This is a genomic window from Methylobacterium guangdongense, assembly GCF_038442355.1.
Lineage (GTDB): Bacteria > Pseudomonadota > Alphaproteobacteria > Rhizobiales > Beijerinckiaceae > Methylobacterium > Methylobacterium guangdongense.
Window position 1 is genome coordinate 1 of record NZ_JBBXMX010000014.1, and the last position, 54879, is coordinate 54879.

At 71.2% G+C, this 54879-nt stretch carries 53 protein-coding genes, 1 pseudogene and 2 riboswitches; of the genes and pseudogenes, 23 read left to right on the forward strand and 31 right to left on the reverse strand.

All coding sequences use genetic code 11. From position 1 onward, the window contains the following. From AAHG09_RS22315 to AAHG09_RS22325, 3 genes and pseudogenes are all read left to right on the forward strand, one after another. A pseudogene (locus AAHG09_RS22315) lies at window positions 1–127 on the forward strand (IS481 family transposase); the annotation flags it as partial. Between the two features lie 330 nt (window positions 128–457). Continuing rightward, entirely contained in the window at window positions 458–658 is a 201-nt protein-coding gene (locus tag AAHG09_RS22320; protein WP_342109697.1) for a hypothetical protein, read from the forward strand. A 367-nt stretch (window positions 659–1025) separates the two neighbouring features. After that, entirely contained in the window at window positions 1026–1286 is a 261-nt protein-coding gene (locus AAHG09_RS22325) for a hypothetical protein (protein WP_342109698.1), read from the forward strand. 13 nt (window positions 1287–1299) lie between these two features. Here AAHG09_RS22325 and AAHG09_RS22330 read toward each other — a convergent pair whose 3' ends face one another. From AAHG09_RS22330 to AAHG09_RS22345, 4 genes are all read right to left on the reverse strand, one after another. Then, on the reverse strand, window positions 1300–1503 hold the full coding sequence (locus AAHG09_RS22330; RefSeq protein WP_342109699.1) for a hypothetical protein: 204 nt from the start codon (window positions 1501–1503) through the stop codon (window positions 1300–1302). A gap of 116 nt (window positions 1504–1619) precedes the next feature. Continuing rightward, the gene (locus tag AAHG09_RS22335; RefSeq protein ID WP_342109700.1) at window positions 1620–2126 is read right to left on the reverse strand and encodes a DUF2721 domain-containing protein; all 507 of its coding nucleotides are present in this window, start codon (window positions 2124–2126) and stop codon (window positions 1620–1622) included. A gap of 138 nt (window positions 2127–2264) precedes the next feature. Next, entirely contained in the window at window positions 2265–2417 is a 153-nt protein-coding gene (locus AAHG09_RS22340) for a hypothetical protein (protein ID WP_342109701.1), read from the reverse strand. Window positions 2418–2454: 37 nt separating this feature from the next. After that, entirely contained in the window at window positions 2455–4116 is a 1662-nt protein-coding gene (locus tag AAHG09_RS22345; protein WP_342109702.1) for an adenylate/guanylate cyclase domain-containing protein, read from the reverse strand. A gap of 793 nt (window positions 4117–4909) precedes the next feature. Here AAHG09_RS22345 and AAHG09_RS22350 point away from each other — a divergent pair. Next, window positions 4910–5740: an outer membrane protein gene (locus AAHG09_RS22350; protein ID WP_342109703.1), complete on the forward strand. Its 831-nt coding sequence runs from the start codon at window positions 4910–4912 to the stop codon at window positions 5738–5740. A gap of 193 nt (window positions 5741–5933) precedes the next feature. Here AAHG09_RS22350 and AAHG09_RS22355 read toward each other — a convergent pair whose 3' ends face one another. Next, entirely contained in the window at window positions 5934–6557 is a 624-nt protein-coding gene (locus AAHG09_RS22355; RefSeq protein WP_342109704.1) for a hypothetical protein, read from the reverse strand. A gap of 350 nt (window positions 6558–6907) precedes the next feature. Between AAHG09_RS22355 and AAHG09_RS22360 the strand changes: the two genes are divergently transcribed. After that, window positions 6908–7177 carry a GCG_CRPN prefix-to-repeats domain-containing protein gene (locus AAHG09_RS22360; protein WP_342109705.1) on the forward strand — a complete coding sequence of 90 codons (270 nt, stop codon included), beginning with the start codon at window positions 6908–6910 and terminating at the stop codon, window positions 7175–7177. A 575-nt stretch (window positions 7178–7752) separates the two neighbouring features. On the opposite strand, the gene AAHG09_RS22365 is transcribed toward AAHG09_RS22360, so the two are convergent. Beyond that, window positions 7753–8037: a hypothetical protein gene (locus AAHG09_RS22365; RefSeq protein WP_342109706.1), complete on the reverse strand. Its 285-nt coding sequence runs from the start codon at window positions 8035–8037 to the stop codon at window positions 7753–7755. Window positions 8038–8405: 368 nt separating this feature from the next. On the opposite strand from AAHG09_RS22365, the gene AAHG09_RS22370 reads away from it, so the two are divergent. Further along, entirely contained in the window at window positions 8406–9425 is a 1020-nt protein-coding gene (locus tag AAHG09_RS22370; protein ID WP_342109707.1) for a zinc-dependent alcohol dehydrogenase family protein, read from the forward strand. 162 nt (window positions 9426–9587) lie between these two features. After that, entirely contained in the window at window positions 9588–10328 is a 741-nt protein-coding gene (locus tag AAHG09_RS22375) for a Crp/Fnr family transcriptional regulator (RefSeq protein ID WP_342109708.1), read from the forward strand. Between the two features lie 23 nt (window positions 10329–10351). Here the strand turns inward: AAHG09_RS22375 and AAHG09_RS22380 are convergent, their stop codons facing one another. The 3 genes from AAHG09_RS22380 to AAHG09_RS22390 form a co-directional block, all read right to left on the reverse strand. Further along, window positions 10352–11938 (reverse strand): methyl-accepting chemotaxis protein, encoded by a 1587-nt coding sequence (locus AAHG09_RS22380; protein WP_342109709.1) that lies wholly within the window; start codon window positions 11936–11938, stop codon window positions 10352–10354. A gap of 688 nt (window positions 11939–12626) precedes the next feature. Next, window positions 12627–13562: a ferredoxin reductase domain-containing protein gene (locus AAHG09_RS22385; protein WP_342109832.1), complete on the reverse strand. Its 936-nt coding sequence runs from the start codon at window positions 13560–13562 to the stop codon at window positions 12627–12629. 75 nt (window positions 13563–13637) lie between these two features. Next, on the reverse strand, window positions 13638–14030 hold the full coding sequence (locus AAHG09_RS22390) for a hypothetical protein (RefSeq protein ID WP_342109710.1): 393 nt from the start codon (window positions 14028–14030) through the stop codon (window positions 13638–13640). A 467-nt stretch (window positions 14031–14497) separates the two neighbouring features. On the opposite strand from AAHG09_RS22390, the gene AAHG09_RS22395 reads away from it, so the two are divergent. After that, complete coding sequence (locus AAHG09_RS22395; protein WP_342109711.1) at window positions 14498–14893, forward strand: type II toxin-antitoxin system HicB family antitoxin; 396 nt, start codon at window positions 14498–14500, stop codon at window positions 14891–14893. Window positions 14894–14946: 53 nt separating this feature from the next. On the opposite strand, the gene AAHG09_RS22400 is transcribed toward AAHG09_RS22395, so the two are convergent. The 4 genes from AAHG09_RS22400 to thrC form a co-directional block, all read right to left on the reverse strand. Further along, entirely contained in the window at window positions 14947–15360 is a 414-nt protein-coding gene (locus AAHG09_RS22400) for a globin family protein (RefSeq protein WP_342109712.1), read from the reverse strand. 76 nt (window positions 15361–15436) lie between these two features. Then, window positions 15437–18298, reverse strand: a complete 2862-nt coding sequence (locus tag AAHG09_RS22405) for an EAL domain-containing protein (RefSeq protein ID WP_412760077.1) — start codon at window positions 18296–18298, stop codon at window positions 15437–15439. Window positions 18299–18629: 331 nt separating this feature from the next. Then, entirely contained in the window at window positions 18630–19925 is a 1296-nt protein-coding gene (locus tag AAHG09_RS22410) for a M16 family metallopeptidase (protein WP_342109714.1), read from the reverse strand. A gap of 175 nt (window positions 19926–20100) precedes the next feature. Continuing rightward, window positions 20101–21513, reverse strand: a complete 1413-nt coding sequence (gene thrC / locus AAHG09_RS22415) for a threonine synthase (RefSeq protein ID WP_342109715.1) — start codon at window positions 21511–21513, stop codon at window positions 20101–20103. A 213-nt stretch (window positions 21514–21726) separates the two neighbouring features. Here thrC and AAHG09_RS22420 point away from each other — a divergent pair, with 213 nt between their 5' ends. Beyond that, entirely contained in the window at window positions 21727–22116 is a 390-nt protein-coding gene (locus tag AAHG09_RS22420) for a hypothetical protein (RefSeq protein WP_342109716.1), read from the forward strand. A 48-nt stretch (window positions 22117–22164) separates the two neighbouring features. Here the strand turns inward: AAHG09_RS22420 and AAHG09_RS22425 are convergent, their stop codons facing one another. Next, the gene (locus tag AAHG09_RS22425; protein ID WP_342109717.1) at window positions 22165–22578 is read right to left on the reverse strand and encodes a DUF4864 domain-containing protein; all 414 of its coding nucleotides are present in this window, start codon (window positions 22576–22578) and stop codon (window positions 22165–22167) included. A gap of 513 nt (window positions 22579–23091) precedes the next feature. Here AAHG09_RS22425 and rutA point away from each other — a divergent pair. The 4 genes from rutA to rutD all read left to right on the forward strand — a co-directional run bounded on the left by rutA (window position 23092) and on the right by rutD (window position 26251). Then, entirely contained in the window at window positions 23092–24186 is a 1095-nt protein-coding gene (gene rutA, locus AAHG09_RS22430; protein WP_342109833.1) for a pyrimidine utilization protein A, read from the forward strand. Then, window positions 24186–24947: a pyrimidine utilization protein B gene (rutB, locus tag AAHG09_RS22435; RefSeq protein WP_342109834.1), complete on the forward strand. Its 762-nt coding sequence runs from the start codon at window positions 24186–24188 to the stop codon at window positions 24945–24947. The genes rutA and rutB overlap by 1 nt, the downstream gene beginning before the upstream one ends. 114 nt (window positions 24948–25061) lie before the next feature. Then, window positions 25062–25448 (forward strand): pyrimidine utilization protein C, encoded by a 387-nt coding sequence (gene rutC, locus AAHG09_RS22440; RefSeq protein WP_342109718.1) that lies wholly within the window; start codon window positions 25062–25064, stop codon window positions 25446–25448. Further along, the gene (gene rutD / locus AAHG09_RS22445) at window positions 25445–26251 is read left to right on the forward strand and encodes a pyrimidine utilization protein D (RefSeq protein WP_342109719.1); all 807 of its coding nucleotides are present in this window, start codon (window positions 25445–25447) and stop codon (window positions 26249–26251) included. The genes rutC and rutD overlap by 4 nt, the downstream gene beginning before the upstream one ends. Here rutD and AAHG09_RS22450 read toward each other — a convergent pair. Genes AAHG09_RS22450 through AAHG09_RS22460 form a run of 3 tightly spaced genes read right to left on the reverse strand, consistent with a single transcriptional unit; the run spans window position 26211 to window position 28753 of the window. Next, a complete protein-coding gene (locus tag AAHG09_RS22450) occupies window positions 26211–27185 on the reverse strand; it encodes a glycosyltransferase family 2 protein (RefSeq protein WP_342109720.1) in 975 nt (324 codons plus the stop codon). The two genes, rutD and AAHG09_RS22450, sit on opposite strands and share 41 nt — an antisense overlap. Continuing rightward, window positions 27182–28099, reverse strand: a complete 918-nt coding sequence (locus AAHG09_RS22455) for a glycosyltransferase family protein (protein WP_342109721.1) — start codon at window positions 28097–28099, stop codon at window positions 27182–27184. Before AAHG09_RS22455 ends, AAHG09_RS22450 begins: the two co-directional genes overlap by 4 nt. A gap of 30 nt (window positions 28100–28129) precedes the next feature. Then, window positions 28130–28753 carry a PadR family transcriptional regulator gene (locus AAHG09_RS22460; RefSeq protein WP_342109722.1) on the reverse strand — a complete coding sequence of 208 codons (624 nt, stop codon included), beginning with the start codon at window positions 28751–28753 and terminating at the stop codon, window positions 28130–28132. A 360-nt stretch (window positions 28754–29113) separates the two neighbouring features. Here AAHG09_RS22460 and AAHG09_RS22465 point away from each other — a divergent pair, with 360 nt between their 5' ends. Then, entirely contained in the window at window positions 29114–29833 is a 720-nt protein-coding gene (locus AAHG09_RS22465; RefSeq protein ID WP_342109723.1) for a CatB-related O-acetyltransferase, read from the forward strand. A 54-nt stretch (window positions 29834–29887) separates the two neighbouring features. On the opposite strand, the gene AAHG09_RS22470 is transcribed toward AAHG09_RS22465, so the two are convergent. The 8 genes from AAHG09_RS22470 to uvrA all read right to left on the reverse strand — a co-directional run bounded on the left by AAHG09_RS22470 (window position 29888) and on the right by uvrA (window position 40444). Then, window positions 29888–30571 carry a glycosyltransferase family 2 protein gene (locus AAHG09_RS22470; RefSeq protein ID WP_342109724.1) on the reverse strand — a complete coding sequence of 228 codons (684 nt, stop codon included), beginning with the start codon at window positions 30569–30571 and terminating at the stop codon, window positions 29888–29890. A 245-nt stretch (window positions 30572–30816) separates the two neighbouring features. Continuing rightward, complete coding sequence (locus tag AAHG09_RS22475) at window positions 30817–32034, reverse strand: Zn-dependent hydrolase (protein WP_342109725.1); 1218 nt, start codon at window positions 32032–32034, stop codon at window positions 30817–30819. Window positions 32035–32219: 185 nt separating this feature from the next. Continuing rightward, window positions 32220–33641 (reverse strand): methylenetetrahydrofolate--tRNA-(uracil(54)-C(5))-methyltransferase (FADH(2)-oxidizing) TrmFO, encoded by a 1422-nt coding sequence (gene trmFO, locus AAHG09_RS22480; protein WP_342109726.1) that lies wholly within the window; start codon window positions 33639–33641, stop codon window positions 32220–32222. 86 nt (window positions 33642–33727) lie between these two features. Further along, a complete protein-coding gene (locus AAHG09_RS22485) occupies window positions 33728–33874 on the reverse strand; it encodes a DUF1127 domain-containing protein (RefSeq protein ID WP_091717789.1) in 147 nt (48 codons plus the stop codon). 269 nt (window positions 33875–34143) lie between these two features. Continuing rightward, window positions 34144–34410 carry a GCG_CRPN prefix-to-repeats domain-containing protein gene (locus tag AAHG09_RS22490; RefSeq protein WP_342109728.1) on the reverse strand — a complete coding sequence of 89 codons (267 nt, stop codon included), beginning with the start codon at window positions 34408–34410 and terminating at the stop codon, window positions 34144–34146. 168 nt (window positions 34411–34578) lie between these two features. Continuing rightward, window positions 34579–35553: a S1C family serine protease gene (locus AAHG09_RS22495; protein ID WP_342109729.1), complete on the reverse strand. Its 975-nt coding sequence runs from the start codon at window positions 35551–35553 to the stop codon at window positions 34579–34581. A 235-nt stretch (window positions 35554–35788) separates the two neighbouring features. Next, window positions 35789–36802: a transporter family protein gene (locus AAHG09_RS22500; RefSeq protein WP_342109730.1), complete on the reverse strand. Its 1014-nt coding sequence runs from the start codon at window positions 36800–36802 to the stop codon at window positions 35789–35791. A 513-nt stretch (window positions 36803–37315) separates the two neighbouring features. Then, complete coding sequence (gene uvrA / locus AAHG09_RS22505; RefSeq protein WP_342109731.1) at window positions 37316–40444, reverse strand: excinuclease ABC subunit UvrA; 3129 nt, start codon at window positions 40442–40444, stop codon at window positions 37316–37318. 296 nt (window positions 40445–40740) lie between these two features. On the opposite strand from uvrA, the gene AAHG09_RS22510 reads away from it, so the two are divergent. From AAHG09_RS22510 to AAHG09_RS22520, 3 genes are read left to right on the forward strand one after another with little or no spacing between them, the layout of a single operon-like run. Continuing rightward, window positions 40741–41010 carry a type II toxin-antitoxin system ParD family antitoxin gene (locus AAHG09_RS22510; RefSeq protein ID WP_342109732.1) on the forward strand — a complete coding sequence of 90 codons (270 nt, stop codon included), beginning with the start codon at window positions 40741–40743 and terminating at the stop codon, window positions 41008–41010. Further along, window positions 41003–41293, forward strand: coding sequence for a type II toxin-antitoxin system RelE/ParE family toxin (locus AAHG09_RS22515; protein ID WP_342109733.1), 291 nt, complete (start codon window positions 41003–41005; stop codon window positions 41291–41293). The genes AAHG09_RS22510 and AAHG09_RS22515 overlap by 8 nt, the downstream gene beginning before the upstream one ends. Before the next feature lie 57 nt (window positions 41294–41350). Continuing rightward, a complete protein-coding gene (locus AAHG09_RS22520; protein ID WP_342109734.1) occupies window positions 41351–42529 on the forward strand; it encodes an MFS transporter in 1179 nt (392 codons plus the stop codon). Window positions 42530–42683: 154 nt separating this feature from the next. On the opposite strand, the gene AAHG09_RS22525 is transcribed toward AAHG09_RS22520, so the two are convergent. Beyond that, window positions 42684–43109, reverse strand: coding sequence for a cupin domain-containing protein (locus AAHG09_RS22525; RefSeq protein WP_342109735.1), 426 nt, complete (start codon window positions 43107–43109; stop codon window positions 42684–42686). A gap of 10 nt (window positions 43110–43119) precedes the next feature. After that, a complete protein-coding gene (locus AAHG09_RS22530) occupies window positions 43120–44139 on the reverse strand; it encodes a zinc-binding alcohol dehydrogenase family protein (RefSeq protein ID WP_342109736.1) in 1020 nt (339 codons plus the stop codon). A gap of 108 nt (window positions 44140–44247) precedes the next feature. On the opposite strand from AAHG09_RS22530, the gene AAHG09_RS22535 reads away from it, so the two are divergent. Together AAHG09_RS22535 and AAHG09_RS22540 are read left to right on the forward strand one after the other, a co-directional pair. Next, window positions 44248–44607 carry a winged helix-turn-helix transcriptional regulator gene (locus tag AAHG09_RS22535; protein ID WP_342109737.1) on the forward strand — a complete coding sequence of 120 codons (360 nt, stop codon included), beginning with the start codon at window positions 44248–44250 and terminating at the stop codon, window positions 44605–44607. 101 nt (window positions 44608–44708) lie between these two features. Further along, complete coding sequence (locus AAHG09_RS22540) at window positions 44709–46766, forward strand: methyl-accepting chemotaxis protein (protein WP_342109738.1); 2058 nt, start codon at window positions 44709–44711, stop codon at window positions 46764–46766. A gap of 121 nt (window positions 46767–46887) precedes the next feature. On the opposite strand, the gene AAHG09_RS22545 is transcribed toward AAHG09_RS22540, so the two are convergent. Both AAHG09_RS22545 and AAHG09_RS22550 read right to left on the reverse strand, forming a co-directional pair. Beyond that, a complete protein-coding gene (locus tag AAHG09_RS22545; protein ID WP_342109739.1) occupies window positions 46888–48669 on the reverse strand; it encodes an ATP-binding response regulator in 1782 nt (593 codons plus the stop codon). Beyond that, the gene (locus AAHG09_RS22550; protein WP_342109740.1) at window positions 48666–49262 is read right to left on the reverse strand and encodes a response regulator transcription factor; all 597 of its coding nucleotides are present in this window, start codon (window positions 49260–49262) and stop codon (window positions 48666–48668) included. The genes AAHG09_RS22545 and AAHG09_RS22550 overlap by 4 nt, the downstream gene beginning before the upstream one ends. A 344-nt stretch (window positions 49263–49606) precedes the next feature. On the opposite strand from AAHG09_RS22550, the gene AAHG09_RS22555 reads away from it, so the two are divergent. Beyond that, window positions 49607–49924, forward strand: a complete 318-nt coding sequence (locus tag AAHG09_RS22555; protein WP_342109742.1) for a hypothetical protein — start codon at window positions 49607–49609, stop codon at window positions 49922–49924. A gap of 240 nt (window positions 49925–50164) precedes the next feature. Continuing rightward, entirely contained in the window at window positions 50165–50641 is a 477-nt protein-coding gene (locus tag AAHG09_RS22560) for a DoxX family membrane protein (RefSeq protein ID WP_342109743.1), read from the forward strand. 131 nt (window positions 50642–50772) lie between these two features. Here AAHG09_RS22560 and AAHG09_RS22565 read toward each other — a convergent pair whose 3' ends face one another. Further along, window positions 50773–51378 (reverse strand): glutathione S-transferase, encoded by a 606-nt coding sequence (locus AAHG09_RS22565; RefSeq protein WP_342109744.1) that lies wholly within the window; start codon window positions 51376–51378, stop codon window positions 50773–50775. Between the two features lie 92 nt (window positions 51379–51470). Beyond that, complete coding sequence (locus tag AAHG09_RS22570; protein ID WP_342109745.1) at window positions 51471–51740, reverse strand: hypothetical protein; 270 nt, start codon at window positions 51738–51740, stop codon at window positions 51471–51473. 280 nt (window positions 51741–52020) lie between these two features. Continuing rightward, window positions 52021–52123, forward strand: a riboswitch (glycine riboswitch). 3 nt (window positions 52124–52126) lie between these two features. Next, window positions 52127–52237, forward strand: a riboswitch (glycine riboswitch). A 64-nt stretch (window positions 52238–52301) separates the two neighbouring features. On the opposite strand from AAHG09_RS22570, the gene AAHG09_RS22575 reads away from it, so the two are divergent. After that, window positions 52302–53576, forward strand: a complete 1275-nt coding sequence (locus AAHG09_RS22575; RefSeq protein ID WP_342109746.1) for a D-amino acid dehydrogenase — start codon at window positions 52302–52304, stop codon at window positions 53574–53576. Between the two features lie 152 nt (window positions 53577–53728). Further along, window positions 53729–54868 (forward strand): pyridoxal-phosphate dependent enzyme, encoded by a 1140-nt coding sequence (locus AAHG09_RS22580; RefSeq protein ID WP_342109747.1) that lies wholly within the window; start codon window positions 53729–53731, stop codon window positions 54866–54868. Window positions 54869–54879 lie beyond the last annotated feature (11 nt).

The window sequence follows — 54879 nt, forward strand, 5'->3', positions numbered from 1 at the left end:
CTTCGCCCGCCGCCTCAAGACCTTGCGCGGCCTCACGCCCTACGAAGCCATATGCAAGGCATGGTCGGCCGAGCCCAGCCGCTTCAGGTCAGACCCGCTCCACCAAATGCTGGGACCAAACATCTAGTGCTCACTCGCATGAACGAAGTGAGTGCGTCTGAGCACTCGGCAGACCTGCCTTGGCAGGCCGACACTGCGTCTGTTCAGGTCCTGGGTGTGTCGCAGATGTTCGACGCAAAACCGGCGGCCACGTCTGCGAAACCTGCTTGGAGCACCCTCCACCGACGTGGAGACCGGTTCGGCGCAAGAGAGCGCGCTCAAACAATGACCGACAGCCATGCCCGATGGCAACGCGATCGGGGCATGGCTCCGGCGCAGGCCCCAGTCCCTCGCGAGCTTCTGCCGCAGTATCGATGCGGGCCGCCCCGCGTTGCCGGGAGCCAACCCAGGAGACAGCATGGCGGACAAGGCTGACGTGACGACCTACACGGTGAAGCAGGCGCTGGCCGCCAAGGTCGCGGATCACATCGAGATCGCGATCGAGACGCAGGACGGCCCCACGCTGAAGCTCAAGGCGACCGCCGAGCAGCTCGATGCCCTGGTGGGCGATCTGGAGACCATCCTGGACGCCGACGACGCGGAGGGCGAGGCGGCCTGACGGCGGCCAAGCCCCGAACCGGCCGCGGCCCCCGATCGTGTCGCGATCGGGGGCCGCGGCCGGTGATGCGTGGCGCTCCCGGGCGGCAGACGCCTGAGCGAGACACGTTTGGACGAGATACGCCTGGACAAGACACCGGCTGGACGGTTCTTGAGCGGGCTATATCTGGTATGACTTCATCGGGGTGGATGCATCCGAGGAGGTCTCCCGTGTTCGGCCGCGTCTTCGCTTCCCGGAACGGCGAGTCCCACGGCCGGGCGCGCAGAGCGCCCTGCGCCGGAGCGGATGCCGGTTCGCCGCACGCGGGCGCCTCGGCGCACCGGCGGAGCACCGGGCCCTGGACCGCGTGACCGGACCGGAGGGCACCATGGCCGCAAGCCCACCGTCGGCCCCCTATCGCCTGCAATGCATCGTGCACCGGGAGAGCGCGAGCGGCATCATCATCCACGACGAGCAGATCCTCGCGCCGTCCGAGCACGCGGCCGTGGCGGACGCGAAGGCGCGCTTCGCGCAGTTGCTCGCCGGCCGCGCGGGCTCGGCCGCCCTGAGGGATCAGGCCGGGCGCGTCGTCTGGTCCAGGCGGCAGAACACCCCGTCCGGGGCCGGGGCGCCCGCGCCCGAGGGGTAGCGGGCCGGCGCGGTCAGCGCTGCGGCTCCAGGTCGATCACCGGGCCGCCCAGATCGAAGATCTCCTCGTCGGACGGATACCCGTCGTCGAGCTCGATCTCCTCCCGGCGCCGGAACGAGACCGACGACAGGACGCCGAGCGAAAGGGCGCCGGCCAAGAGGGCAACCAGGATCGCGACCGTCATGACGAACCCCCCAGGTGCGGCGTCGAGCGGCATCAAGCACCGGGAGGATTAAGACCCGGTTCCCACGGCGGCGCAAGGACAATGCAAGGGCAGCGCGCGCACAACGCAAGGGCAGGGCGGGCCGGATGCAGGCCGGATGCGGGGTAGCCTTAGCGCCGCTCGGGCACCGCGTCCTGCTGGCGGTCGACCTCGTCGCGCACGCCGCGGCCGGCCATCAGGATCTCGGTCATGAAGGCGGTGATCGCCGCGACGGTGCAGATCAGGGCCGCGCCGAAACAGGCGAACAGGACCGAGGCGGCGGCGCCGTCGCGCAGCGCCCCGACGAACAGGGTCAGCACGGCCAGGCCGATCAGGCAGCTTCCCAGCGAGGCGAGGGCGACCGCGACGTCGAGCACGAAGGAGCGCCGCCGCAGGTAGGTCAGCCGGCGCGCCAGGCGCCGCGCCTCGGCATCCGCCGCCCCCGCCGTCCCCGCCCGCGCGATCCGGGCGGCCTCCGCCGCGAGGGCATCGACCTTGTCGGCGATCCGGCCGAGGCGGGTCGAGAACACGTTGAGCAGCGTCGCGAGCGCCGAGAGCAGGAAGGCGGGCGCGAGCGCCACCTGGATGATGTGCGCGATGCTGTCGGGCTCGGTGGAGCTGAGCGAGAATCCGAACATCCCGCGCTAGGCCCGCGCGCGGGTCACGCGCCCCGGGCCTCCCGGGTGGCACCCGGAGCCGGCTCGGCGGGGGAGGGGGAATCGCGACGGCACCATGCCGGCAGGGTCACCACAGGATGACCCGCCCGTGCAAGCCGGTCACCGGAGCCGCCACACCCGCGGGTTGGTGACGACGGCGGCCAGGACGTAGCAGGCGAAGCCGAGCGGCGTCCCATAGGCCACGACGGCGACGCCGATTCCGATCCAGACCGCCAGGAGGGCGAGCATCGCCAGCAGGACGACCGGATTCATGCGCGCCTCGCGGAGCCGCGGCCGATGCGCCGTGCCATCACCCGGCCGCGCGCCGCAGCGCGGCCGGGTGCGGCTCCGGATCCCCGGCCGGCCCGTCCGTGCCGGTCATGCGGCGCTCGACGGCCGCCAGCGTGTCGAGCAGGCGCCTGCGGAGCCGGGCCGCGCCGTCCGCCTCCAGGGCCGCGACGTCGACGTAGAAGTCGATGCCCCGCGCGTGCTCGGAGAACACCGTATCCCCGGCCTCGCCCCCGGCTGCGCCCCTGGCCTCGGCGGTCAGGTCGCCCTCGACGGCGTAGGGGACCACGGCGCGGCTGATGCCCTTCATGCGGATCGAGTCCTGCGGGCTCGCCCGGACGATGTCGCTGACGAGGGCGTAGGTCTCGTAGCTCAGGGTGATGCCGCCCGGCGCCGCGGCCGCCTGCAGCCGGGCCGCGAGGTTCGCCTCGGCCCCGATGATCGTGTAGTCCATCCGCTCGTCCGAGCCGAAATTGCCGACGTTGCAATAGCCGGTGTTGATGCCGATCCGGGTCTGGAACGGGTGCTCGATCCCGGCCCGGCGCCAGCGGGCGCTCAGCTGGCCGAGGCGCTGCTGCATCGCGAGGGCCATCCGGACGCAGGCCTGCGCATCCTCGCGCACGCCCTTCGTCTCGGGATCGCCGAAGAACACCAGCATCGCGTCGCCGATATATTTGTCGACCGTGCCGCCGTGCTTCAGCGCGATGGCGGTCATCTCGGTGAAATACTCGTTCAGGAGCGCGGTCAGCTCCTCGGGCTGGAGCCGCTCGGTGGTGGCGGTGAAATCCTTGATGTCGGAGAAGAAGATCGTCAGCTTCTTGCGCTCGGTCGTCACCGACACGTCGCGCTCGCCGCTGAAGATGCTCCGGTAGACCTGGGGCGAGATGTACTTCGCGATCTGCACCGAGACCGCGGCCAGGAAGCCGTTCGATTCCGTCAGCTCGCGGTTCATCCGGTCGATGAGGCGGGATTGGCGCGCCTGCAGGAGCAGGACCGTGCTGCCGGCGAGCGCCGCCAGGATGAAGTAGCCCAGCAGGTACTTGAACGCGAAGACGTTGGCGGCGATCGACTGGTGCAGCACGATCTCCTGGATGCCGCGCACGTCGCCGACCTTCCAGTCGGTCTTCGGGCTCAAGGGATGCGCGTTGTGGCAGCGCACGCACGCCGACTCCATCCGGATCGGCGCGGCGATCCGCACCTGGCGGTCGAAGAACGAGCCCGCGGTCTCGCTGGTGAAGCCCGATTGCGGGTGGGCGCGCAGCTCCGCCAGGGCGCCGGCCTCGAACGCGTCGAGTTCGTGCGGCTTGCGGTCCTTGAACGGCAGGTCGGAGATGAAGCGGTACTTCACCGCCCCGTCCGCACCGCTGATCCGCTCGCCGAGTTCCAGGGAGAGCGTCGCGGGGATCGGGATGGCGTTCGGCACGCCCTTGTAGTCGTGCGTCGTGATCACCCGCCCCGTGGCGCCGTTGACCGCCTGGACGACGTCGCTGGCGTAGAAGCTGCGCATCTGGTCGATGATCCGGGCCGTCTCCACCGCCTGCGTCTGGAGCATCCGCTCCGACAGGCCGCGCAGGTCGAGCCAGACCGCCATCGGCAGGCCGGCGAGGCCGAGCAGGATGGCCGCGACGAGGAGCGGCGCCATGATCCGCTGCTGCCGCGCGGTCCGCTCGCTCACGCTGGACATCCGACGCTTCTCCACAAGCCGGTCCGCCACCCGAGCGCGATCCGCTTCCCGCGGCCGGGCGCATGAGGCCAGATCGACCGGCCTAGAACGCATGCCATTCCGGCAAGCCTACGCCGCCGAATACCGTCCTGCCAAGTGCAAGACGGCGCACCACAGGTTTTCGCCATGGGCGACCGGCCGCGATCACTGACCTCGTCCCCGCGACGACGCGCCAGTTCGTGGACGAGCGACGCCGTGATCTGGCGGCGCGGCCTGACGCAATGCGGGGGAGTGGCCGGGGCGCGGTGGAGACTGCGTCCACCCGGTCCCGGCACGAATCAGGGTCGAATCGTCAATTAATGTTAACCGCGCATTGCCGCATGCGGCCGTCTTGCGAGCCGGTGTCCGGTAGGTTTTAAATGTCCTCGAAGCTTCCTGGTTGGTCCTGGGAACGTTTACGATCGAACTCAAGCCCCGCCTGCCCCCGCGCAGCGGGGCTTCTTGTTTCGCGCCGCGTCCCGAACGGCGAGCCTCCGACGCACGTCAAACGATGCCCCCGGAACCAGGGCCTGGCGCGCCGCACCGGGGCCGGCGTCCGGATGGATGCTCCGGGATGGATGCTCCGGCCGGCCGGTCGGATACGCGTCTCCCTCCGCGCTGCAGCAATCTCCTGCGGGATGTGCTTAAACGCACTTGATTATTGGGCGCCCCAAAACATCAAGCTCGGCTGTTGCAGCGTTGCACTATCGCCCGGCATCAACCTGTCGTTCTGTGGTCCGGTACACATCCCGCCCAACGGGAGACAGAGGACCAGATGATCAAGAAGCTTCTTCTCGCGAGCGCCGCCACGGCCCTCCTGACCGGCGCCGCCTCGGCCGCCGACCTGCCGCGCCGGGCCGCCCCGCCGCCGATCTTCACCCCGGTTCCGGTGTTCACCTGGTCGGGCGCCTACTTCGGTATCAACGCCGGCTACGCGTTCGATGCCAGCAGCAACACCACCTCGAGCTTCGCCGTCCCGGCTCCGTACGGCAACGGCACGACGGCCTATTTCGGCCAGAACAACCAGGAAGGCTTCTCGGGCGGCGCCCAGATCGGCTACAACTTCCAGCTGACGCCGGGCAACGGCGTGGTGTTCGGCGTCGAGGCCGACGCCCAGTACCTCGACTTCGGCCGCAACCGGAACCGCTCGATCGTCACCGGCCCGCTGGCCGCCGGCTACTACGTGACCGACCCGCGCGGCCTGTCGAGCCTCGACTACTTCGGCACCGTGCGCGGCCGCCTCGGCTACGCCTTCGACCGCGTCCTCGTGTACGGCACCGGCGGCTTCGCCTACGGCTCGGGCTCCGCTGACCGTTCGTTCGGTGGCTACGTCGGCAACGACAGCTTCCGCACCGGCTACGCGGTCGGCGGCGGCATGGAGTACGCGCTCCCGGTCGACTCGTTCCTGAACTTCTTCCGCTCGTCGGCCGTGACGCTCAAGGTCGAAGGCCTGTACGTCAACCTCGACCGCAACACCCGCAACCAGGGTGCGCTCGTCATCAACGCCGCCAACAACTTCCCGGTCGCCTACAGCGCCGTCGGCCGCCGCAATGACGAGTTCGCCGTCATCCGCGCCGGCCTGAACTACAAGTTCGGCTCGTACTAAGACGCACCCCTGGAAACACCCGTCGGACCTGACGGCCCGACAGGTGTTCTCCCAGTGGTCGACCATCCGCGATGCGGCCCGCCGCATCGCCCCTCGACCCGAGCGTCCCCAGCCCGATCAGACTGGCCGCTCGCGCCGAGCGACGCCCCGGGAGCCTCTCCCGGGGCGTTTTTCGTTGGCGGGTGCTGGCCCCTCAGGCGTGGACGGCGTGCTCCAGCTGGGCCTTCGACATCTTCGACCGGCCGGGGACGTTCTGCGCCCGGGCCTTGCGCATCAGCTCGGCCTTGGTCGTCCCGGACTTGGCTGTCCCGGACTTGGCTGTCCCGGACTTGGCTGTCCCGGACTTGGCTGTCCCGGACTTGGCTGTCCCGGACTTGGCTGTCCCGGACTTGGCCTTGCCCTCGGCCTTCTTGGTCTTGCCGGTCTTGCGCGCCGCGGCGGATTTCTCGGCGGCCGCCTTCGGCTGCTTCGAGAACTGCTTGCCCTTGGCGGTATCGGCCCGCTTCTTGGCCGTGCTGGCGGCGTATTCCTTGTCGCTCAGCGTCTCGCGGGCCTTCTTGGGCAGGTAGCGCTCGCCGGTCTTGCCGCTCTCCTTGCCCGACTTCGTGTCCCACTCCTCCTCGGTCCACTGCTTGAGGTGGTTGTCGTCCGACTTCTTGCCCGCGTAGCCGCCGCCTTCCTTCTTGTATTCGGCGGTCGCCATCTGCGCCTTGCGGGCCGACCACTGACCCGGCTTGCCGCCCTTCTCCGACTTCGTGACCTGCTTCTTGACCTTCTCCCACAGCTTGGGATCGGTCTTCTTCGCGGTTCCGGCCATCGCTCTGTCTCCGAATAAAGATTTGGCAGACAACACCAAGCCCACCGCTCCGTTCCGGTGGTGCGCGGCCCGGGCGAAAATCGCATTGGATTGTTCGCCGGCAGCCCCGGCGATTTGGCCCCTGAGGATCGAACCCGAAGGCCCGGCCGCCGGTGGACGGCGGGGCCGGGCCGGGACGGCGCCGGTGGACGGCGGCCTCACGGCCCGCCCGCCCGGGCAACCCTGGGCAAAGGAACTGTTTGTTTCCAGATAGTTACGGCCGAGGTCAGCGTCCATTCAGGCAGGATGACCAATCTGCCCGGACCTCGCGCGCGGCCTGCCCGGCGCGAGCCCGAACAGAAGGGTTGATCATGATGCACGTGAAGATGCTCGCCGCCGCGGCGGCCGTCATCGGCGGCCTCGGCTTCGCTTCCGCCGGCGCAGCCCCCCTGACGCCGGCCCCTGCGGACACGCTGGCCGGCCCTGCCTCCGTGACCGGCGTGGCCTACGGCTGCGGTCCCGGCTGGGCGCCAGGTCCCTACGGCCGCTGCCGTCCGATCTACCGTCGGCCGCGCTTCTACGGCCCGCGCTGCTTCTTCCGTCCGACCCCGTTCGGACCGCGGCGCGTCTGTCGCTATTGAGCCGACCGGCGGCGGGGCCCGGCCCCGCCGAACCGTGATGCGGTCCCGGGGTTGAACCGACGGCGGGCCTCCGATCGGGTGATCGCGCCACGCACGGGAGACGCCATGGCCCGGGATCAGAGTGTGGGAACCGGCGATCCGGCGCGGGAGCGGGCGGCGGCCGAGCGGGCCGGCCGGAAACGGCTCGGCGAGAACGGGCGACCGCAGCAGCCACCGAAGCCCGCCCGCCCCGGCGACTGCCCCGGTGACCGCCCCGGTGACCGCCCTTCTGGACCCGACCCCGCACGCCATCGGGAGGGCGGCTGACGCGGCTCGGCGCGGCGCCGCGTCGAAACGGGTTTCCAAAGGGCTGCGCCCTTTGGTGGGTCGCCAGGGCGAAGCCTTGGCGCCCGGTCTGTCCAGCACGGCTGCAATCCGCCACAGGAACGCGGCTCCGCTTTCCACGCGGCCGGGTCCGATCCGACGAGACCGATCACGAGGCCGGCCGCGCAGAGCTGCGCTGCATCAGGGATCCCGATGGTGGCCGAGGCCACCGCCAGGGCCCGGGCCACGAAGGCCGACGGCAGGCCGGCCTCCTACTGGAGGTAGGCCACGAACATCTCGGCCACGGCCCGCGACGCGTAGGCCTCGGGACTCTCGCCCCGACGGATCGGGAAGGCCTCGGTCACCCTCCGGCCGGCGAGGATCCCGGCCACCTCGTCGGGCATCAGCCCGTCGTCCAGGGCGTTCGCGAGGGCGGTGTGCTCGTGGGTGGCGTGCTCGTGGGCGGGATGGGAGCGGACGCTCCGGGGCAGGGGGCCGGCAAGCGCCGCGGCGTGGAGATCGGAATGGGGGGTCGGGGAACCGTTATAGGTCAGCATCTCTGGTCGCCTTCCGTGTCGGGGGGGGGTGTCCTCTCCGCGTCTCGGACGCGGCAACACCACGGACAGGGCGACATCGTCGGGGCGATCCGATCCACGCTGGCGATCACGGCAAACCTCCCTTCGGCTCTGCATCGACGGTCGTATCGACGCTCGCTTCGACGGTCGTTGCGACCCGGGCAATCTAGCCGCCGGAGCCGGAAAAAGGCTGCTCATTTGAGAGGGCTTCGCAGCGGAGCTTATGCGCGGACCCCGCCCTCGGGAGCAGAAGATGTGAAGCCGGCTCGCCGCCGCGCGTCTCGACGCGGGGCGCCCGGCCTGCCACCATCGGACCCCGGGCGGTCGAGTCCGGGCAGGGACAGGCGGTCATGACCGGATCACGCACGCGCGCCTTGATCGTCCAGCCGGGGGGCGGCTTCGACAGGGTCGGATTCGGGGACCGACCGGTTCCGGAGCCCGGCCCCGGGGAGATCACCGTCCGCCTGCGGGCGAGTTCGCTCAACTACCACGACTACGCGGTGGTCAGCGGGATGTGGGGGCCGAGCGAGCCCCGCATCCCGATGTCCGACGGGGCCGGCGCGGTCGAGGCCGTCGGGCCCGGGCCGGCCGAGTTCGCGGTGGGCGATCCCGTGGTCAGCACGTTCTTCCCGACCTGGCTGGCGGGCACGCCGCGGGTCGAGGGCTTTGCCACCGTGCCGGGCGACGGGGTCGACGGCTACGCCCGGGAGCGGGTCACGGCGCCGTCCACCGCCTTCACCCACGCCCCCCGGGGCTGGGACCACGCCGAGGCGGCAACGCTGACCACCGCCGGCCTGACCGCGTGGCGGGCGCTCCACGCCGATGCCGGCCTCACGAGCGGCGACGTCGTCCTCGTCCAGGGCACCGGCGGCGTCTCGCTGTTCGCCCTGCAATTCGCGAAGGCCGCGGGCGCCACGGTGATCGCCACCTCCTCCAGCGACGCGAAGCTGGAGCGCCTGCGCGGGCTCGGCGCCGACCACGTCATCAACTACCGCGCCGACCCGGCCTGGGGCGAGACCGCCCGGCGGCTGACCGGGGGACGCGGCGTCGATCACGTCGTCGACGTCGGCGGGCCGGGGACGCTGGAGCAATCCATGGCGGCCGTGCGGGTCGCGGGCCACGTCTCGGTGATCGGCATTCTGTCGGGGGTGGCGGGCGCATTGCCCCTGGTCCCGGCGCTCCTGAAGCAGATCCGCCTGCAGGGCGTGCTGGTCGGCAGCCGGAGCCACCAGATCGCGATGATCCGCGGCATCGAGGCCTGCGGGCTGCGGCCCGTGATCGACAGCCGCTACCCGCTCGACGAGATCGTCGCGGCGTTCCGGCACCAGGAGAGCAACCGCCACTTCGGCAAGATCTGCCTCACGATTTGAGGAACCCGCCATGGCGTGCCGGATCGACGCCATCTGCCGGGTCTGGATCGCCTGCGAACGTTCGCCAATCGGCTCCACAGACCAGTAAACTAATCTGCATAAGTATTCATTCGAGAAAACCCTCTGTAGGCTTGTGCACCCAAGCCGGTGCGGAGGAACACCATGTCGAATCCGCTCGTGCGCAAGCTGGAATGCTACGTCCGGCTCTCCGAAGCGGATCGGTTGTGCTTGATCGATGCCGTCGGACCAGGGCGCCTGATCGCCGCGCGGACGGATATCATCCACGAGGGTGACGACCCGCGCGCCGTCAGCGTCATCCTCGACGGCTGGGCCTGCCGCTACCGGCAGTTCATCAACGGGCGCCGCCAGGTCGTCTCGTTCCTCCTGCCGGGCGACCCGTGCGACCCGCACGTCTTCCTCCTCGACGAGATGGATCACACGATCGGCGCGATCACGCCCGTCCTCCTCGGCCAGATCCCCGGCGCCGCGCTGCAGGCGATGACGGCCCGCAGCCCGCAGCTCGACCTCGCCTTCCACCGGGAGGCCCTCGCCACCGCGGCGGTGCAGCGCGAATGGACGATCAGCCTGGGCAGCCGCACCGGCATCGAGCGGCTCGCCCACCTGTTCTGCGAGCTGCAGGCCCGGCTGGAGGCGGTGGGCCTCGCGGAGGCCGGCACCTGCCCGATGCCGATCACCCAGAACGACCTCGGCGACGCGATGGGCCAGACCAGCGTGCACGTCAACCGTACGCTGCAGGAGCTGCGCGGCATGGGGCTGATCACCCTGCGCAGCCGGCGCCTCACCATCCACGACCCGGCCGCCCTAGCCCGGCTCGCCCATTTCGATCCGACCTATCTCCACATGACCGGCCCGGCCGGCCGCACCGTCGCGCAGCGCGCGTGATCCGCGCCCGGCCGGCCGGGCCCTCAGGCGGCGCGGATGCCGGCCAGGAAGCGGTCGACCTCCGTCGACAGGCGCTCGGACTGGCTCGCCAGGGCCGTCGCCGCCGTCAGCACATGATCGGCTGCAATCCCCGTCTGCTCCGAGGCCTCGGCCACGCCGGCGATGTTGATGGTCACCTCCGAGGCGCCCTGTGTCGCCTGGCCGACATTGCGCACGATCTCCTGGGTTGCCGCACCCTGCTCGTCCACGGCGGCCGCGATCGCGACCGCCATGCCGTTGATCTCGCGGATCCGGCCGATGATCGTGTCGATCGCCCCCACCGCCGCGCCGGTGACGCCCTGGATCCGGCCGACCTGCCCGGCGATTCCGTCGGTTGCCTGAGCGGTCCTCTCGGCGAGCGCCTTCACCTCGCCGGCGACGACCGCGAAGCCGCGGCCGGCCTCGCCGGCGCGCGCCGCCTCGATCGTGGCGTTGAGCGCCAGCAGGTTGGTCTGCTCGGCGATGGACGAGATCAGCCGCACCACCGTGTCGATTTCCGAGGCCGCCATCCGCAGCTCGGACACGAGGCCGGCGGCCTGATCGGCCTCATCGACCGCCTGCTGCGCCAATCCGGAGGAGCCGCTCGCCTGTCGGCCGATCTCCTGGATCGAACTGCCGAGCGCCTCGGTCGAGGCCGCAACGGTGTTGATGTTGGCCGTCGCCTCCTCGGCCGCGCGCGCCACCGTGCCCGACTGGCTCGCGGCCTCCTGGGCGGTCGTGGTCATCTGACGGGCCGTGGTCTGAAGTTCGCCTGCGGACGACGAGACGCGATCGACGATCGTGGCCACCGCCTGCTCGAAGGCCTGGGCCAGCTCCATTCTGTTGCGCCTGCGCTCGACGGAGGCGGCGGCCTCCGCCTGCCGCCGCAGCTCGGCTTCGGCGGCGGCGCTGCGGGCGACCATGACCTTGATCGCCTCGACCGCGCGGCCGACGATCCCGATCTCGTCGCCGCGCCGGGCCTCCGGGATCGCGGCCTCGACATCGCCCTCCGTCATCCGCTGCAAGCCGAGGACGAGGCGGTGAAGGGGCCGCGTGACGCCGAGCACGACGATCGCCACCGAGAGGCCGAGCGCAGCCAGCAGGGCCGCCAGGGCGGAGCCGATCAGGACCGTGCGCGCCTGCGCGGCCTCCTGCTGCGAGGCGATCTTCGCCTCGCTGAGGCGGGCGCTCGCCAGCGCCTCGTAATCCTGCGACACCTTGTCGAACTGCCGGCGGATCTCCCGGCTCTCCACGAGGCCGACCTGGATCGCCGTGTCCCGTTCGTCCCGGAAGGCGAGGGCGTTGGACCGATCGAGCAGATCGAAGTACGCCCGCGCGAGACGGCCGATGTTGCGCTGGATGTCTTGGATCTCCTTCCGACGCGACCCCGCAGCCAGCGTCTCGACATTGTCGGCCACGGCTTTGACGGCCCGATCATAGCGATCGCGGAAGGCCGGGATGTCGTCTTCCGGCTGGCCGATGATGATGTTGCGGTTCATCAGGCTGGCCTCGAGGAACTGCTCCCGGACCTGACCGAACATCTCCAGGCGCGAGAAATAGTAATCTACAAGATATCTATCACGTCTTTCCATGCTCTCGAGCGCATTGAGCGAATAACATACGATAAAAACACTTGCCATAATCATGATTATGATCGGTATAGATATCTTGACGATCAGTTTCGTATCTCTGAGTAGCCGCACGTATCCAACTCCCATTCGGAGGATGGAGCCGTGTAACACAGATTTTCTCGATTTTTGCTACAGAAATCCCAACGGCTATTATAATGACCGATACTATCTTGCTAATATTATAGATCAACTATCGACTTGCATTGCCGCTGGCACTATTGAAGTTGCGGAAGTGTTCGAATGCTCGGTCGACGCGAATCCCGGTCCCGTCCGAAAGGGGGGTCGGACCGACCTCCGCACCCGGCCGGCCGCCGCAATCCGGATGTCGTCGGGATGGGGCAAGGTGCACCGAAGACCGCACGCCGGATCCTGCGGCACGCGGGGAACGCCCCGCGCGGCGGGGGAGGGCGGAGAGGCGGCGACGCGTCCGTCCGCCGGCCCCCAGCGCCGTGCCCGATCCGCTGCGATCGGGCAGGGCTCCAGAGGGTCTCGTTGTCACGGGCCCGCTTGCGCCGAACCGGTGCCCGCTTCGTCGGAGGGCGCGCTGGTGCTCAGACGCACTCACTTCGTTCATGCGAGTGAGCACTAGCCCATTGTTCGAGCATCAATTTTTCCAGACTCGGCTGAAGCCTCCGTCTGGATCGATGCACTAGTCGAGCACGATGGGATAGCAACGCGCGCCGACCGTCGCGGCCAGCACCTGCACGGCGCCCACGGTCGAGACGTCGCCCGCCACATGGACCACGTCGGTGGCGCGCAGGCTCGGCAGGTGGGCGGTGAGGGGGCCGGAGCGGACGTCCGGCGGGCGCTGGCGGCCCCGGTCGGCGCAGAGCACGATCCGGCCGACGCCGGTGCGGCGCAGCCAGTCCAGGCTCTCGCGCATATAGAGGTCCAGCGCGTCCCGGGCGCCGACCGCGAGCGCCATCTCGCGGGCGGGCTCGACGTAGCGGGCCGCCCGGGCGATCGCCCAGATCGCGCCGAAGCCGGCGCCGGCCGCCACCAGGACGAGGCGCCCGCCCCCGGGGCGGTACTGCCCCCGGCCCACGGGCCCCTTGAGGCGCACGGGCTGGTCGAGCCGGATCGCGTCGACCCAGCCGCCCTCGGGATCGCGGGGGATGTGGAACACCGCCTCGTTGAGCTCGGCGGCGCCGTCGACCCGCAGGGTCGGGGCGAGCGTCAGGGTGGGCAGCCCCGCGAAGGTGACGCGGGCCTGATGGCCGGGCTCCAGGGTCGGGCGCTTGGTCAGGGTGGCCACGACCTCGACGATGCCGGGGCTGAGCCGGCGGATCTCCGTGACGGTGCCCTTGCGGAGGGCGACCGGGATCGGCGGCGCCTCCGCCTGTCCCGGGATCGGGGCGGCCGGCAGGCCCGGCCGGAGGGATTCGGGCCGGGCCCGGTGGGCCGGCGGACGGCGGGCGGGGCGCGCGGCGCCCTGATGCGCCACGCCCTGGCCGGCCAGCGGCGCGCCGGCCTGGGCCTGGATCGGCGCGATCATGCCCTCGGCCAGCGCCGCCTCCAGGGGCGTGTCGCCGGTCGAGACGCGCACCGACCGGCCGTTGACGACGAGCGAGCAGCGCGCGCCCATGGCCTTACCCCGCGTGGTCTGGAAAGGGATCACCGAAGGTGGATTCACGGGCGAGGGCGGGTTCACGGTGCCGGATCACTGGGCACGGATCAGGAGCGAATCGACCAAGGCCGCCCAGCGCTCGCGGGTCGCGCGGACATCGTCGCTGGCTGCGGATTCGGTGAGGACTTGGCGCTGCGCCCGCAGCGATTCGACTTCCTGCCGCTGGGCGCGAAGCACCGCTTTCATCACCTGAAGCTCGGTTTCGAGACGGGCGATGGCGTCGGCCTCCTCCGCATCGTCGAAGGCGTCTTCGTCGGGCTCGTTCTCGGGCGGGTCGGCGCGGTGGAGATCGTGACCGGGCAAGTCACGACCGGGCAGGGGCAGCCGGGTCCGAGCCTGCGGGTCCAGCCGGACCGGCCGGGCCATCAGGCGGCGCAAGAGATCGGAGCTGCCTGCCTGCTGATAACGCCGCGCCGCCTCAGCCATCCGCCTGTCCCCGTCCCGGGCGCCGACGCGCCCATCCATCAACAGGAGCTTGCGCGGACATGGTTAAGGCGGGCTTAACGATGGCGTTCGGATTTTATTGACGCCTCAACGACTTGCCCCTGCATTCCCGTGTGGCTCCCGGCGGTCTCATGCGTGGAGCGGGCCGGCCGATCCTGGCAAGGTCGACCGCCACCCGCATAGGAGTGTGTAGCTTTACGCAAATTCTTCGATGTCACCGGCCACAGGACACGACAGCGTCCCACTGCATCCAACCCACCACCTCATCCTGAGGTGACCGCGTCAGCGGGCCTCGAAGGAGGGCTCCAGGGATCGCAGTGGCCACTGGAGGGCTCCTTCGAGGCCTCCGCTGCGCTCCGGCACCTCAGGATGAGGGAGTGGGTTGGACGGCCGGAAGGCTTCCGGCCTCGTGTCGTATACCCTGGTCACCGGCAGTGGAGAGGGCAGCCATGACCCATATCGTGATGCTCGTGGATGAGGAGAGCGGCGCGTTCGGCGCATCCTTCCCCGACTTCCCTGGCGCCACCACGGTAGCCAGCGATCTCGACACGCTCTACCGGAAGGCCGCCGAGATGCTGGCTTTCCACGTCGCCGGTCTGGTGGAAGATAGGGACGAGATCCCGCGCGTGCGCACCCTGGACGAGTTGCGCGGCGATCCGGCCTTTCAGGCGGACAGCACCGGGGCCATGGTGGCGCTCGTCCAGGTCGAGCTGCCCGGGCGGGTGAACATCTCCATGGAGGAGGGCTTGCTTCGCCGTATCGACCGGGCCGCCGAGGCGACGGGCGAGAGCCGGTCCGCCTTCCTGGCACAGGCCGCCAAGGCGCGCCTCTCGGCCGGTGCCTGATCACCGAGCGTGAGGGCAGGGCCTTCGCGAAGCGTCAGGACACCGCGCCCTCCTCACGCCGCCTGCGCAGCCGCCGCCTGCATCACCCCGGCGACGAGCGTATAGGTCGCGACCCAAGCCGCCCGCACCTCCGGGGTGAAATCCGCCCCCAGCCCCTGCTCCAGGGTCCACATCAGGGCCTCGCCCACCGGCGCGTAATGGGCCGCCTGCGTGCCGTAGGCCACGTGCTTGCGCCCGAGATCCTGGAGCGCCGGCACCACCGTGTCCGGGTGGTTCAGGTTGGCCACCGCCAGCCCCAGCATGGCCATGAGCTTCGTCTTCTGCTCGGCCATGTCGTCGGGGAAGAGGGGGCGCACCTGCGGGGCGATCGCGAACAGGCGGCCGTAGAACAGGTCGGCCGCCGTCCCGGCGATCGGCCGCACCTTCGCGAAACTGTCCTGCACCAGCTTGATCTGTTCGGGGGTCATCGCAGCACCTGCCAGGGAATCACCGCCCCGGCAGGTTACACTCAGGCCACCCCTCGAGAACCAATCCAGGTTGGTATCAGGCGGCTTCCGGCGCGGCGCCGACGATCTGGCGGGCCTGCAGCAGGGTCATCGGCTCGCCGAAGGCCGGGCCCAGCGCGTATTCGCAGCCGAGCCCGGCCAGCGCCTGGGCGTCGGCCTCCGATTCGCAGCCCTCCGCCACGATGGCGAGGTTCAGCTCGCTCGCCATCCGGACGATCGAGCGCAGGATCGCGGTCTGGCCGGTGCCGATCTGGCGCACGAAGGTCGAATCGACCTTGATCGTGTCGAACGGGAAGCGCTGGAGATACGACAGGGCCGAGTAGCCGGTGCCGAAATCCGACAGGCACAGGCCGGCGCCGAGGTCGTGGATCCGCGCCAGCATCTGGGCGGCGTATTCCGGGTTCTCCATCACGAGGCTCTCGCTGAATTCCAGCTTGAGCGAGCCGGGCAGGGCGCCGGAGCGGGCCAGCACGGTCTTCACGTCGTGCAGCAGGTCGTGGCGCAGGAGCTGGCGCGAGGACAGGTTGCAGGCCGCGAAGATCGGCGGCTCGACCTCCAGGGAGCGCTGCCACGCCGCGAGTTCCAGCGCCGTGCGCTCCAGGGCGAAGATGCCGAGATTGACGATGAAGCCACTCTCCTCGGCGAGCGGCAGGAAGGTCGCGGCGGGGATGCGCCCGAGCTTCGGGTGGTCCCAGCGCAGCACGGTCTCGAAGCCCGCCACGGTGCGGTCTTCGAGCCGCACCACCGGCAGGAACAGCACCTTCAGCTCGTTGCGCTCGATCGCCTTGCGCAGGTCGCTCTCCAGCATCAGCCGGTCCGAGCGGTCGGTGCGCATGTGGGCGCGGAACACCTCGATCCGGTCGCCGCCGTTGCGCTTGGCCTGGATCATGGCGATCTCGGCGCTCTTGAACACCTCGTCGCGCTTCAGGTTGGCGCCGGCCTCGTAGAGCGCCAACCCGATGGAAACGGTCAAGAAGATCTCGCGGTCGGCGTAGGTGATCGGCGTGGCGATCGCCCGGCGGATCATCTCCGCAAACGCCAGGATCCGGTCGGGCTCGCGCTCGGAGACCAGGATCACCGCGAACTCGTCGCCCGCCACCCGGGCGAGGGTGTCCTGCGGGCGCAGCAACCGGCCGAGGCGGCGCGACAGGGTCAGCAGGATCGAATCGCCCGCCGACAGGCCGATCGCGTCGTTGATGCCCTTGAACCGGTCGACGTCGAGGACGATCACGGTGGGCTTGAGGCGCGGGTCCTGGCTGGCGAAGGCGAGGGCTGCGTCGAGGCGGTCGCCGAACAATTCGCGGTTCGGCAGGCCGGTGAGGCTGTCGTGCACCGCGTCGTGGAGCAGGCGCTCCTCGGCGGTCTTGATCTCGGTGACGTCCGCGATGGTGCCGACCACGCGGATCACCTCGCCGTCGGCGCCGATCACCGGGCGCGCCTTCAGCCGGTACCAGAAGAACGTGCCGGCCTCGGAGCGCAGGCGGAAATCGTGGACGATGCGGCCGCGCCGCTCCTCGATCACCGTGTCGAGGGCCGCCGAGTAGCGCTCCACGTCGAACGGGTGGAGGGCGCCCAGCCAGTTGGTCGCCGGCCCCTCCAGGGTGCCCCGGGCGAGGCCGAGCTGGGCCTCGATCTCCGGGCCGACGAAGACCCGGTCGGCCGGCACGTCCCAGTCGAACACCACGTCGCCGGCGCCCGTCAGCGCCAGCGCCCGGCGCTCGGTGTCGGAGACGAGGGCATGGCTGAGGCCGCCCCCCGCGAAGGCGTGCTGGAGCACCGTGAAGCCGATCAGCATCACGATCAGCACGAGGCCGCCGATCAGGGCCGGCTGCACGAGGTCGCTGCCGATCTGGCCGGTGACCGCGAACCCCGCCGCCGCCACCCAGACGACGAGGAGCAGCCAGGTCGGCACCAGCAGGATCGCCCGGTCGTAGCCGTTATGGACCGCGAGGTAGAGGATCAGCAGCAGGCCGATCCCGGCCACCGCGGCGATGGAGATCCGCGCCACGCCGGCCGCCACCGGCGGGTCGAACACCGCGAGCCCCACGAGGCCGGCCAGGAAGGCGAGCCAGAAGAACGCCACGTGGCTGTAGCGCACGTGCCAGCGGGCGAGGTTCAGGTAGGCGAACAGGAAGACCAGCAGCGTCGCCCCGAGCACCGCCTCGGCGGAGGCCCGGTAGACCCGCTCGGCCAGCTCGGTGACCGGGAAGACCCGCTGCAGGAAGCCGAAATCGATGCAGGCATAGGCCAGCACCGACCACGCCAGCGCGGCGGCGGCCGGGAAGATGATCGCGCCCTTGACCACGAACACGATGGTCAGGAACAGGGCCAGCAACCCGCTGATCCCGATGATGATGCCCTTGTAGAGGGTCAGGCCGGCGGATTTCCGGCGATAGGCGTCCTGGTCCCAGAGGTGGAGCTGGGGGATGTTGGCGCCGCGCAGCTCGGCCACGTAGGTGACGGTGGTGCCGGGATCGAGCGTGATCGTGAACTGGTCGGCCTCCGGGTTCTCGTCGCGCTCGGGCCGGATGCCCTGGCTCGCCGTGATGGCGGCGATCCGCGAGCCGCCGAGATCGGGCCAGATCACCCCGGAATCGACCAGCCGGAAATGCGGGGCGACGAGGATGCGGTCGATCTGCTCGTCGGTGTCGTTGGTGAGCGCGAACACGATCCAGTCGGGCCGGGCGCCGGCGTCGCGGGCCTTCACGACGATGCGGCGGACGATCCCGTCCTTGCCGGGTGCGGTCGAGATCTGGATCAGGTCGCCGTCGGAGCGGTAGCGCTCGATCGCGCCGGTCAGGTCGATCACCGGGGCGTCGAGGGTGACGCGCACCGCCTCCACGGCCTGAGCCGACCCGCTCAGCGCGAGGGCACCGACGAGACCGCCGACCAGGGTCAGGAGGAGGGCGAGGATGCGCAAGGGTATCTTGGTGTCCGGCCGTGCGAGAAGCGGCGTCAGCCGCCTTGGGCGGCCACGTTCGAGCGGATCGCGCCCCTTTGCGGCCAAATCAAGTTGCGGCTGCGATTGCGCGGCACGATCCAGAGCTGGTTTGACCGACGCTCCCGGGTTTCCAAAGGGCGTCAGCCCTTTGGCGGGTGCTCAGGGTGGAACCCTGAGATCGGGCGAAGCCCGACACCGGACGGGGTCCGGCACCGGACGGAAGTCCGGCACCGGGGCTCTGCCCTGGACCCGCGAAAGGGCCTCGCCCTTTCGAAACCAGGACTGGCGCTCAGGCCGCCCGGAGCGCGCCCGCGATCGTGTCGAGGGACGGCAGCTTGCGGATCGGGCCGATCGCCGCCAGCGTCGGCGTGCCCTTGAGCATCGCGGCGGCGGCGGCGCGGACGTCCTCGACCGTGACGGCGTCGACCTTGTCGATCACCTCCCCGGCGGGGATCACCCGGCCCCAGGCCAGGATCTGGCGGGCGTTGCGCTCGATCCGCCCGCCGGGCGTCTCCAGCGCCGAGAGCAGCGAGACCTTGAGCTGCGCCTTGGCGCGGGCGATCTCGACGGTGTCGAGGTCCCGGGCCGCCCGGGCGGTGGCGGCCAGCGTCACGTCGACGAGTTCGGGCAGGTCCGCCCCGGCGGTGCCGGCACCGATGCCGAACAGGCCGCAATCCGAGAACGGCCAGTGGAAGGCCTGGATCTCGTAGGCGAGGCCGCGGGTCTCGCGCACCTCCTGCCACAGCCGCGAGGTCAGGCCGCCGCCGAGCACCTGGGCGAACATGTGCAGCGCGTAGTAGCGCTCGTCCCGGAAGGAGAGGCCCGGCAGGCCGATCACCAGATTGGCCTGCTCGAGCTTGCGCGGCATCCGCCGCTCGCCGCCGCCATAGACCCCCGGCACCGCCGTGGGGGCGGGCTTGGCGGGGAGGGCGCCGAAATGGCGCTCGGCCGCCGCCACGATCGCCTCGTGGGTCACGGCCCCGGCGCCCGCCACCACGATGCGGTCCGGGGTGTATTCCCGGTCGAGATAGGCGCGGATCCCGGCCTCGTCGAAGCTCCGGATCGTCTCCGGGCGCCCGAGGATCGGCCGGCCGACCGGCTGGTCCGGGAAGGCGGCCTCCGTGAACGCGTCGTACACCACGTCGTCGGGGGTGTCCTCGACGGCGGCGTATTCCTGCAGGATCACGCCCTTCTCCCGGGCGAGCTCGCCCGCGTCGAACACCGAATCGGTGAGGATGTCGCCGATCACGTCGAGGGCGAGGTCCGCATCCTCGCCGAGCACCCGGGCGGTGTAGCTCGTCCCCTCGGTCGAGGTCGCGGCGTTGATCTCGCCGCCGACATTCTCGATCTCTTCCGCGATCTTCTGCGCCGAGCGGGTGCGCGTGCCCTTGAACGCCATGTGCTCGATGAGGTGGGACAGCCCGGCCTCGTCGGCGCGCTCGTTGCGCGAGCCGGCCCCGACCCAGACCCCGAGGCTGGCGGTGGCCACGCCCGGCATCGGCTCGGTGACCACCGTGACGCCGTTGGGAAGCCGCGTGGTGCGCAGCGACGGCGAGGCGGCGTGGGTGGAGAAATGCTGGTTCATCGACGGCTCGTCGCGCGGGGCGCCGGATGCGGCGCGGGTCCCCTCTCCCGTGCGGGAGAGGTCTGCTTTCGCAGAAAGCCGGGTGAGGGGTGCGACCTCTCCGGACAGTTCTCGATCCTCACCCCAACCCTCTCCCGCTCGGGAGAGGGGGCTCGTCGCGCGACTCGCGCCAAGCTCACGCACCCCTCGTGATGCGGGCGCGCTCGCGGATGAGCTTCTCCAGGGCGGCCTGGTCGTTCTCCACCCGGGTCAGGCGCTCGGGCCGGTCCATCAGGTCGGCGAGGTGCGGGGGCAGGGGCGGGCGCAGGCCGCCGGTGGCCTTCGCGACCGCGTCCGGGAACTTTGCCGGATGCGCGGTGCCCAGCGCGACGACCGGCGTGGACGGATCCTGCTCCAGGAGCCGCCGCCCGGCCCGGACGCCGATGGCGCTGTGGGGGTCGAGCACGACGCCGGTGGCCGCCTGGGTCAGGGCGATCTCTTCCATCACGTCGGGCTCCGGCACCGCCACCGCGTCGAACTCCGAGCGGATTGTGGCCAGCACCTCGGGGCTCAGCGAGAACCCGCCGGACTGCTTCAACCCGGCCATCAGCCGCGACAGGGACGAGGCATCGCGGCCGAGCGCCTCGAACAGCAGACGCTCGAAGTTCGAGGAGATCTGGATGTCCATGGAGGGCGAGGTCGTGGGCACCACGCCGCGCAGCGCGTAGGCGCCGTGCTCCAGGGTCCGCACCAGGATGTCGTTGGCGTTGGTGCCGATCATCAGCCGCCCGACCGGCAGGCCCATCTGCTTGGCGACCCAGCCGGCGAGCACGTCGCCGAAATTGCCGGTCGGCACCGCGAAGGAGACCGGCCGGTGGGGCGAACCCAGTGCCACCGCGCTGGTGAAGTAGTAGACCGCCTGCGCGGCGACCCGCGCCCAGTTGATCGAGTTGACGCCGGACAGCCGCACCGCGTCGGCGAAATCTGCGTGCTGGAACAGGGCTTTGACGAGGTTCTGGCAATCGTCGAACGTGCCGTCGACGGCGAGCGCGTGGACGTTGTCGGCCGGCACCGAGGTCATCTGCCGGCGCTGCACCTCCGAGACCCGCCCGTGCGGATAGAGGATGAACACGTCGACCCGGTCGAGCCCGCCGAAGGCCTCGACGGCGGCCGAGCCGGTATCGCCCGAGGTCGCGCCCACGATGGTGGCGCGGCTGCCGCGCTGGGTCAGCACGTGGTCCATCAGCCGCCCGAGCAGCTGCATCGCCACGTCCTTGAAGGCGAGCGTCGGCCCGTGGAAGAGCTCCAGCAGGAACAGGTTGTCGTCGAGCTGGGTCAGCGGGCAGACCGCCGGATGCCGGAACGTCGCGTAGGCCCCATCGATCATCCGGTCGAGGTCCGGGCCGGCGACGTCGCCGTCGATCAGCGGGCGCAGGACGCGCTTGGCGGCCTCGGCGTAGGGCCGGCCGGCGAGGGCGGCGATCTCCGGGCGGCCGATCTGCGGCCAGGTCTGCGGCACGTAGAGCCCGCCGTCGCGGGCGAGACCCGCGAGCAGGGCGTCCGAGAACGAGAGCGGCGCGGCCTCGCCGCGAGTCGAGACGTGGAGCACAGGGTCCTCCGAGGGAAGGCGCCCCCTCTACACGATGCCGGCGGGCCTGTCGAAAGCCGAAAGCGGCGCGGCCGGTCTGCCCACCCGGGGGCGGCCGGTTTAACCGGGGCTGAACGGGGCGGTTCAGGGCCGGTTCGGCGGAGGCCGCCCATGGATTGGCCGACCCGCGGCGATCGCGCCGGCGGGATGGATCCCTCGTCGAAGAGAGCCGACATGACCCGAATCATCGCCCTGGCGGGCGTCGCGGCCCTGCTGTCCGGCACCGTGGCCTTCGCCCAGGCGCCGCCTCCGCCTCCGCCCCCCGGCGGCCCGCGGCCCGGCCCCGAGGCCGGCGCTCCGCCACCCCCGCCGCCGGGCGGCCCCCGCCGCGGCCCGGGGGCCGACGCGCCGCCCCCGCCCGGAGGCCCGCAGCGCGGCCCCGACGGCCCGCCGCCGCCCCCTCCGCCGCCCCCTCCGCCGCCGAAGGGCGCGCATTTCATCATCGAGCGCGGCGATGCCCGCATCGACGTGAAATGCGCCGACGACGACACGACCAAGGCCTGCGCCGACATCACCCTGCAGATGCTCGACAAGCTCACGACGCTGAAGCCGGAACCCCGGTGATGCCGGGCCCGTCGCCGTGGAGGCGACGGGCCCCCAGACGTTCGTGCTTCAGGCGTTCGCGCCCGGCGCCTTGATCAGGCGGCAGCCGGTGATGCGCCACTGCCCGTCCGCGTCCCGGACGAGGCTGTACTCGGCGGTCCAGTCGACGCCGTACTCATCCTGGATCGCCACCGACTGGACCACGCTGTCGGCGCCGGTGTCCCGGCCCAGGCCGAACACGAAGCTGCGGTGCCGGTAGACCGGGCGGTACTGGGTGCGGACCATGCCGATGAACAGGTCGGCGTTCGGGAACAGCTCGCGGATCGCCGGGGCCGCCTGCGCGTAGGCCGCCGGTGCGTCGTCGCGCCCGAACGCCTCGACCTGCCGGGTGATCGTGGCCTGGGCCGCCGCGCGGGCGGCGTCGTCGGACGCCGCCGGTCCCGCGAGGCCGAAGACGAGGAGGAGGGCGGGCAACACGCGCATCGATGTCACTCCAGCTGGATGGGTCCGATATCCGTCATCGCCCCGTGAAGATGGTATTCGACCCGGCGGCGGCAATCGGGACACGGCCCGATACGTCGACGTGTCGCCGGATGGCCGCGCGAAGCCTGACTTCGCCGCCGCGGCAGGCCTCACCGACGGGGCCACGCCCGATGGCGTTACAAGCGTGCCCGGCCAGGGCCTTCGGGACGCGCGCTCGTGACGCGCATTCTCGCGCCGAACCGGCGTCCCGTTCGGCAGAGAGCGCCCTAAGCGCGAACGCGCTGGGCAGGCATCGCGCTCCGATTGTGCAAGTCGCTGAAAAGAGAAGCATTTTTCCGCCGAATCGCCGCCGCGGGTTTGATTCCCCATCCCGGTTTTGCAACCCTCCGGCCGACGCGGCCCGCTGCGAGTCGGAGTCGCGCGGAGTGCAGAGCGATGACGCAGAGTGCGGCCGAGACGGGACCTTCGGCCCCGGAGAATCCCGCCGGGGCGGCACCGGGCGGATCACAGGCCATGAGCGTCGGGGTGTTCATCCCGATCGGCAACAATGGCTGGCTGATCTCGGAGAACGCCCCGCAATACCGCCCGAGCTTCGCGCTCAACAAGGCGATCACCCTGAAGGCCGAGGGCTACGGGCTCGACTTCGCCCTGTCGATGATCAAGCTGCGCGGCTTCGGCGGCAAGACCGAGTTCTGGGACCACAACCTCGAATCCTTCACCCTGATGGCGGGGCTCGCCGCCGTCACCAGCCGGATCAAGCTGTTCGCCACCGCGGCGACCCTGTGCCTGCCGCCGGCCATCGTCGCCCGCATGGCGGCGACCATCGATTCGATCTCCGACGGGCGCTTCGGCGTGAACCTCGTCACCGGCTGGCAGAAACCGGAATACGACCAGATGGGCCTGTGGCCCGGCGACGCGCATTTCGCCAATCGGTACGACTACTTGTCCGAGTACGCTCAGATCCTGCGCGAGCTGTGGGAGACCGGGGCCAGCGACCGCAAGGGCACGTATTTCCAGATGAACGATTGCCGGCTGAGCCCCCGGCCGCAGGCGCCGATGAAGATCATCTGCGCCGGCCAGAGCGGGGCGGGCCTCGCCTTCACGGCGCAATACGCCGACTACAATTTCTGCCTGGGGAAAGGGGTCAACACGCCGACCGCCTTCGCCCCCGTGGTGGAGAAGCTCGCAGAGGCGAGCGCCAGGACCGGCCGACGGGTGACCTGCTACGCCCTGTTCATGATCATCGCCGACGAGACCGACGCCGCCGCGATGGCCACCTGGGCGCATTACCGGGCCGGGGCCGATGCCGAGGCGATCGCGTGGCTCGGCCTCCAGGGCGCGGCCGACACCAAGTCCGGCGGCGACACCAACGTGCGCCAGCTCGCCGACCCCGCCTCGGCGGTGAACCTCAACATGGGTACCCTGGTCGGCAGCTATGCCACCGTGGCGGCGATGCTCGACGCGATCATGACCATCGACGGGGTGGAGGGCGTGCTGCTCGTGTTCGACGATTTCCTCAAGGGTCTCGACGCCTTCGGGACCCGGATCCAGCCGCTGATGCGCACGCGCCGGCACGTCGCCACGGCGCGGCTGGGAGAGGTCGCGTGATGGACGCCCCCGCCGGATACCGCGATCCCCAGGGCCGCCACGGCAGCACCGTCCTGCCGGCCCGGCCCGAGCCGATCGCCTTCGATCCCGCCGCCACGGTGCTGATCGTGGTGGACGTGCAGAACGCCTATGCGAGCCCGGGCGGCTACCTCGACCTCGCGGGCTTCGACGTGTCGGGCACCGGCCCGGTGATCGCGCAGATCGCCCGGGCCGTGGCGGCGGCCCGGGCGGCCGGCATCCGGATCCTGTGGTTCCAGAACGGCTGGGATCCGGACTACGTGGAGGCGGGCGGCCCGGGCTCGCCGAACTGGCACAAGTCCAACGCCCTCAAGACCATGCGGCGGAAGCCGGAGAGGAACGCGCAGCTCCTCGCCAAGGGCTCCTGGGACTACGCCCTGGTCGACGCCCTGAAGCCGGAGCCCGGCGACCTGACGATCGGCAAGCCGCGCTACAGCGGCTTCTACAACACGCCCCTCGACAGCATGCTGCGCGCCCGGGGGATCAACACGCTGGTCTTCACCGGCATCGCCACCAACGTCTGCGTGGAATCGACCCTGCGGGACGGGTTCCACCGGGAATACTTCGGCATCGTGCTGGCCGACGCCACGCATCAGGCCGGGCCGGAGAGCCTGCACCACGGGGCGCTCGCCAATATCGAGACCTTCTTCGGCTGGGTCTCGGACGTCGCGTCGTTCGAGGCCGCCCTCGGACCGGTCTCACACGCCGCGGTTGATGAGTCCGGCCCCGATATGGCCGAATAAGTGCATCCCGCACCCGGCCGGTGACCGGCAGGGTGCAGGCGCGCCGCCCGATGCGGCGCCTCCCGCGTGGCCTGCCCGGCCCGGCCGACAGGTCGAACGGGAGCGCGCACGGGCATGCCGAAGCAGGTCGTCATTCCGCCGGGGACCGGCAAGCCGCTCGCCCCCTACGTGCCCGGGACGCTGGCCGACGGCGTGCTGTACGTCTCGGGCACGCTGCCGCTGGATGCGGAGGCCAACGTCGTCCATGCCGGCGACGCGGCCGCCCAGACCCGCCACGTGCTGGAGACCATCAAGGGCGTGGTCCAGGCCGCGGGCGGCACGATGGACGACGTCACCTTCAACCACGTCTTCCTGAAGGACTGGGCCGACTACGCGGCGATCAACGCCGTCTACGCGGCGTATTTCCCGGGCGAGAAGCCGGCGCGCTACTGCATCCAGTGCGGCCTCGTGAAGCCGGACGCGCTGGTGGAGATCGCCTCCGTGGCGCATCTCGGCCGGTGAGCCATCCGGTAAGCCCCGGCGCGGCTCCGCTCTATCACGCGGTGGCGGGCCCGGAGGACGGGCGGCCGGTGCTGCTCTCGCCGGGGCTCGGCGGCGGGGCCGGGTACTTCGCGCCGCAGATGGCGGCGCTCACGGCGCGCTTCCGGGTGGTGACCTACGACCATCGCGGGACCGGGCGGTCGCCCGACCGGCTCGACCCGGACCACGACATCCCCGCCATGGCCCGGGACGCGCTCTGCGTGCTGGACGCGGCCGGGATCGACCGCGCCGACGTGGTCGGTCATGCGCTGGGCGGCCTGATCGCCCTGCAGATGGCGCTCGCCGCGCCCGGGCGGGTCGGGCGGATCGTGGTGATCAACGGCTGGGACACCCTGGACCCGGCCACCCGCCGCTGCTTCTCGGCCCGCCGGGCGATCCTGGCCGGGGGCGGGCCGGAGGCCTTCGTGCGGGCGCAGGCGATCTTCCTGTACCCGGCCCCCTGGCTCTCCGCGCAGGCCGCGCGGGTCGCGGCCGACGAGGCCCACGCCCTGGCGCATTTCCCCGGGGCCGAGACCGTGCTCACGCGCATCGGCGCCCTGGAGCGCTTCGCCATCGCCGACCGGCTCGGGCGCATCCCGCACGAGACCCTGGTGATGGCCGCCCGGGACGACGTGCTGGTGCCCTACACGCGCTCCGAGCGCCTCGCGGTGGCGCTGCCCCGGGCCCGCCTCGCCCTCGCCCCCGAGGGCGGCCACGCCCACAGCGTGACCTGTCCGGAAGCCTTCAACCGGGACCTGCTGGACTTCCTCGATCGCCCCGCATGAGCAAGCCTGCGAGCTGCGGCAGGGCTGCGGCCAGGAGGGCGGCCGCGCGCAGCACCTCGGCGGCCTCGGCCGGAGAGCGGTGGACGAGGGCCAGGGCGAGCCGCAGGGGCACCTGCGCGCAGAAGCTCGCCGCGATCAGCACCAGGGCCGCGGCGGCGCCGTGATGCTTGCCGGCGTAGAGGATCTGGCTGCGCAGGAAGTAGAACAGCCGCCGCGCCCGCACCTGCCGGGTCGTGCCCTGGCCGAGGTGATGCGCGACCGCCCCCGCCACGTGCAACACGGCAAACCCCGCCGCCCGGGCGCGGGTGCAGAGGTCGGCATCCTCCCAGTAGACGAAGAAGCGCGGGTCGAACCCGCCGAGCGCCTGGAACAGGTCGCGGCGGATCATCAGGAAGGCGCCCATCACCTGATCGACGGCGCGATCCTCCGCGTGGTCCCATTCGAGGAGGAAGTGCGGGGGCACGAGGCCCAGCCGGTCGAGCGCCAGGGCGCGGCCGAGGAGGCCGAGCGCCGTGGGCGCCCGGGCGCAGGAGCGGGCCGTCCGCCCGTCGGGATCGACCAGCCGGGCGCCGACGATCCCGGTCCGCGGATCGGCCGTCAGCGCGGCCCGGGCCTGCCCAAGGGCGTCGGGCTCGACCTGCGTGTCGGGATTGAGGAACAGGATCGCGGGGGCCGCGCCCGCGGCGGCGCCCTGGTCGCAGGCCCGGCCGAAGCCGCGATTCTCCGCATTGCGGATCAGCCGGAGCGGGCGGGGCAGGGGCGGCAGGTTCTCCGTGGAGCCGTCGGTCGAGGCGTTGTCGACCACGATCACCTGCACGGATTCGGCCTCCCGCGCGGCCGAGAGGCTCGCGAGGCAGGCGCGCAGCAGCGCCCCCCCGTTCCAGTTGACGATCACCACGTCCAGGACCGGGGGGAGGGCGGGGCGGCCGGTCACGGCGGGTCCTTCTGCAGATCTCGGGGCAGATCCTCGGGCGGCCCGAGGCGGCCGAGAACGCCGTCGCGGGCGGCCCCGAGGAGCCGCAGCAGCACGGCGGGCCGCCAGCCCGAATCGGCCCAGTACAGCCCGGCCTGGAGCGGCAGGTAGGCGGCCTGGGCGAGCTTCCAGCGCAACGGCACGTGGGGCAGGCGCCACGCGTAGACCGCGTTGCGCAGGTAGGTCGCCATGCGGAACAGGGGCTGGCGCGGCATCGCGATCCCGAAGGCCCGGATCACCCCGCCGCCGACCCGGTGGGGGATCCCGACGTCGCGGGCGCAATAGCAGCCGTAGCCGAGGCTCCAGGCGCGAAAGCACCATTCGAGCTCGACCCCGTCGATGAAGAAATCGGCCCGGAACGGGCCGACCCGGTCGAACGCGGCGAGATCGATCAACGAACCGGAGGTCGCCAGGAACTGCACCGGGGCGAGGGCGCCATGGTCCGGGACGCCGGGGCGGCGCGGCGTGGCGGGCGCCTTGTGGCCGGCCGCCGGCGCCGGCGCCGGCGCCACCACCGCGGTCGGGATCCCGGCCCGCCGCAGCGCTCCGCGGGCGGCGAGCAGCCCGGCGGCGAGGTTTTCAGGCGGCTCGGCATCCTGATCGAGGAGCAGGAGCGTCTCCGCCCTCGTTTCGCGAGCCGCCGCCGCGATCCGGTTGAGCGCCGCCGCGATGCCGACGTTGCGCCCCGCCGACAGCAGCCTCACGCCGGCGCGCGCAAGACGTGCCGCGTCCGCAGCCGAAAGGCCGCCATTGTCGAAGGCGATCACCGTAGCGCCCGCGAGCGCGGCCTGGGTGAGGACACGCTCCACCTGATCCGGGCGCGGCCGGAACAGGGTCACCCCGAGGGCGAGGCGGCTGGATCGTGGATCAGACACCGTGCCGGCTCCGGTGCGGAGCACGGCGCCTCACGCCTGCTCCACCGCGGCGGTCGCCGCCTCCAGGGCGGCCGTGATGGCGGCGGCCTGCTCGGGGCTGAGCGGCCCGCGGGCGAGGCGCATCTGGAGGGCGAGCTTCAGCCCCTCCCTGGCGCGCACCAGGGAGGGCGGCGGGCCGTCGCCCCGGGCGGCCTCGGCCTGCGCCATCCGGGCGAGGATCGCCTCCAGGGTCGGGCGGTTGCCGTCGAGGACGGCCTGGCCCTCCGGGGTGATCGCGTGCAGCCGCTTGGTGCCCTCCCCGGGGGTCACCGTGACGTGGCCGAGTTCCTCCAGCAGCGTCAGCGTCGGGTAGACCGTGCCGGGGCTCGGGCTGTAGGCGCCGCCGACCCGCTCCTCGATGGCCTTGATGATCTCGTAGCCGTGCCGGGGCTTCTCGGCGATCAGGTGGAGGATCACGAGCCGCAGGTCGCCATGGGCGAAGAAGCGGGCGAGGTCGCCCCGGCCGCCGCGGCCGAACATCCGGCGGTCGCCGGGTCCGCGGCCGGGATGCCCGTGCCGCCCCCGGTGCTCGCCGCCCATCGGGCCGCGATGGGCCCGGAAGCGGTAGGCGTCGAAGGGATCGGCATGGAAGGGGTCCGGAAAGTCGGGATGCATGGCGTCGACTCAGTTCCGATATGTCGTTTTTATCGATATATCGGAACTCCCTCGTCTGCAAGGACCGACCGGCGACGCGAGCCGTGCGATGGCGGGAACGGCCGGTTGGGGCGGCGGCTTCACGGGATGGCCCACGGTTTACGCGCTCTGCCGGTTCGGTTAGTGCGGCGGCTCACCGTTACCCTTGGCCCTGCGCATCCGACTTGCCCCGACCGTCACCCATGATTCGATCCGAGATCCGCGCGGCGACCGCGCGCCGGGACGGCCCGCGGTGAACGCGTCTGCACGGAGGCCCGGCCCGCGCCGCGGCTCCGATCGGGCGCCGGCCAGGATCCAACGCCCCATCGACGAGGACGCCGCATGATCTCCGTCAACGAGGACATGAAACAGGAGATGCTGCGGCGGGGCATCTCGGTGCTGCATCCGGCGCCGTTCGGCCTGCCGGAGGATTGCACCTTCGAGCCGCCGTGCAGCATCAAGTGGATGGGGGTCGATTACTGCCTCACCATGGGGGCGTTCTCGTACGCGGTGAGCGGCTACTATTTCGGCGCCGACATCGCCCGCTACTGCTCGATCGGCGAGAGCGTGCAGATGGGGCGCGGCAGCCACCCGGTCCAATGCGGCTCGACCTCGCCGCTGTTCTACACGCACCATTCGGCGGTGTTCGACCGCGCCGATCCCCGGGCGGAGGATTACGAGATCTGCGGGCCCTATCTGTGGCCCAAGCGCGTGCGCATCGGCAACGATGTCTATATCGGCCACGGCGCCTTCCTGATGCCCGACATCACGATCGGCGACGGGGCGGTGGTGGGCGCCATGGCGGTGGTGACCAAGGACGTGCCGCCCTACGCGATCGTGGCCGGCAGCCCGGCCCGGGTGGTGAAGATGCGCTTCCCCGACGCCCTGATCGAGCGCTACCTGAAGGTGCAATGGTGGCGCTACGCCTTCTGGGACCTGCGCCAGTGCTCGATCACCGACCCGGAGAAATTCCTCGACGCCGTGGAGGAGCGGATTGCCGGCGGGATGCAGGAATACCGGCCGGAGTTGATTCCGCTCCGGTCCCTGGTGCCGGGGGGGTGAGGATCCAATTGCGGCGGCCCGCCCCTCCGTCCGCCAGGGGCGGAGGCGGCCGCCTCAGGACCGGCCATGCAGGAGACGGTGCCGGTCGGTCTCCGGAAGCGCCTTCCAGTACGCTGTCGCCGCGTGCACGTAGCCGAGTCCGACCGTTCCATCGGGGGCCGGCTCACCGCGCCCGGTGTAGTGGACCGCCCATTTCGTCTTGTAATTCATCGTCGCCAGTTCCGTCCGGGCGATCCGGAAGCCCCGCGCATTGATCGCAGCCCAGAGGACCTGATCACCAGCGCCGCTGAGTTCGACCGGCAGCGTCGCCCACAGGGCCGCGATCTCGACGGCCGCGCGGCCCAGCATCATCGTTCCCGTATCGGCGAACTGGGTGCCGTCGCTCTCCCAATCGAGCGGATCGAGGAGGCTGCGATCGAGACGCCGCAGCATCCTCCGGGACACACCGATCTCGGCTCCGGACAGCACCATCTGGTCGCGAAGGCTCGAGACGTGACGGCTCTCAAGCCAGTTGTCGGCATCCAGGAAGCAGACATGGGTGGCGCCGGTCTGAAAGGCGTGGAGCGCGCCCACACCGCGCGCGAAGTTGCCCGCATCCCGATGGGCCGACGGCAGGACGATGTGCTCGCAGGCCCACAAGCCGACGAGATGCTTCGGATACCCGTCCGCCACCATGATGTGCCGAACTTGAATGTCCTGCTGGAGCACACTCTGATGGGCGGACAGCAGATCTGCCAAGTCCTCACGGTAATACGGTGTAACGACAGCGAGGCTCATGGCCTACGAACGCCGAAACCACAATGCCGAGCGAAAACAGGCCCGTTGCACAGGCTAATCCTTCGTCTCAGCCTCATCCGATCGCTGCTCGGCATAAAATCCAGTTGTCGGGACGGAAGTGCGTCCCGATCTCTAGAACGCGAAGCTGTCCCGAAGCTGTAGGGGGGCTCCTGGGACGCCTGCGCCCGCCCGTTCGGGCGCGACGCTCAGCCCGCCTCGGCCGGCAGCGAAAGCCTCCTCACCGCCGCCGCCCCCAGCGCCCGCACCCCCAGCGCCAGATCGGCATCGCTGGTATCCTCCGCCCAATGGTGGCTGATGCCGCCGATCGAGGGGACGAACAGCATCGCGGCCGGCAGGATCCGGGCGACGTTCTGGGCGTCGTGGCCCGCGCCCGACGGCATCACCTGCCAGCCGCCCGGGCAGACCTGTTCGGCGGCCTCCGACAGGGCGCGCATCAGGTCCGGGTCGCAGGGGGCGGGGATCGCCTTGGAGAGGGCCGTCAGCGTGGCGGGGCAGCGCTCGCGCCGGTTCGATTCGCGCACCAGCGCCTCCAGACAGGCCTCCATCCGCTCCAGCACCGGCATCGCCACGTCGCGGAACTGGAAGAACACCTCCGCCCGACCCGGGATGATGCTGTAGCCGCCGGGATCCAGGGTGATCCGCCCCGTGGTCCAGGTGCTGCGCGGGCCGCAGACTGTCGGGAACGCCCGGTCGATCGCCGCGAGCAGCCGGACCGCCGAGAGACCCGCATCCCGGCGCTCCGCCATGGTGGTGCCGCCCGCATGGTCCTGGTTGCCTGCGAAGACGATCCGGAACTGCCAGATCGCCACGATGCCGCTCACCACCCCGAGGTGCAGCCCGGCCGATTCGAGCTGCGTGCCCTGCTCGATATGCATCTCCAGGAAGCCGCGGTAGCGCCCGGGATCGAGCCGCATCCGGGGCAGGCCGGCGAGGCCGGCGGCCTGCAGGGCGTCGCGCAGGGGCGTGCCGTCGGTGCGGTTGCGGGCTTCGTCGATCTCGGCCTCGGTGAGGTCGCCGATCGCCGAGCGGCTGCCCAGGAAGCCGCCCGAGAAATGCCCCTCCTCGTCCGCGAAGGCGACCACGTCGACCGGCAGCCCGGCCCGGGCCAGTGCCACCCCGCCGACGACCCCCAGCGCCCCGTCGAGCCAGCCGGCCTCGTTCTGGGTCTCGATATGGCTGCCGACCAGCAGATGCGGGCCGGGGCCGCGATGGCGCCCGAGCACGTTGCCGATCCCGTCGATGGATGCCGCCAGCCCGCAGGCCTCCAGCTTGGCCATCAGCCAGCGGCGGGATTCCATGTCGTCGGCCGAGAAGGTCGGCCGGTGGACGCCGGTGCGGAACCGGCCGATTTCGCGCAGTTCATACAGGTCGGCCAGGAAGGCCTGGGTGTCGATCTCGGTCATGCGGTTCCCGGGGTTTTACATCCGGACCGTGCAAGGCCCGTGCGCAGATCCGGGTTTCCGAAGGGCTACAAGCCCTTTGGCGGGGTGTCGGGGCAGGGCCCCGACATTGGGCTTCGCCCAAGCCCAGCGGGGCTCCGCCCTGCACCCGCAAAAGGGCTCGCCCTTTTGAATCCCGGGACTTGGCGCTACTCGGCCGCGACGGGCGTCCGGTCCGCCGGCTGCGCCATCCAGGCGGCGAGGTCGGCCCGGGCCCGGTCGGTCAAGGTGCGCTTCTTGAGGGCCGCCTTCTCGGGGCCGCGCAGGCGCCGGCCGGTCTCGTTGCGCGGGGCCTGCGCCAGGGGCGGGAACAGGCCGAAATTCACGTTCATCGGCTGGAACGAGCGCGGGGCGTTGGCCTCGCCATCGGCTTCCACATGGCCGCCCGTGATGTGGGCGATCAGCGCGCCCAGCGCCGTGGTCTGGGGCAGGGGGGCGAGCGGGTGCCCCGCCGCCTCGGCCACCGCGAAGCGGCCGGCCATCAGCCCGACCGCCGCGCTCTCCACGTAGCCCTCGCAGCCGGTGATCTGGCCGGCGAAGCGCAAGGCCGGGCGGGCCTTCAACCGGAGCGTGGCGTCGAGCAGGCGCGGGCTATCGAGATAGGTGTTCCGGTGCAGGCCCCCGAGGCGGGCGAACTCGGCCCGTTCCAGGCCGGGGATCGTGCGGAAGATCCGCATCTGCTCGGCGTAGGTCAGCTTCGTCTGGAAACCCACCATGTTGTAGAGGCTGCCCAGCGCGTTGTCCTGGCGCAGCTGGACGATCGCGCAGGGCTTGACCAGCGGGTCACGCGGGTTGGTGAGGCCCACGGGCTTCATCGGGCCGTGCCGCAGGGTCTCGGGCCCGCGCTCGGCCATCACCTCGATGGGCAGGCAGCCGTCGAAATAGGGCGTGCCCTCCCACTGCTTGAACCCGATCTTGTCGCCCGCCACGAGGGCGGCCACGAAGGCCTCGTACTGCGCGCGGTCCATCGGGCAGTTGAGGTAGTCGGCCCCCGTGCCGCCGGGGCCCGGCTTGTCGTAGCGCGACTGGAACCACGCCACGTCCATGTCGATCGAGTCGCGGTGGACGATCGGCGCGATGGCGTCGAAGAAGGCGAGGGACTCGGCGCCCGTCAGCCCGCGGATGCCTTCGGCCAGGGCCGGTGCGGTCAGCGGGCCGGTGGCGACGATGCAGGGTCCCCATTCCTCCGGCGGCAGGCCCTCGACCTCCCCGCGCACCAGCGTCACGTTGGGGTGCTGCTCCAGCGTTCGGGTCACCGCGGCGGAGAATCCCTCGCGGTCCACCGCCAGCGCCCCGCCGGCCGGCACTTGATTGGCGTCGGCCGCCCGCATGATCAGCGAGCCAAGCCGGCGCATCTCCTGGTGCAGCAGCCCGACGGCGTTGCCCTCGGGATCGTCCGACCGGAAGGAGTTCGAGCAGACCAGTTCGGCCAGCCCATCGGTCTGGTGGGCCTCGGTGCCGCGCACCGGGCGCATCTCGTGAAGGACGGCGCGATGGCCGGCCTCGGCCACCTGCCAGGCGGCCTCGGACCCGGCGAGGCCGCCGCCGACGATGTGGATGGTCTGTGTCATGCCTGAGAATAGCGAAGGACCGCCGCCCGGATCAACGGGCGGCGGTCCTTCGATGGAGTCTTGCGAACTGCGCGCGCTCTCAGGGATCAGACGCGGGCGATGCCGCGGATCTCGCTGCGGTTGATGCCGAGATCGGCCAGATCGCGATCCGAGAGGCGGGAGAGCTGGGTGACCGTGTCGCGGTACCGGAGATAGGCGCGGACGCGGCTCAGGACGCTACGGGCGGCGGACATGTTATGCTTTGACCTCTGTTCGGGCATCCGGTGGCGCATCGATGCGCATCGGTGCCTCTTGTTGGTGCAATGCACATATAAGCCCGCTGCAACGCAGCAGGAGTCGAAAGGTCAAGCATCAGCCCTGCAGTGATCGCATAACCCGCTTAAGATCTCGGCAACCTTTCCGAATGGTCATTCTTTGTGCGCATGTGGAACGCACCGCATACGCGAAGGGCGCCCCATCGGCCGATGGAGCGCCCTGTCTGTCGGACCGGTCGAGTCGCGCCTCAGTAGAACGGGCGCGGGCCGTAAAAGCCGTAGGGTCGGTAATAGGGGCGGGGCCGCGCGTAGCCGTAGCCGCCGTAATAGACCGGCCGCCGCCAGTGGCCGTAGGGGCGGGGCCCCCAGTTCGGGCGGCAGATGCCCCAGGGATTGGGGTGGAAGCCGGGGCCGCAGCCCCCGGCCGCCTGGGCGGAACCGGCAAGCCCGAGGCCACCGGCGATCGCGGCGGCCATAACGAGCGCCTTCGCGCGCGGCGCGCTCAGAAACGTCATGACTGGATCTCCTCTCGTCCTCCGGCGGATCGGCAGCCGGTCGAGGGAGATTCGGCTCCGCCGCCTGAACCGACGCTGAGCCCAAGGTTGTATCGGGTACAGGCTCGCGGCAGCATTCGGGCAACGCCGCGCGGACCGTGGCGGTTTCCCCGCCCCGGTTTCGTGGCGTCAGTGCAGCGAGGGCGTGCGCAGGAACGTCTCCCGGTCGGCGGAGACCAGGGCGAGCTTCACGCCACGCCCGTCGCGGCGGATGGTGAGCGGAACCCGCACCCCCGCCTCGCCGAGCGCCCAGACGCTGCGGAACAGGGCGGCGAGGTCCGCCAGCGGCTCGCCCGCCACGGCCTCGATCACGTCGCCGGCCTGGAGCCCGCCGGTCTCGGCCGGGCCGCCATCGGCCAGGCCCATCACCACGATGCCCTCCTCGCTCTCCGTGGCGTAGAGGCCGAGCCAGGGGCGCGGCGGCCGGTTCGCGCGGCCGCGCGTGGCGAGGTCGTCGAGGATCGGCGGCAGCAGATCGATGGGCACCACCATGTTGATCGGGCGCGCGCTCCCCGAACCGCCCTGCTGCAGCTGCAGCGAGCCGATGCCGAGCAATTCGCCCTGCGGCCCGATCAGCGCGGTGCCGCCCCAGTGCGGGTGCGCGGGGGCGGTGAACAGGGCCTCGTCGAGGACGTATTCCCAGTAGCCCGCGAATTCCTGCCGGGCGACCACCTCGACGGCGACGCAGCGCTGGCGCCCGCCCGCCCCCGCCAGCACCGCCCGGTCGCCGGTCCGCAGCCCGGCCGAACGGCCGAGCGGCAGGGCCGGCACGCCGAGGTCGCCCAGCGCCTGGACGAGGCCGAAGCCGGTGGCGGCGTCGAAGCCGAGGACGTGGCCGGGCACCGAGCGGCCATCCCGGGTGGTGAGCCAGACGCTCTCGGCCTCGGTCACGAGGTAGCCGATGGTGAGCACGAGGCCGTCCTCGCGGATCACCACGCCGTTGCCGGCGCGCTCCGTGCCCAGCGTCTCCGCCGTGAAGGCGCCGTCGGGCACCCGCGTCGACAGGGCCAGCACCGCCGAGAGCGCCCGGTCGAGGTCGTAGCCGTAATCCGCGGGCCGCGGCTGGGCCTGCGCGGGGATCTTCCACTCGCCCTGCGTCGCCATGAGAGTCCTTCGCCGAGAATCCTGCGCCGAGCGTCCTGCGCTCATCCGCACCCGGGCCGGAGCCGGATGCGCGAAAGACGACAAGATAGGATGTCCAGGCCGCCCGCGACACCCTGCAGGACGCCCCCCGCCCCATTGCCGCAGGGGTGAAAACGAAGAGGACCGCCCGGCCGGGGCCGGGCGGTCCATCGCGGGCGTCCGGTCCCCGCGCGGCGGGGACCGGGTTTCGCGCGTCTCAGTACTTGCGGACCAGCGGCGCCGGGATCGGCGAAGCGGCGGGGGCCGGCGAGTAGAGCGGGACGATGAAGCGGATCCAGCCGTCCGTGGAGTAGTCGCTGCGGGTGCGGCCGAACGCGTTGGTCAGGGTCGCGCCGGTCACGACGTCGCGGGCGACGTAGGCCTGAACGGTGAAGATCTTGAAGTCGTAGCCGATGAGGCCGCCGACCGCGAACCGGCCTCGGTTGTTGAAGGCCGCGCTGTACTGGCTGACGTCGAAGTTATACGTGCCGTAGGCGACCGGGCCGATCTCGAAGTTGCCGAACTTCTTCGTGGCGGTGATGTCGAAGTTCAGGGAGTCCGACAAGCGCAGCGGGCCGATGGCGGCGCCGACCTGGCCCGGGAAGCGGCCGGGCGAGTCGTAGATGTTGGCGGTCAGGTTGCCGGTGATGTTCCAGCCGTCGCCGGTGTAGCTGCCGGCGATGCCGAAGCGGTAGGTGTTCGAGGAGAGCTGCGGCAGGACCGGCGTGCCGACCGGGCTGACGCCGTAGGGCGAGAGCGCGTTCTGACGGAAGCCACCGTTGAACAGCGAGCCGCGGTCGCCGTCGAGGTCGTTCAGGTACACGCCGCCGAGCAAGCTGACGCCGAAGTTGCTGCCGAGGTCGAAGGCCCAGATGCCGCCGACGAAGGTGCCGACGTTGATCGAGATGTCCTTGTTGGGCGTGCCCGCTGCGTTGCGGGTGAAGGCGAACACGGTCGGGGGCGCCACGAGCAGCTCGACGCGGCCGCCGAACGGCACGAACGGGGTCGACCAGACCAGGACCGGGATGTTGACGGCCGTATCGGGATCGTTCCGGCCATCGGTGCGGCGGTAGGTGAACGTGTTGATGGCGTAGATGCCTTCCGGCAGCGGCGCGCCGACCGCGAGGCCGACCTGCTCGCCCGGCACCGTCGTGGTCTGCGCCTGCGCGATCGTCGAGGTCATGCCGACCGTGAGCGCGACCGATCCGGCCGCGAGCCAGTGCTTCATCATTTTCTCATTCCTTCCCAAGGTCCCAAGGCGTCCGTCCCGCATCCGGCATTTCCTTGCCGGTCTGCTCGCCTATCGCGGCTGCCGGCTTCGGATCTGCCGAGCGCCCCCACGGAGCCTGCCCGTCTCAACGTCTGCGACTATTCTACAGAGACCCTCGGAAAGACAGTGGAATGCTCGCTGAATTGCCAGAACCAGCCCAACCGTTGCCCAAAAGCCGCATTTTTGCGGCGATGCAACACTGTCCACAGGCCGCCTCCGGAGGCCCCATCCGGCAAAATATCGTTGAATGGTCAAGCTGTTGTAACCGCCCGTCGCGGGAGAATCCGGCAAGCCCGGGCGGAGGATCGGGCAGGAGGCCGAACGGGGCGGAGCGGTCCGGAATGGCGCCGGATCGGCGGCCGGACGGGTCCGCACGCGCGCGGAGCGCCGGGCGACGGCTCGAATCACCGCCCGCGCGGACCGGTCCCGGCCGGCACCCGGCAAAAACTGCCGCGCCGGCCAGCGCCGGCCCGGCTACTCGGCGGCGCTGCGGCGGGGGGCGGCCTGCGGGGCGGGCCGCCGCTCCAGCACCTCCCGCAGGAACCGGCCGGTGTGGCTGGCCTTGGACCGGGCGATCTCCTCCGGGGTCCCCTGCGCCACCACCCGGCCGCCGCCGTCGCCGCCCTCGGGACCCATGTCGATCACCCAGTCGGCGGTCTTGATCACTTCGAGGTTGTGCTCGATCACCACCACCGTGTTGCCCTGGTCGACCAGCTCGTGGAGCACCTCCATGAGCTTGGCGACGTCGTGGAAGTGCAGGCCGGTGGTCGGCTCGTCGAGGATGTAGAGGGTGCGGCCGGTGGCGCGCTTCGACAGCTCCTTGGAGAGCTTCACCCGCTGCGCCTCGCCCCCCGACAGGGTGGTGGCCTGCTGGCCGACATGGACGTAGTGCAGGCCGACCCGCTTCAGGGTCTCGAGCTTGTCGCGGATCGCCGGCACCGCCTTGAACAGCTCGGCCGCCTCCTCGACGGTGGAGTCGAGCACGTCGGCGATGGACTTGGCCCGGTACTTCACCTCCAGGGTCTCGCGGTCGTAGCGCTTGCCCTTGCAGACGTCGCAGGTGACGTAGACGTCGGGCAGGAAGTGCATCTCGATCTTGATGACGCCGTCGCCCGAGCAGGCCTCGCAGCGCCCGCCCTTCACGTTGAACGAGAAGCGCCCCGGCTGGTAGCCCCGCGCCTTGGCCTCGGGGAGGCCCGCGAACCAGTCGCGGATCGGCGTGAAGGCGCCGATATAGGTGGCGGGGTTCGAGCGCGGCGTGCGCCCGATCGGCGACTGGTCGATGTCGATGACCTTGTCGAGGTGCTCCAGCCCCTCCAGCCGCCCGTAGGGGGCCGGGTGCTCCAGGGCGCCGTTCAGCTTCTTGGCCACCGCCTTGTAGAGCGTGTCGATCACCAGGGTGGACTTGCCGCCCCCCGAGACGCCGGTGATGCAGGTGAAGGTGCCGAGCGGGATCTCGACGTCGACGTCCTTGAGGTTGTTGCCCCGGGCGCCGAACAGCCCGAGCTTGCCCTTCCGGCCCTTGCGACGCGCCGTCGGCGTGCGCACCGACATCGCGCCGGTGAGATACTTGGCGGTCAGCGAGGCCGGGTTGGCCAGCACCTCGGCGGGCGTCCCCTGCGCGATGATCTCGCCGCCGTGGATGCCCGCGCCCGGGCCGACATCGACCACGTAGTCGGCCTGCAGGATCGCGTCCTCGTCGTGCTCGACCACGATCACCGAATTGCCGAGGTCGCGCAGGCGCTTGAGCGTGCCGAGCAGCCGCTCGTTGTCGCGCTGGTGCAGGCCGATGGACGGCTCGTCCAGCACGTAGAGCACGCCGGTGAGCCCCGAGCCGATCTGGGAGGCCAGTCGGATGCGCTGGCTCTCGCCGCCCGAGAGCGAGCCGGAGCCGCGGGCGAGCGTCAGGTATTCGAGGCCGACATCCACCAGGAAGCTCAGCCGGTCGCGGATTTCCTTCAGGATCCGGACCGCGATCTCGTTCTGCTTGGCCGTCAGCTTCTCGGGCAGCTCCGAGAACCAGCGATGCGCCTCGGAGACCGAGAGGGCCGTGACATCGGCGATGTCCGCCATGGCGACCTTCACGGCGAGCGCCTCGGGCTTCAGCCGCTTGCCGCCGCAGGTGGCGCAGGGCGTCTCGCTCATGAAGCGGCCGATCTCCTCCCGGACGGCGTCGGAATCGCTCTCCTTGTAGCGGCGCTCCAGGTTCGGGATCACGCCCTCGAACGGCTTGTTGACCGTGTATTTGCGCAAGCCATCGTCGTAGGCGAAGCGGATCGCCTGCTTGCCCGATCCGTACAGCACGATGCTGCGGGCCGTGTCCGACAGGCTCTGCCAGGGCACGCCGGTCTTGAAGCCGAAATGCTCGGCCAGCGCGTCGAGGGTCTGGCCGTAATACGGCGAGGTCGACTTCGCCCAGGGGCCGACCGCGCCGCGCTTCAGGCTGAGGGCCGGATCGGAGATCACCAGCTCGGGGTCGATCCGCATCTCGTGGCCGATGCCGCTGCAGGTCGGGCAGGCGCCGAACGGGTTGTTGAACGAGAACAGCCGCGGCTCGATTTCCGCGATGGTGAAACCCGAGACCGGGCAGGCGAAGCGCGACGAGAAGGTGATGGTCCGGGGCGTCTCGCCCTCGGGGGCGTCGGCGAACACGACCTCCGCGATGCCGTCGGCGAGGTCCAGCGCGGTCTCGAAGGAATCCGCCAGCCGCGAGCCGATATCGGCGCGGACCACGATGCGGTCGACCACCACGTCGATGTCGTGCTTGAACTTCTTGTCGAGCTTCGGGACATCGTCGATGGCATAATATTCGCCGTTGACGCGCAGGCGCTGAAAACCCTTCTTCTGGTACTCGGCGATCTCTTTCCTGTATTCACCCTTCCGGCCGCGGACCACGGGGGCGAGCAGGTAGAGCCGGGTCTTCTCCGGCAGCTCCAGCACCCGGTCGACCATCTGCTGGACGGTCTGGCTCTCGATCGGCAGGCCGGTGGCGGGCGAGTAGGGGATGCCGACCCGCGCCCAAAGCAGGCGCATGTAGTCGTAGATCTCGGTGACCGTCCCCACGGTGGAGCGGGGGTTCTTGGAGGTGGTCTTCTGCTCGATGGAGATGGCCGGCGACAGCCCGTCGATCTGGTCGACATCGGGCTTCGACATCATCTCCAGGAACTGGCGGGCATAGGCCGACAGCGACTCGACGTAGCGGCGCTGCCCCTCGGCGTAGATCGTGTCGAAGGCGAGCGACGACTTGCCCGAGCCCGACAGCCCGGTGAACACGACGAGCTTGTCCCGCGGGATGGTCAGATCGACGTTCTTGAGATTGTGCTCCCGGGCGCCGCGGACCGCGATGACCCGCCGGTCCTCGATGGGGGCCGGGGCGGCGTCGAACAGGGCCTCCAGCTTGGCGTCGATGGCAGCCTCGTTCCGGGCGCCGGGGGGGCTGGATTTCGCGCGAACCGGTTTGGACGGGGCCTCCTTGGCGGTCGCCGGGGCTTTCGGAGGGGCTTTGGAAGGGGCTTTGACGGCAGCCTTGGGCGCGGCTTGCGCGGCGCCGGCGCGGCTTGCGGCACGACCTGGGGCACGACTTCCAGCTTGGGCTTTGGCCATGAGGGCGGCGGTCTTTCGCGGCGTCGACCGAGGCATCGACGAAGTCGGACGGATTCGCGCGCGGGCCAGCCGCCGCTCCGGCTCATGTCGAGCCCGAGGGGGCCTACGGCAAGATGCGGCCGGCGGGACACAGGCCCGTCATGCGCCGCCCTTGCTAGAACGAAACGCGTACGGCGGCAACCGCTCCGTGCGGCGGCACGACGGATGCAGTCATCGACGCCCCGGCCTATAAGAGAATTTGTGAAACATGCTTATCGTCGGAAGCGTGATTCTTCCGGGCAGACGATGGAGGCCCCATGGCGACCATGACGATTTCCCTGCCCGACCCGATGAAGGAGTGGATCGAGGCGCAGATCAAACAGGGCGATTATGCCAGCACAAGCGATTACGTCCGCGACCTCGTGCGCCGTGACCGCGAGCGGCGCGCCCAGACAGAACTGACGCTCGAGGATCTGCGCCGGATCGTCGACGAGGCCCGCGCCGGAGAACCAAGCCGCCGCAAGGTCCCCGAAATCCTCGCCCGGGCCAGGAAGCACGCGCAGTCTGATCGACCGCTGGATGAGTGACTATACCCTCACGGCGCGGGCTGAAGCGGATCTGTTCGACATCGCCGCCTTCGGCTACCGGCAGTTCGGTATCCGACAAGCGGAAGCCTATGTCGGCGACTTGGAACATGTCTTCCAGCTCCGTGCCGACAATCCCCGCATGGGCCGGAAGGCCGACGCGATCCGGCCCGGCGTGCACCGCCACGAATACGCCGCGCACGTCATCCTGTACGAGCCGGCGGAGGGCGGTGTCCTGATCCTGGCCATCATCCACGGCCGCAGCGTGAGGGGGCTCGACCTGTAGCGCGGGCTATCGCTGCGCCGCCTCACCCCTGAGACGCGACTCCATCGACAGGTGCCGATGCCAACGCGCGACGCGACCGACCCGGCCGCCCTCCGCGGTTCCGATAACCGCGCCGCAGCCCGGCAGCGCCTGTCCACGCGGCTGCTGTTCCTGATCGTCGGGATCGCCAACGCCACCTGGGCACCCCTGGTGCCGCTGGTGAAGGACCGCGCCGGCCTCGATGAGGCCGGGCTCGGCCTGCTGCTCCTCACCTTCGGGATCGGCTCGCTCCTGGCGATGCCGAGCGCCGGGGCGGCGGCCGCGCGGCTCGGATACCGGCCGGTCCTCCTCGCCGGCACGTTGGCGCTCGGCCTCGCCCTGCCGGTGCTGGCCCTGGCCTCCGGGCTCGTCCCGCTCACCCTCGCGCTGCTGCTGTTCGGCGCCGGGATGGGGGCGGTGGATTGCGTCATGAACCTGCAGGCCGTCGCGGTGGAGCGCGCCGGCGGGCGGCCGATGATGTCGGGCTTCCACGGGCTCTACAGCCTGGGCTGCATCCTGGGGGCGCTGATCGCCAGCGCCCTCCTGGCCGCCGGGCTCGGGGCGGGCGGGAGCGTGCTGCTGCTGGTCGGGGGCATCGCGGCCCTGTTCGCGGCGGCCTGGCCCGGCATCCTGCGGGCGGAGCGGGGCGGGGGGAGCCATGGTCCCGCCTTCGCGCTGCCCCGGGGCCCGGTGCTCGTCCTGGGCCTGCTCTGCGGCGTGGTGTTCCTCACCGAGGGCTCCGCCCTCGACTGGAGCGCCGTGTTCCTGATCCAGCAGCGGGGCCTCGATCCGGCCTGGGCGGCGCTCGGCTACGCGGCCTTCTCGGTCACCATGACGGCCGGCCGGCTCGGCGGGGACGCGATCGTGGCCCGGCTCGGCCGGGGGCGGGTGGTGGTCCTCGGCGGCCTGCTGGCGGCCGCGGGGCTCGCGCTCTCGGTGGTCGTCCCGTCCTGGGAGGCGGCGCTCGCCGGCTACGCCCTGGTCGGGGCGGGCTGCGCCAACATCGTCCCGGTCCTGTTCACCGCGGCGGGCCGCCAGACCGCGATGCCCGCGCGCGTGGCGGTGCCGGCGGTCACGACGCTGGGCTATGCCGGCGTGCTGGCGGGCCCGGCCCTGATCGGCTTCGTGGCGCAGGCGCTCGGCCTGCCGGGCGCCCTCCTGCTCGTGGCGGCCCTGCTCCTCGGCGTGGCGGCGACGGGGCGCTCCCTGCGAGTCTGAGCGCCCGATCCCCGGTCATGGTTTCGAAAGGTCGGGACCTTTCGCGGGTCCAGGGCAGAGCCCTGGTGTCGGGCTGCGCCCGAAGGCAGTCAGGGCTCTGCCCTGACAACCCGCCAAAGGGCGGAGCCCTTTGGGAACCCAAGATCCTCGAAGCTCACGCCTCCGCGTTGCGCGCCATGAAGGTGGCGGGCGTCCCGTCCTCCGGGTTCACGAAGATGATGTCGGTGGGCGCCCGCCGGGGGGTGTCGATCGACAGGAACACCACCGGGTCCCCGGGCTCGAGCGCCGGCATCGCGTGGACCGTGCCCTTCTCGAAGAACAGGAGCTGGCCGGGCCCGAACGCCGTCTCGGCGGCCGGATCGCCCAGCCAGACCCGGCCCCGGCCCGACAAACAGTAGAGGTACTCGTCGCAGGTGGCGTGATAGTGCGGCGGGGTCGGCCGGTAGATCCGGAACACCCGGGCGCTCGCCGCCTCCCGGTCGGTCAGGTAGGTGTCGACCAGGAGCGTCCGGGCGCTGTCGGGCAGGGCCGCCGCCAGCGCCGTCACGTCGAAGAGGCCGGTCCCCGCCGCGTCCGCCATCCCATCCTCCTCAATCGGCAAACCCTTCGAGCACGATCTTGCCCTTGGCGCGCCCGCTCTCGATCAGCGCGTGGGCGCGCGTCAGGTTCGTGGCGTCGATCCGCCCGTAATGCTCCCCCAGGGTGGTGCGCAGGCGCCCGGAATCAACCAAGCGCGCGACCTCGTCGAGGAGCGCCCCCTGGGCGGCGATGTCGGCGGTGGCGAACAGCGAGCGGGTGAACATGAACTCCCAGTGCAGCGACAGGCTCTTGCGCTTGAGGAGCCCGACATCGAGCTGCTCCGGATCGTCGATCAGGGCGAGGCGGCCCTGCGGGGCGATCAGCTCCACGATCTCCCCGAGATGGGCGTCGGTGTTGGTGGTGGAGAAGACGAGGCCCGGCGCGCCGAGGCCGAGGGCCGCCACCTCCGCCGCCAGGGGCTTGGCATGGTCGACCACATGGTGGGCGCCGAGATCCCGGCACCAGTGCGCGGTCTCGGGCCGCGACGCGGTGGCGATCACGGTGAGGTCGGTGAGTGCCCGGGCGAGCTGGATCGCCACCGAGCCGACGCCGCCCGCGCCGCCGACGATCAGGAGCGCCGGGGCTGCGCCCGGCACCGGCTTGCCCACGTCGAGCCGATCGAACAGGGTCTCCCAGGCGGTGATCGCGGTGAGCGGCAGGGCGGCGGCCTGCGCCCAGTCGAGGCTCTTCGGCTTGTGTCCGACGATGCGGGCATCGACGCAATGGTATTCGGCGTTGGTCCCCGGCCGGGTCAGGTCGCCCGCGTAGAACACCGCGTCGCCGACGGAAAAGCCCTGAACCTCCGCGCCGAGGGCGGCGACGGTGCCGGCCGCGTCCCAGCCCAGGACCTTGGCGCCGCCCGCCTCCGGCTCGGCCCGGCGCCGGACCTTGGTGTCGACCGGGTTCACCGACACCGCCTCGACCTTCACCAGCAGGTCGCGAGGGCCGGGCTCCGGCTGCGGCAGGTCGAGGGCGACCAGGGCTTCGGGATCGGTGATCGGCAGGGACTTGCGGTATCCGACGGCGCGCATCGCGGCCTCCTCTGGCTCAGCGCCGGAGAGATGCCGTCCGCCTTCACGGGGCGCAAGGGCGCACATAAAAGGCCCATAGTGCCGGAAATGATACCGTGGAAGGACCCCATGCCCCGCACCCGCCGCCATACCGGCAGCTGCAGCCCCGGCTGCGCCGTCGAGGCGACCCTCCGGCTCATCGACGGCAAGTGGAAGGGCGTGATCCTGTATCACCTGCTGGAGGGGACCCTGCGGTTCAGCGAGATCCGGCGGCGGCTCGCCAGCGTGACGCAGCGGATGCTCACGAATCAGTTGCGCGAGATGGAGGCGGACGGCCTGATCACGCGCATGGTCTACGCGCAGGTCCCGCCGAAGGTGGAATACAGCTTGACCGAGCGCGGGCGCTCCCTGGAACCTGTCATCCGCGCCCTGAAGATCTGGGGCGATCTGCACACCGATCGGGCAAATACCGTGCAAGACGCTGCTTAATGCGGCAGACCCAAGCCGAAGAACACCGAGAACCCTAACCGGATGTTCAGCACTGGGCGGGATGGTAAACAGTCACCTGCCGAACCCTTGCAGATCTTCCGATGATTCTCCTATCCTCGCTCCGCGCCCGCATCCTGGCGGTGGCGCTCGCCCCCTGCCTGGCCTTCGCGGGGGCGGCGGGTCTGGCCGTCTCCGACCAGTGGGCGCGCCGCGCCGAGATGGACCGGGTGGAGAGCCTCGTCGGCCTCGCCTCGCGGATCAGCGCCTTCGTGCACGAGGCCCAGCGCGAGCGCGGCGCCTCCAGCCTGTTCCTGGGGGCGAAGGGCGCGCAGTTCGGGCCGGAGCTCGCCGCCCAGCGCGGGCGCACCGACGCGGCGCTGGCGGGGCTGCCGGAGGCCATGACGGCCGCCACGGGCTTCGGCCCGGCCTTCGCGGCCCGCGGGGCGGGCTTCACCCAGGCGCTGGCGGGCCTCGCGGCCCAGCGCCGGGCGGTGGACGCCCTGACGCCGAGCGCGCCCGAGGCGGCGCGCTTCTACACCGGCCTGATCGGCGAGGGGCTCGGCCTCGTGCGGGCGATGGGCGGGGTGATCGACGAGGCCGGCCTCGCCGCCCGGGCGAACGCCTACGCGGCCTTCCTGGCGCTGAAGGAGGCCGCCGGCCAGGAGCGGGCGGCGGCCGCCGCGGCCTTCGCGTCGGGCAGCCTGGACCTTCCGGCCGCGCGCCGGCTCGTCACCCTCTCGGCCGAGCAGGCGACCTATGCCGGCCTGTTCCGGGCCGGGGCCGAGCCGCCCCAGGCCGCCCTGCTCGACGCCGCGGAGGCGACGGAGCCGGCCCGCGAAGTGGCACGCCTGCGCCAGGCCGCCCAGGAGACGATCCCCGGCACGCCGCTCGCGTTCCGCGACGCGCCTGCCTGGTTCCGCCTCGCCACGCAGCGCATCGACGCCCTGAAGGGCGTGGAGGACCGGCTGACCGCCGATCTCGTGGCGGCCGCCGGCGCCGTGCGCGCCCGGGCCGACCGGATGCTGACCCTGTGGGGCGCGGGGGGCTTGGCCCTGTTCGCCCTCTCGGTCGGATTCGCGGTCTGGCTCGGCACGGCGATCGCCCGGCCGCTCGGGCGGATGGCCGCGGTGCTGACGGCGATCGGCCGGGATGAGGAGACGGAGGACGCGGCCGATCTGTCGATCCCGTCGGGCGGCCCGCGCGAGGTCCGGGCGATCGCCGCGGCCGCCGGGGCGTTCCGCGACAGCGTCGCCGAGCGCCGCGCCGCCCGGGTCGCGCAGGAACGTCTCGCCACCGAGAATGCCGAGGCCCAGCGCGCGGTGGCGCTCGGCCTTGCCGACAGTTTCGAGCGCCAGGTCGGCGGCATCGTCGAGGCGGTCTCGGCGGCGGCCGCCCAGCTGGAGGCCTCCGCGCACGGCATGGCCCGGGCCGCCCAGGACACGACCGACCTCGGCCGGGCGGTGGCGGCATCGGCCGATTCGGCCGCGCGTTCGGCCGACACGGTGGCGGCGGCCACCGAAGAGCTCACCGCCTCGGTGCGGGAGATCGGCGTGCAGGTCGGGTCCTCGGCCGATCTCGCGGCCGCCGCGACCCGGGACGCCGACGGCATGGCGGGGGAGATCCGCCGCCTCGCGCAGGCCGCCGGCAGCATCGGGGAGATCGTCGCGATGATCTCGCAGATCGCCGGGCAGACCAACCTGCTCGCGCTCAACGCTACGATCGAGGCGGCCCGGGCCGGCGAGGCGGGCCGGGGCTTCGCGGTGGTCGCCGCCGAGGTCAAGGCGCTGGCCGATCAGACCGCCCGGGCCACCGGGGAGATCGGCGCCAAGGTCGCGGAGATCACCGGCTCCACGGAGGCCTCGGTCCGGTCGATCGGCGGCATCACCGGGGTGATCCGCAACCTCGCCCGGATTGGTGCCGAGATCGCCGCCATGGTCGAGGAGCAGGGCGCGGCCACCGCCGAGATCGCCCGGACCACGGCCCAGACCGCGCAGGATACCCGCGGGGTCTCGGGCCACATGGCGGGCGTGGGCGAGGCGGCCGGTACGGCGAGCCAGGGCTCGGCCCAGGTGCTGCAGGCGGCGGGCGACCTCGCCCGGCAGGCGGGCGCCCTGCGCGACGCCGTGGCGGGGTTCCTGGACCGGGTGCGGGCGGCCTGAGGGGAGGGGCCCCGGCGCGGGCGCCTGCGGTCGCGCAGCGGCCCGAACCCGCCGCCGGGGATCGACGGTTCGGGGGATCGGCGGTTCGGGGGATCGGCGGTTCGCCTGCGCGATGCTCCGGTCAGGGCGTGCAGGCGGGGAGACGGGACGCGAGCGCCAGCAGCGACCGTCTCAGTATGTCGGGGCGAACCGGCTTGTGGATGAGCGGGATCTCGCTGTCCAAGGCTTCGCGCAGGCGCGCCGGTGCGGTGTCGCCGGTGATGAGGAGCGCCGGGATCGGCTGCTGCCAGTGCCGCCTCAGAAGCGCGATGGCTTCGGCGCCCGTCTGGCCCTCGCGCAACCGGTAATCGCAGACCAGCACATCCGGTGCCGGCTCGCGCAAGAGGGCCCCGATCGCGTCGTCCGGCCGTTCGAAGGCCCAGCACACGCATCCCCAGCCGGTCAGGAGCGCCACCATCGCGTCGCGCACGATGGCATCGTCATCGACGATCACGATCCGGGTGCCGGCCAGCGCGCCGTTCGGGTCGCCGCCCTCGGGGGCATCCGGCGCACGGACGTCGTCGGTCACGGCCTCGCGTGTTCGGGGCACGCGGATCCGGAACACGCTGCCCTGCCCCTCCCGGGACGAGAGGGACAGCGCATGGCCCAGAGAGTCCGCGATCCCCCGCGCGATGGCCAGCCCGAGGCCGAGGCCCTTGTGGCGATCGCGCTCGGGATTGCCGAGCTGGTAGAACTCGCGGAAGATGTCGTCCTGCTTGGCCGCGGGGATGCCGATTCCCGTGTCGTAGACCTCGATCGAGACGTCGTCCCCCCGGCGGCGGCAGCCGATGAGGAGGCCGCCGCGGTCGGTGTAGCGGATGGCGTTGAGCACCAGATTGCGCAGGACCAGCTCCAGCAGCGCGGCATCGGAGACGACGGCCAGATCCGTCTGGAGCGTCCGGTAGATCAGGCTCTTGGCATCGGCCAGATGGGCGAGATCGTTCTCGATCCTGTCGAGGAGCGGCTGGAGTTCGAAGGCCCCCGGGCGAGGCGTCACGACCCCGGCTTCCAGGCGCGAGAAATCCAGCAGCGTGTTGAGCATGTCCGTCGAGGCGACGTTCGCCGCCTGGGCGTTCTGGAGGATCCGGCGCTGGGGGTCGCCCAGATCCGTCTGGCTCAACGCCTGCAGGAACAGGCCCAGGGCGTGGACGGGCTGGCGCAGATCGTGACTGGCCGCCGCGAGGAACTGCGACTTCGCGGTGTTGGCGTGCTCCGCGTCGAGACGGGCGCGGTGGGCCGCGGCGGTCTCGCCGCGCAACCGTTCGACGAGGGCGGTATTCTCGAAGCGGAGCTCGATCGATTCCCGGACGCGGCGGCTCGCGAGCACGACCTGGCCGTACTGCCCGGCGACGAACAGGAGCGCGCAGATCGCCAGCGCCCGGTAGGGTGCGCCGCCCAGCGACCAGAGGGTCCCGGCCGCCAGGAGGGCGACGGGGACGACGAGCGCGAGATAGAGGTGGCGCCGCGGTGCCAGGAGCGAGACGCCGTTGCTGCAGGTCGCCCCCAGCAGCGACATCGTCAGGATGCTGACCGCAGGCACCTGCAGCGGGAGCGCGATGCCGATCAGCGAGCCCAGGATCGTGCCTTCCACGATCTTGCTCAGGAAGACGACGCGCTCGACCCGGCGCGCGCGCCCGGGCTCGCTCACGACGTGGCGCGCATGCCGGGCGTAGCGGGCCGCCGCGACCCGCTCGAGGAGGAACGCGCCATACCAGCCCAGCAGGATGCCGTGCGGCGCCAGGGTCCACAGCACGATGAGCATCAGCGTCGAGACGAGGAAGCCGACGGCGACCGACTGCGCCACCCCGTCCAGGACAAGGCGCAATTCCTCGGCGACGATCCGGTGGTCCTGCGGCGGCGTCATCGGATCAGCCCGAGCTGTTGCGCCTTGAAGACGGCCTCCGCGCGCCGGGTGACGCCGAGGGCCGACAGCAGGCCCTGCACATGGCCGCGGACCGTATGCTCCGACAACCCGAGACGGCGCCCGATCATCTTGTTGGACAAGCCCCGTCCGACGAGGCCGAGCACCTCGGCCTGCCGCGGCGTCAGCGACGGACAGACGAGACCGGCGGCCGGCGGGGCGACGGCGGACCGGTGCAGGATCTCGCGCAGGACCGTCATCATCCGGTCCGGCCGATCGGCCTTGGACAGGAAGGCGCTGGCCCCCTGGGCGACCGCGGTGTCGACCGTATCGGGCTGATCCAGCGCGGAGACGATGACGATCCTGGCGGCAGGCCAGCGCCGCTGCAGGAGGCCCATCCCTTCCAGGCCGCCGATTCCGGGCAGCTGGATGTCGAGAAGGATGATCGTCGGAACGACCGCCACGAGGGCGAGGGCCTCGTGCAAGGACGCGCTGTCGAAGATCGGGATCCTGTCGAAGGCCGTCGAGAGCATCGACACGATGCCGGACCGAAACAGCGCGTGATCGTCGATGATGAGGATCGCTTCCTGCGCCATGCGAATCCTGTCTAAAGCAATCGTATCGGTGTCGTCACGCGGCGTGGACCAGTCCATCTGGACTGGTCCACGCCCTTGTTGGGCCGGCCCCCCCGCCGCGTGCCCGATCCGCTAGAAAGACCCCTTCGACGACCGCGGTCACGCTCCGGCCGGGTGTCGCGCGGGAGGCCGGGCGGGGAGGACATCATGCTGCACCAGCGCGCGCATCGTGATCCGCCCCGCGCGCGGCGGATCCCACGGCACCACCGCGGTTCCGTGCGCCCCCGGGCCGTCCGGAACGCCCGGAACGCCCGGAACGCGATGCGTGGCGGGCCTGCCCGCCGAAATCGAGCCCGGGGAGCGTGATGGCCCATTCACACCCGAAGCGCCGCGCCGTTGCCGGTTTGACGCGGCGCGGCCTCGCCTGCGCGGCACCCGTCCCGATGCGCCGTGCAGGGCGTGCCCTGATCGTGCGGTGGATCGGTGCGGCCGCGCTGAAGCGACGGAAGGCGGCCAGTCGCGCGGCCCTTCGCGCGGCCGGCGCACCGCCGGATCCCGACACGGTGGTCAGGCTCACCTGGGCCCAGACGTTCGGGCGCGGACCGAGCCGACAGGCCGGCACCTCGGATGTCCCGGCCCTCATCGTCGCGATGAGGCCGCGTACCGATACGCTGTGTGCGTGAGAGCGTGTGTTCGCGATACGTGTCGCGAGACTGGCGATGGCGCGTCGTCGATTCGACGGCGTGTCGGCGCCCCGGGACCAGGGGGCGAGACGTCCCCGGATCGAACCGGGGTGACCGGGTGACGGCCGCACGGCCACCCGATCGGGCCCGGACCCCGGCGGACCGGATTCCCCATTCCCGGCCGCGCCCTAGTTGACGACGCGAAGGCCCCGGGGCCGGATCGGGATTCATCGCACGCCCATGGCCAGCCTCAGCGTCGCGGTCGCGTTCGGCGTCCGCCTGCTCCTCGTGCTGCTGTTCCTGCCGTTCAGCGCCCTCGACAAGATCCTGAACTTCAGGGGCGCGGTCGGGCAGGCGCGCCAGGCCGTGCACGCCACCGCGCCCGCCACGGTGCTGATCCTGCTCGGGCTCACCGTGGAGATCGGGATGTCGCTGTGCATCCTGACCGGCACCGCCGACCGGGCCGCCGCCTTCGTGATGGCCGGCTATTGCGGGGTCACGGCGCTCCTGTGGAAACAGTTCTGGAAGCCGGGCGATTTCTGGTCCGGCGGCAAGGGCCGCGAACTGTTCTGGGATTTCCTAAAGAATTTCGCCCTCGCGGGCGGCTTCCTGCTCATCACCTTCGGCACGGGGGCCTCGACCGTCCAGGACTTCCTCGCCGATCCGCTCGGTTCGACCCATCCCTACGCGGTCGCATCCGGGCTTCCAAAGGGCTGAAGCCCTTTGGTGGGTCGTCAGGGCAAGGCCCCGACCGTCTCGGGCGCAGCCCGACACCGGACAACGTCCGGCACCAGGGCTCCGCCCTGGACCCGCGAAAGGGCTCACCCTCTCGAAACCCTGACAGGCCCTCAGCCCTTCGGCACGGTGGCGACCATAGAAGGCCGGCCCTCCACGACCGCGAACCACGCCGCCAGGGCGGGGCGGCCCTCGCGCCACGCGAGGTCGGGGAAGCGCAGGTCGAGGTAGCCCAGCGCGCAGGCCAGCGCGACCGTGCCGATGTCGAGCGCCGGCAGGTCGGCCGCCAGGGCCTCGAACCGGTCCAGCGCCGCCCCGATCTTGCCGACCTGTCCGGCCTCCCAGGCGTCCCAGCGCTGCGCCTCCGGGCGCAGGACGCGCTCGTAGCGGGTGAGCAACGCCGCATCGAGCAGCCCGTCGGCCAGCGCCTGCCGGGTCAGGGCATCCCAGCGGGCGTCGCCCTCGGGGAACAGGCGCGGACCGGTGGAGCGGCCGTCGAGGTATTCGCAGATCACCCGGCTGTCGTAGAGGGCGGTCCCGTCCTCCAGGATGAGGGCGGGGATCTTGCCGAGCGGGTTGTGGGCGGCGATCTCCGCGGCGGAGCCGGTCGGGGAAGCCGTGGCGGCCGTGACGGTGATCCGGTCGATCAGCCCGGTCTCGTGGGCGAGGACCAGCACCTTGCGGGCATACGGGGAGGCGGGGGAATAGAAGAGCTTCATCGGACCGTCCCGGTTGGTCGTGGCGCCGCGGGGGCGGCGCCGGACCTTGCACCGATGGGACCGGGAATCCAGTCCCCGGCGCGCCCGATCCGTCAGACCTTCCGGGTCATCCCGGGGCCGGCATGCACCACCCGGGTCCGGTGCGAGGGCTTGGCGCCCGCGCGCTTGGCACCCGTGCCCCTGGCACGCGCCCGCCAGGCGAGGATGGCGGTCGCCACCCGGTCGAGGACCAGCATGAACAGGCTTCCGAGGATCGCCAGCACGCAGGCGGCCCCGATCAGCACGCCCCAGATCCCGGGCGCCGGGATGATCATCAGGCACAGCAGGCCGAACACGGCCGCGCCAGGTATCCACTTCGCCATCGCGCTGACCGCCCGATCATCCGAGAGCCCCCTCAGATCGGCAGAGCCTACATCCAGAAGATAAGCGCTGTATTGATATAGGATATATCTCACGCAGATATGTTCATTTTGGTGAAATCATGAATCTTGTAGTATATGATATGTAAACAACCCGCGGGCCGGCGCCCGGGAGCGCTGCGGCCGGTGACAACGGGCACGCGCTGTCCGCGGAACGGGCCGGGTGCCGGGAATCCGGGCTTCTCGGGGGGCGCCGAATCGGGGTATCGAAGGTCCAGCCCATCGCGACGATGCGGGAGAGACCGGGATCCACCCACAGAGGGGGACCCGGCGCCGACGGAGCAACCGCCCCGGAAACTCTCAGGCACCGGAACCGTGTCGTCAGGGCGATCTGGAGAGCGGTGCAGCGGGCCAAGCCCGTGGGCACCCGCCGAAGGGGACGTCCGCGAAAGGCCTCGCCAGGGCCAGACCGGATCAAGCTCTCAGGCACCGGGACAGATGGGGCGCGCAACCGGCCGACCGCTTGAGGCGGCCTTCCCGCGTCCGCGTTCCGGAGTTCCACCCATGACCCACATCGCCGTGATCGGCGCCGGCATCACCGGCGTGACGACCGCCTATGCGCTTGCCCAGCGCGGCTACCGCGTCACCGTCCTCGACCGGCAGCGCTACGCCGCCATGGAGACCTCCTTCGCCAATGGCGGCCAGCTCTCGGCCTGCAACGCCGAGGTCTGGAACAAGGTCTCCACCGTGCTCCACGGCATCCAGTGGATGATGCGCCGCGACGCGCCGCTGCTGATGAACCCCACCCCGTCCTGGCACAAGCTGTCGTGGATGGCGGAATTCGTGCGCGAGATCGCCCATTACCGGCAGAACACCGTGGAGACCGTGCGGCTGGCGCTCAAGGCGCGCACGGCCCTGTTCGCCATGGCGGAGGCCGAGGGGATCGACTTCGACCTGAAGACCCGCGGCATCCTGCACTTCTACCGGGACCGGGCGAGCTTCGAGACGGCGCACGCCGTCAACGCCCTGCTGCGGGAGGGCGGGCTGGAGCGCTACGCCGTGACCCCGGAGGAGATCCGCGCCATCGAGCCGACGCTGGCCGGGTCCTACGTGGGAGGCTACTTCACGCCCTCGGACGCCACCGGCGACATCCACAAGTTCACCCGGGGCCTGGCGGCGGCCTGCGCGCGCAAGGGGGTCCGCTTCGTCCAGGACGCCGAGGTCGCGACGATCGCGCCGGGGGAGGGGGGCTACGCCGTCGGCTGGCGACAAGCTGGGCATTCCGCCGGCCGCCCCGGGGAGGCGCCGCAGGTCCTGCAGGCCGACGCGGTGGTGATCTGCGCGGGCTGCGCCAGCCGGCACTTCGCGGCGATGCTCGGCGACCGGGTCAACGTCTACCCGGTGAAGGGCTACTCGATCACCGTGAACCTGCTGACCCCGGAGGCGCAGAAGGCGGCCCCGGAGGTGAGCATCCTCGACGAGGCGGCCAAGATCGTCACGAGCCGGCTCGGCGACGAGCGCCTGCGGGTGGCCGGCACCGCCGAGTTCAACGGCTTCAACCGCGACATCCGCCACGACCGGATCCAGCCGCTGGTCGACTGGACCCGGGAGCAGTTCCCGCTGGTCGACACCGACCGGGTGGTGGCCTGGAGCGGCCTGCGCCCGATGCTGCCCAACATGCTGCCCAAGGTCGGCCGGGGCCGCCGGCCCGGGGTGTTCTACAACACCGGCCACGGCCATCTCGGCTGGACCCTCTCGGGGGCCACGGCGGAACTCGTCGCCGAGGCGATCGCCGCCGAGCACGCGCCGGGGCAGACGATCCTGCCACTGGCGGCCTAAGTCTCGGGTTTCCAAAGGGCCCGAGGCCCTTTGGCGGGTTGTCAGGGCAAAGCCCTGACGCGCGGCGCGCGGTCCCACTCGCGAGACGGGGGGCGCGCCGCCCGAGATTATTTTGTATTCTCTTTCCGAACCGCCCCGGAATCCGAGCCGCGATGCCCCCCTCCGCCGCCTATCTCGACCCCGCCACCGGGGCGACCTACCCGATCGAGACGCCGCGCTGGCGCTCCGAGACGGGCGGTCCGCTGATGATCACGGATCTTCCCGGGATCGATCGTGGGGAGATCGACACGGCCGAGCGCTCCCTCTGGCGCTATGCCGCCGCGCTGCCGGTGGCGGTCGCCGATCCGGTCACGCTGGGGGAGGGCTGCACGCCGCTGGTGCGCCGGCCCTGGCGGGGCGGGCACGCGCATTTCAAGCTCGAATGGTTCGCGCCGTCCGGCAGCTTCAAGGACCGGGGCGCCTCCGTGATGCTGTCGATCCTGCGCCAGCAGGGGGTGGACGCGGTGCTGGAGGATTCCTCCGGCAATGGCGGGGCCGCGGTGGCGACCTACGCGGCGGCGGCCGGGATGCGGGCCAAGATCCTGGTCCCGGCCTCGACCTCGCCGGCCAAGACCGTGCAGATGCGCGCCGTCGGCGCCGAAGTCGAGCTGATCCCCGGCACCCGCCAGGACACCGCCGACGCCGCCGTCGCCCAGGCGGATTCGATCTTCTACGCCAGCCACAACTGGCAGGCCCACTTCCTCCAGGGCACCAAGACGCTGGCCTACGAGCTGTGGGAGGATCTGGGCTTTGCCGCGCCCGACCACGTCATCATCCCCTGCGGGGCGGGCAGCAACATCCTCGGCTGCGATATCGGCTTCTCGGAGCTGCTGCGCCGGGGGGCGATCGCCCGGCTCCCCCGCCTCTACGCGGTGCAGCCGGCCCATTGCGCGCCCCTGCATGCGGGCTTCGAGGCGGGCGCCGAGGATTTCGTGCCGGTCACGCCCCGCCCGACCCTGGCCGAGGGCGCCTCGATCGCCCAGCCGGTCCGGGGCCGGGCGGTGCTGGCGGCGCTCCGCCGCTCCGGCGGCGGCACCGTGGCGGTCTCCGAGGAATCCATCGAGGCGGCGCTGATGGAGCTCGCCCGGTCGGGTCTCTACGTCGAGCCGACCTGTGCCATGGCGGCGGCGGCGCTCACCGATCTCACCGCGCGCGGCGCGATCCGGCCCGGGGAGACCACCGTGGTGGTGCTCACCGGCACCGGCATCAAGGCGACGCCGCGCATCGCCGAGCTTCTGGGCCTCGCCCCCTGACGGGACCTGCC

What these genes read in the sequence shown, in the direction of transcription:
- AAHG09_RS22320 (WP_342109697.1), top strand. Translation starts at nt 458, where the DNA reads ATGGCGGACAAGGCTGACGTGACGACCTACACGGTGAAGCAGGCGCTG.
- AAHG09_RS22325 (WP_342109698.1), top strand. Translation starts at nt 1,026, where the DNA reads ATGGCCGCAAGCCCACCGTCGGCCCCCTATCGCCTGCAATGCATCGTG.
- AAHG09_RS22330 (WP_342109699.1), bottom strand. Translation starts at nt 1,503, where the DNA reads ATGCCGCTCGACGCCGCACCTGGGGGGTTCGTCATGACGGTCGCGATC.
- AAHG09_RS22335 (WP_342109700.1), bottom strand. Translation starts at nt 2,126, where the DNA reads ATGTTCGGATTCTCGCTCAGCTCCACCGAGCCCGACAGCATCGCGCAC.
- AAHG09_RS22340 (WP_342109701.1), bottom strand. Translation starts at nt 2,417, where the DNA reads ATGAATCCGGTCGTCCTGCTGGCGATGCTCGCCCTCCTGGCGGTCTGG.
- AAHG09_RS22345 (WP_342109702.1), bottom strand. Translation starts at nt 4,116, where the DNA reads ATGTCCAGCGTGAGCGAGCGGACCGCGCGGCAGCAGCGGATCATGGCG.
- AAHG09_RS22350 (WP_342109703.1), top strand. Translation starts at nt 4,910, where the DNA reads ATGATCAAGAAGCTTCTTCTCGCGAGCGCCGCCACGGCCCTCCTGACC.
- AAHG09_RS22355 (WP_342109704.1), bottom strand. Translation starts at nt 6,557, where the DNA reads ATGGCCGGAACCGCGAAGAAGACCGATCCCAAGCTGTGGGAGAAGGTC.
- AAHG09_RS22360 (WP_342109705.1), top strand. Translation starts at nt 6,908, where the DNA reads ATGATGCACGTGAAGATGCTCGCCGCCGCGGCGGCCGTCATCGGCGGC.
- AAHG09_RS22365 (WP_342109706.1), bottom strand. Translation starts at nt 8,037, where the DNA reads ATGCTGACCTATAACGGTTCCCCGACCCCCCATTCCGATCTCCACGCC.
- AAHG09_RS22370 (WP_342109707.1), top strand. Translation starts at nt 8,406, where the DNA reads ATGACCGGATCACGCACGCGCGCCTTGATCGTCCAGCCGGGGGGCGGC.
- AAHG09_RS22375 (WP_342109708.1), top strand. Translation starts at nt 9,588, where the DNA reads ATGTCGAATCCGCTCGTGCGCAAGCTGGAATGCTACGTCCGGCTCTCC.
- AAHG09_RS22380 (WP_342109709.1), bottom strand. Translation starts at nt 11,938, where the DNA reads ATGGAAAGACGTGATAGATATCTTGTAGATTACTATTTCTCGCGCCTG.
- AAHG09_RS22385 (WP_342109832.1), bottom strand. Translation starts at nt 13,562, where the DNA reads ATGGGCGCGCGCTGCTCGCTCGTCGTCAACGGCCGGTCGGTGCGCGTC.
- AAHG09_RS22390 (WP_342109710.1), bottom strand. Translation starts at nt 14,030, where the DNA reads ATGGCTGAGGCGGCGCGGCGTTATCAGCAGGCAGGCAGCTCCGATCTC.
- AAHG09_RS22395 (WP_342109711.1), top strand. Translation starts at nt 14,498, where the DNA reads ATGACCCATATCGTGATGCTCGTGGATGAGGAGAGCGGCGCGTTCGGC.
- AAHG09_RS22400 (WP_342109712.1), bottom strand. Translation starts at nt 15,360, where the DNA reads ATGACCCCCGAACAGATCAAGCTGGTGCAGGACAGTTTCGCGAAGGTG.
- AAHG09_RS22410 (WP_342109714.1), bottom strand. Translation starts at nt 19,925, where the DNA reads ATGAACCAGCATTTCTCCACCCACGCCGCCTCGCCGTCGCTGCGCACC.
- AAHG09_RS22420 (WP_342109716.1), top strand. Translation starts at nt 21,727, where the DNA reads ATGACCCGAATCATCGCCCTGGCGGGCGTCGCGGCCCTGCTGTCCGGC.
- AAHG09_RS22425 (WP_342109717.1), bottom strand. Translation starts at nt 22,578, where the DNA reads ATGCGCGTGTTGCCCGCCCTCCTCCTCGTCTTCGGCCTCGCGGGACCG.
- rutA (WP_342109833.1), top strand. Translation starts at nt 23,092, where the DNA reads ATGAGCGTCGGGGTGTTCATCCCGATCGGCAACAATGGCTGGCTGATC.
- rutB (WP_342109834.1), top strand. Translation starts at nt 24,186, where the DNA reads ATGGACGCCCCCGCCGGATACCGCGATCCCCAGGGCCGCCACGGCAGC.
- rutC (WP_342109718.1), top strand. Translation starts at nt 25,062, where the DNA reads ATGCCGAAGCAGGTCGTCATTCCGCCGGGGACCGGCAAGCCGCTCGCC.
- AAHG09_RS22460 (WP_342109722.1), bottom strand. Translation starts at nt 28,753, where the DNA reads ATGCATCCCGACTTTCCGGACCCCTTCCATGCCGATCCCTTCGACGCC.
- AAHG09_RS22465 (WP_342109723.1), top strand. Translation starts at nt 29,114, where the DNA reads ATGATCTCCGTCAACGAGGACATGAAACAGGAGATGCTGCGGCGGGGC.
- AAHG09_RS22475 (WP_342109725.1), bottom strand. Translation starts at nt 32,034, where the DNA reads ATGACCGAGATCGACACCCAGGCCTTCCTGGCCGACCTGTATGAACTG.
- trmFO (WP_342109726.1), bottom strand. Translation starts at nt 33,641, where the DNA reads ATGACACAGACCATCCACATCGTCGGCGGCGGCCTCGCCGGGTCCGAG.
- AAHG09_RS22485 (WP_091717789.1), bottom strand. Translation starts at nt 33,874, where the DNA reads ATGTCCGCCGCCCGTAGCGTCCTGAGCCGCGTCCGCGCCTATCTCCGG.
- AAHG09_RS22490 (WP_342109728.1), bottom strand. Translation starts at nt 34,410, where the DNA reads ATGACGTTTCTGAGCGCGCCGCGCGCGAAGGCGCTCGTTATGGCCGCC.
- AAHG09_RS22495 (WP_342109729.1), bottom strand. Translation starts at nt 35,553, where the DNA reads ATGGCGACGCAGGGCGAGTGGAAGATCCCCGCGCAGGCCCAGCCGCGG.
- AAHG09_RS22500 (WP_342109730.1), bottom strand. Translation starts at nt 36,802, where the DNA reads ATGATGAAGCACTGGCTCGCGGCCGGATCGGTCGCGCTCACGGTCGGC.
- uvrA (WP_342109731.1), bottom strand. Translation starts at nt 40,444, where the DNA reads ATGGCCAAAGCCCAAGCTGGAAGTCGTGCCCCAGGTCGTGCCGCAAGC.
- AAHG09_RS22510 (WP_342109732.1), top strand. Translation starts at nt 40,741, where the DNA reads ATGGCGACCATGACGATTTCCCTGCCCGACCCGATGAAGGAGTGGATC.
- AAHG09_RS22515 (WP_342109733.1), top strand. Translation starts at nt 41,003, where the DNA reads ATGAGTGACTATACCCTCACGGCGCGGGCTGAAGCGGATCTGTTCGAC.
- AAHG09_RS22520 (WP_342109734.1), top strand. Translation starts at nt 41,351, where the DNA reads ATGCCAACGCGCGACGCGACCGACCCGGCCGCCCTCCGCGGTTCCGAT.
- AAHG09_RS22525 (WP_342109735.1), bottom strand. Translation starts at nt 43,109, where the DNA reads ATGGCGGACGCGGCGGGGACCGGCCTCTTCGACGTGACGGCGCTGGCG.
- AAHG09_RS22530 (WP_342109736.1), bottom strand. Translation starts at nt 44,139, where the DNA reads ATGCGCGCCGTCGGATACCGCAAGTCCCTGCCGATCACCGATCCCGAA.
- AAHG09_RS22535 (WP_342109737.1), top strand. Translation starts at nt 44,248, where the DNA reads ATGCCCCGCACCCGCCGCCATACCGGCAGCTGCAGCCCCGGCTGCGCC.
- AAHG09_RS22540 (WP_342109738.1), top strand. Translation starts at nt 44,709, where the DNA reads ATGATTCTCCTATCCTCGCTCCGCGCCCGCATCCTGGCGGTGGCGCTC.
- AAHG09_RS22545 (WP_342109739.1), bottom strand. Translation starts at nt 48,669, where the DNA reads ATGACGCCGCCGCAGGACCACCGGATCGTCGCCGAGGAATTGCGCCTT.
- AAHG09_RS22550 (WP_342109740.1), bottom strand. Translation starts at nt 49,262, where the DNA reads ATGGCGCAGGAAGCGATCCTCATCATCGACGATCACGCGCTGTTTCGG.
- AAHG09_RS22555 (WP_342109742.1), top strand. Translation starts at nt 49,607, where the DNA reads ATGGCCCATTCACACCCGAAGCGCCGCGCCGTTGCCGGTTTGACGCGG.
- AAHG09_RS22560 (WP_342109743.1), top strand. Translation starts at nt 50,165, where the DNA reads ATGGCCAGCCTCAGCGTCGCGGTCGCGTTCGGCGTCCGCCTGCTCCTC.
- AAHG09_RS22565 (WP_342109744.1), bottom strand. Translation starts at nt 51,378, where the DNA reads ATGAAGCTCTTCTATTCCCCCGCCTCCCCGTATGCCCGCAAGGTGCTG.
- AAHG09_RS22570 (WP_342109745.1), bottom strand. Translation starts at nt 51,740, where the DNA reads ATGGCGAAGTGGATACCTGGCGCGGCCGTGTTCGGCCTGCTGTGCCTG.
- AAHG09_RS22575 (WP_342109746.1), top strand. Translation starts at nt 52,302, where the DNA reads ATGACCCACATCGCCGTGATCGGCGCCGGCATCACCGGCGTGACGACC.
- AAHG09_RS22580 (WP_342109747.1), top strand. Translation starts at nt 53,729, where the DNA reads ATGCCCCCCTCCGCCGCCTATCTCGACCCCGCCACCGGGGCGACCTAC.